Genomic DNA, 48,939 nt, shown 5'->3' on the forward strand with positions numbered 1-48,939 from the left:
CGAGCATCCCGGCGAAGGCCGTGGTGAAGGCGGCCATCATCAGCGCCGCGAGCCCGACGGCGGGCACCCGCACCACGGCGAGGTCGAGGGCGGGCACGGGGTGGCGCCGCGAGCGGACCACCACGGCGACGAGGCCCACGACCGCGACGACGAGGCCGCCGACGACCTCCGGGTCCGACCAGCCGACGTCGGGCGCCCGCACCAGGGCGTAGGCGAGCGAGCCCACCCCGACGATGAGGGCGAGCGCGCCGAGCAGGTCGGGCACGCCGGTGCGCGCGACGTCGGACTCGCGCAGCACCCGGGCGCCCGCGACCAGCGCGACGATGCCGATCGGCACGTTGACGAGGAACACCCAGTGCCACGACGCCTGGACCAGCAGGCCACCCAGGGGCGGGCCGAGGGCCGCGGCGACCGCGCCGATCGAGGCCCACGCCCCGACCGCCTGGCTGCGCCGCTCGGCCGGGTAGGCGCCGAGCAGCAGCGACAGCGACGTCGGCATGACGAACGCCGCGCCGACGGCCTGCACGGCGCGGGCCGCGACGATCGTCCACACCGTGGGCGCGACGGCGCAGGCGGCCGAGGCGAGGGTGAAGACGCCGAGCCCGACGAGGAAGACGCGCTTGTGCCCGAAGCGGTCGGCGAGCCGGCCCGCGAGGGCGAGGAAGGCCGCGAACACGACGGTGTAGCCGTTGAGGATCCACGACATCTGCCCGAGGTCGGTGCCCGGGAAGTCGGCGCGAATGTCGGGGAACGCGATGTTGACGATGAAGAGGTCGAGGCTCGAGAGGAACGCCGCCGCCGAGGTGATGAGCAGGACGGCGCCCGGCCGGGGTGCGCTCATGCCGGGGTGCCCACGAGGCGGCGGGCGAGCCGGACGGCGGCGTCGACCCCGAGGTGGCGGTCGAGCCGGTCGCGGTAGGCGGCCTGCTGGTAGAGCCCGTCGAGGAGCAGCCAGAACTCCTCGACCAGCGCCTCCGGGTCGTCCACGCCGAGTTCGCCGACCAGCCGCACGATGGTCTCCCGCGCGTCCGCGAGGTGGCCTTGGGCGACACCGGCGGGCGCGTCGGCGGCGAGGTCGGCGTCGTCGGGGAACTCGGCGAGGTAGTTGCGGAACGCGCAGCCGCGCCCGTAGCGGGCCATGGCCGTCGCGACCTCCTCGACGAGGGCCACGAGCTGCTCGCGCGGGTCGTCCCCGGCCGCCGCCATCGCGCACCGGGCGGCCTCGGTCCGCCGCTCGTGCGCACCGGTGAGGTACGCGGCGACGAGGTCGGTCTTCGTCGGGAAGTGCCGGTACAGCAGGTTCTTGCCGGTCCCCGCCTCGGTGACCACCTGGTTCATCCCCACCGCGCGGACGCCGTGCTCGTAGAAGAGCCGGGAGGCGACCCCGAGGATGCGCTCGCGGGTGCCCGGAGCAGGCGTTCGTGGCATGGCGCCACCGTAACGGACCGATCGGTCCGCGTCACGGGGACCGGTCGGCGGGTTCCCCTCGGGCAGTGATCGTGGTCACCTGGGAGGGCGGTCGTCGACGAACAGGGGTGGTCGGACATGCCGGAGCGAGCGATCCCGGAGTACGCGACGTGGCAGGCGGTCCGGGAACGGGCCCGGGGGGCGGCGACGGAGGCGTTCGCCGACGAGGGGCCCGCGAACCTCATCGACGGCGAGTGGCGCGCCGTCGGCACCCCGGCCACCCAGACCTCGCCGGTCGACGGCACCACCCTCGGGTCGATGCTCAAGGTCGACCCGGAGACCGCGGAGGACGCGGTCCGGGCGGCCGCCCGCGCCCACCGGGACTGGGGGTCGGTCGACCTCGACGAGCGCAAGCGGCGGGTCAGTGCGGCGATCGACGCGATGGAGGGCGTCCGCGACGACCTCGCTCTGCTGCTCGCCTGGGAGATCGGCAAGCCGTGGAAGGCCGCGGGCGCCGACGTCGACCGCTGCCTCGAGGGCGGGCGCTGGTACGTCGAGCAGATCGAGGGGATGCTCTCCCGCGACGTCGACGGGAGGCCGGCGAGCCGGGTCCCGCTCGAGGGACCCGTCAGCAACATCGCGAGCTGGAACTACCCGATGAGCGTTCTCGTCCACGCCGAGCTCGTGCAGCTCCTGGCGGGCAACGCGGTCGTCGCGAAGACCCCCACCCAGGGCGGCGCGATGTGCCTGACGGTGGCGCACGCGCTGATGGCGCGCGAGGGCCTGCCGGTCACGCTCCTGTCCGGCGACGGCTCGTCGCTGTCCGACGCGCTCATCCGCTCCCCCGAGATCGGCGCGCTCGCCTTCGTCGGCGGGCGCTCGAACGGCGGGAAGGTGGCCGCGCAGCTCGCCGACACCGGCAAGCGCCACATGCTCGAGCAGGAGGGCCTCAACACCTTCGGGGTCTGGGAGTTCTCCGACTGGGAGACGCTCGCGGGCCTGCTCAAGAAGGGCTTCGAGTACGCCAAGCAGCGCTGCACGGCCTACCCGCGCTTCGTCGTGCAGCGCGAGCTGGTCGACGAGTTCCTCGGGACCTACCTACCGGTGGTGCAGGGGGTGCGCTTCGGCCACCCGCTCGCCGCCGGCGAGGACGGCGAGCTGCCCGGCCTCGACTTCGGGCCGCTCATCTCCGCGGCGAAGGCCAAGGAGCTCGACGACTCGGTGCGCGAGGCGCTGAGCCACGGCGCGGTGCCGCTGTACCGCGCCGGGACCGACGCGGGCGAGTTCCTCCCCGGCCAGGACACCTCGGCGTACCACGCCCCGGTGACGCTGCTGGCCCCGCCGGGGGCGTCGCGCCTCATGCACGAGGAGCCGTTCGGGCCGATCGACTCGATCGTCGTCGTCGACACCGAGGCCGAGCTCCTCGCCCAGATGAACGCCTCCAACGGCGCGCTCGTCGCCAGCATCGCCTGCGACGACGAGACCGTCGGCGGGCGGCTCGCCGAGCAGGTGCAGGCGTTCAAGGTGGGGCTCAACAAGCTCCGCTCCCGCGGGGACAAGGACGAGCCGTTCGGCGGGCGCGGCGCGTCGTGGAAGGGCGCTTTCGTGGGCGGCGAGCTGCTGGTGCACGCCGTGACCGTGGGGCCGGAGGGCGAGTCGCTCTACGGCAACTTCCCCGGCTACAACCGCTACCCGGAGGTCTGAGCGCGGAGCTGCTCCCGCAGGCGGAACCGCTGGACCTTGCCGCTCGGGGTCCGGGGCAGCTCGGGGACCACGTGGACCGCCCGCGGGTAGGCGTGGGCGGCGAACCCGGTCTTCACCAGCTGCTGGAGCTCGGCCTCGAGGTCCGCCCGGACCCCGGCGGCGGGATCCAGCACGACGAAGGCCTGGAGGACCTCGCCGCGCAGCGCGTCCGGGGCGGCGACGACCGCGGCGTCGGCGACGTCGGGGTGCGTCACCAGCACGCTCTCGACGTCGAAGGGGCCGATGCGGTACCCGGCCATGATGATCACGTCGTCGTCCCGGGAGGAGAACGCGAGGCGGCCGTCGGCGGCCTGGCTCGCCGTGTCGCCGGTGAGGTACCAGCGCCCGTCGGCGGAGTACCGCTCCGCCGTCCGCTCCGGGGCATCGGCGTACCCGGGGAACCACATCAGCGGGCTGCGGGCCGTGTCGACGGCGAGACGGCCCACCGTGTCGGCCGGGACGACCTCGTCGCGGTCCTCCGCGAGGACGACGCAGGTCCACCCGGGCAACGGGTGCCCCATCGACCCGGGGACGACCTCCCGACGCAGGTCGGGGCGCCAGGCGTTCGCGACGACCATGCCGAGCTCGGTCTGGCCGTAGTGGTCGCGCACCTCGATCCCGAGGTCCTCGCGTGACCAGCGCACGACGTCGGGGGTCAGCGGCTCCCCGGCCGACGAGGCGCACCGCAGGCGCACCCCGTGGTCGCCGTCCGGCCGCCCCGCCTGCAGGGCCCGGTAGACGGTCGGCGCGGCGGCGAGGTCGGTGACGCCCAGGTCGCGCAGGAGCTCCCAGGTGAGCGGGGCGGAGAACGGGGCGTGGAGCAGGACGTTCGGCCGCCCGAGTGCCATCGGCGCGAGCACGCCGTAGTAGAGCCCGTAGGCCCAGCCCGGGTCGGCGACGTTCCAGTAGACGTCGTCGTCGCGCAGGTCGAGGGCGTCGACGAGGTAGCGCCGCATCGCGCTCACGGCGCGCAGCGGGACCGGCACCCCCTTGGGCGTCCCGGTGGTCCCGCTGGTGAACAGCAGCACCAGGACGCCGTCGCCCCCGACCCGCGCGGGGGTCGGCGAGGGTGCGGACTCCCCGGCCAGGAGGTCGGCGAGCCGGAGCCGGGTGGGGTCCTCGGGGCGCTCCCCACCGACCTGGACGATCAGCCGGTCGGCGTCGGTGCGCAGCTTGCCGACCTGGTCGGCGTCGGCGACGACGACCGCGGCCCCGCTCGCGGCCAACCGGAGCTCGACGGCGGGGCCCGCGAAGGCGGTGAACAGCGGGACGTGCACGGCGCCGAGGCGCCAGATGCCGAGCAGCACGGCGGGGAGGTCGGCGGACTTGCCCATGAGGACCCCCACCGCGTCGCCCCGGGCGACACCCCTCGAGGCGAGGGCGGCCGCGACGCGGTCCGACCGCTGGGCGAGGTCGCCGAAGCTCACGTCCTCGGGGTGCCGGTCGGGTCCGACGACGGTGAACGCGACGCCGTCGGCGGGGTGCCGGTCGCAGAGCAGCTCGGCGGCGCAGGCGTCGTCGGCGCCGAACTCGTCGGGGCCGAACCCGTCGGGTCCGGACGCGTCGGGGCGGTCCCGGTCGACGGCGTCGTCGGGGGCGGGCGATGCGGTGGTCACGGGGTCCTCCGGGATCGGGGGTGCGGGGGTCAGTAGGCGTTGCGCCGCGCGACGACGGCCGCGACGGCGGTGAGGAGTTCGGGGGCGTCCTCCTCGGGCAGGACGGCCTGCACGACGCAGGGCCGGTGGGGATCGTCCCGCGCCTTGTCCAGCGCCGCGGCCAGGGCGGGGACGGTCTCCGCGCGCACGACGAGCGCGTCGCCGAGTCCCAGCGCGGCGGGCAGTTCCTGCCAGTCCCACGCCGCCACGTCGTGGTAGGCGGCCTCCGGGTGGTGGATGGCGCGCTCGACGGTGTAGCCGCGGTTGTCGACGACCACCACCACCGGGGCGAGCCCCCGGCGACCGAAGGTCCCCAGCTCCTGCGCGGTGAGCTGGACCGACCCGTCGCCGATCACCAGCACCGCCCGGCCCGGGTCGGTCGGGGCGGCGAGCTGGGCACCCAGCAACGCGGGCAACGTGTAGCCGATCGACGACCACAGGCCCTGGGCGAGGAAGCCGGACCGGGCGGGCAGGCGGATGGCCAGCGCGCCGTAGTACGGGGTGCCCGACTCGGCGGCGAGGAGGTCACCCGGCCGGAGCCACTGCTCGATCGTCGTCCAGAGCGCCCGCTGGTCCAGCCGCTCCGCGGGGACCTCCGGACGGGTCCGGGCGGGGGTCGCGGGGGCGGTCGCCCGCGGGTGTCGACGCAGCTCGGCGGTGATCACGGCGAGGGCGTCGCCGAGGGCGACGGGGGCGAACTCGTCCGCGCCGGCGCGCACCAGGCCCGGTTCGACGACGAGCACCGGACGGGCCGGGTCCTCGGGGGGCGCGGTGAACACGACGACGCCGTCCGGCCCCGGTCCGCCCACGCCGACCACCAGCGGGGCGGCCGCCACGACCTCGGCGACCCCCGGGGTCAGCTCCCCCGCGTAGAGGCCCAGGAACCGCGGGTCGGACTCGTCGAGCACGCCCTTGCCGCGGTGCAGGGTCGCCGAGCGCACACCGCCGTCCGCGACGAGCTCCCGCAGGCGGGCGCCCTGGCCGAACCGGTCCGCGAGGTGGCCGGCGAGGACGACCACGCCGGCGGGACCACCGGCCTCGTCGAGCCGCCGGCGCACGTGGCCGGCGAGCTCGTGGAGGGCGTCCGGGTCGGAGACGTCCTCCACCTCGAGCGGCGCCGCGGGGGGCGCGCACGGGGCGGAGACGACGTCGGCGTTCAGCGTCAGGTGGACCGGCATCCGGTGCCGGAGGGCCTCGGTCAGCACCCGGTCGATCTCGGCCGGCGCGTCGGCGGCGGACGGCCACGCCCGGGCGTGGACCACCTCGCCGTAGGCGCGGGCGAAGCGGCGGAAGTCGCCGTCGCCGTAGGTGTGGTGGGCGGCTGCCGAGGCCTCGACGACCGCCGTCGCGGGAGCGCCCGTGATCTGGAGGACCGGGACCTGCTCGGCCGCACTGCCGGCCACGCCGTTGATCGCCGAGAGCTCCCCGACGCCGAGGGTGGTCGCCAGCACCCCGAGCCCCGGGCCGCCGCGCGCGCACTCCCGGCGGGCGTATCCGTCCGCTGCGTAGGCGGCGTTGAGCTCGTTGGTGGTCCCCACCCACTCCAGGCCGTCGGTCGCGAGGATGCGGTCGAGGAGCCCCAGGGAGTAGTCGCCGGGCACGCCGAACACGTGCCCGACCCCGCGCTCGGTGAGCCGGGCGAGCAGGTAGTCGGCCACGCAGTAGGAGTTCGTCACGCCGTCAGGCTGCCGCCCGGCGACCGGGGCACACGAGAGCGGCGACCACGAGTTCTCCGGGTGCGACCCTGCGGTTTCCACGAGACGGGGGTGCTGCGGTGACCGACGGGTGGGAGTCCGCGGCCCGGTTGTGCCGGGACGCGAAGGAGGATCTGCCGGAATTGACGAGGACGGCCGTCGCACGGATCCGCGCCGAGGTCGGCGGGACGTACGCCCCGGTCCCGACCGACGAGCACTTCGCGGACGTCGACGGGCAGTACGCCGCGCTGCTCGACGGTCTGGCCGCACGCCGGCACCCCAGCGCCGCCGACGCGGACCGGGCGCGGGAGCTCGGGGCCCGGCGGGCCCGCCAGGGCCTTCCCCTCGAGTCGGTCATCTCGGCGTACCACATCGGCTACCGCGAGCTGTGGAACGCGCTGCTCGAGCGGGCGGAGCTCGAGGACCCCGAGCTCGCGGTGCGCCTGCTGCGGCTGGTCAACCTCGTCTGGACCTGGGTGCAGCGGGCGAGCGCCGCCGCGGCCGACGGGTTCGCCGAGGTGACGCTGGCCCGGCAGGCCGCCACCACCGAGCTGGCCCACCGCTTCCTCGAGGCTCTCTACACGGGCGAGTCCGCGGGCGAGGACGTCGCCCTCGCCGCCCGGGCACTGGGCTTCGATCCCGCCGCCGACTTCCGGGCCGTCTGCGCCGACGTCGCGGACACCGACGGCGCCGACCTCGAACGGGTGCGGACCGCGCTGCGCCGGACCGGCAGCACGGCGGCGGCCGTGCGGGGCGACGTGCTGGTGCTCGTCGCGCAGGGGGTCGACGACGCCCTGCGGCCCGAGCGGGTGGCCGACCTGCTGGGCCGGGGACCGGTGGGGATCGGTCTCTCCCGCCGCGGTCTCCCCGGGGCCGCGGCGAGCATCGTCGACGCCGAGCGTTCCCTCGCCGTCGCCCGCCGCACCGGCGAGCCGGCCGCGTTCGGTGACCACTGGATGCTCGCGACCCTCCTCCCCCATCACCACGAGCTCGGGGCCGTGCTCGACACCGACGCCGACGAGCGCCACCCCCACCTCCGCGACGCCGTGACGGCCTACGCGGACCACGGCTTCTCGACGACCGCCGCCGCCACGGCGCTTCACCTGCATCCGAACACGGTCAAGTACCGCCTCGACCGCTGGCAGCTCCTCACCGGCTGGGACCCCCGCACGTTCGACGGCCTCGCCCGTTCCCTGACCGCGATCGGGCTCCGGACGCCGGACGCGCGTCGACACCCGTGACCTCCGGGGTCTCGACCTGCAGGGCAGAAACAGTCAGGATGGACCGGAAGCCGTCGTCAGGAGAGGACCCGCACATGCCCGTCACGCTCACCGAGGAGCAGACCGCGTTCGCCGGAGCGATCGGCGAGTTCGCCCGCCGCGAGGTGCCGGACAAGGCCGCGCTCGACCGTCTCACCGTCGAGGGCCCGCACAGCGACGAGGTCTATCGCAAGATCGCCGACCTGGGCTGGCTCGGCATCTCCCTGCCCGAGGAGTACGGCGGCGCCGACGGCTCCATGACCGACCTCCTGGTCTTCCTCGAGGAGACCTCGTACCACCGCCTGCCCATCGGCGGCTTCGGCACGACGATCATCACGGCGGCCGCGATCCAGAAGTTCGGCTCCGACGCCCAGAAGGCCGAGCTGCTCGGCGGCACCTCGCGGGGCGACGTCCTCGCCATCTCGATGTCCGAGCCGGGCGCGGGCTCCGACGTCGGCGGCCTGACCTGCAGGGCCACCAAGACCGAGGACGGCTGGGTGATCGACGGCCAGAAGACCTGGTGCTCGAACGCCCACATCGCCTCGCACATCCTGCTGGTCGCCCGCACCTCCACCGAGGGCGGCAAGCACGACGGCCTGACGATGTTCGTCGTGCCCACCGATGTCGCGGGCCTCGAGATCCACGGCATCGAGACGATGGGTGGCAAGGAGGTCAACGACCTCTACTTCACCGACTGCCACCTGCCGGCCGACGCGGTCGTCGGGACCGAGGGGCAGGGCTGGCGCCAGCTCATGGCCGGGCTGAACCTGGAGCGGATGATCCTCGCCGGGCTGATGCTGGGCCTCGCGCGCCGAGCGTTCGACGACACCCTCGACTACGTCAAGGGCCGCGAGCAGTTCGGCCGGCCGGTCGGCACCTTCCAGGCCCTGCGCCACCGGATCGCCGACAACGCGACCGAGCTCGCGGCCACGAAGCTGCTGGTGCACGACACCGCGGCGACGATCGACGCGAACCCCACCGCGCTGTTCCCGCGCGAGGCGTCGATGGCCAAGCTCAAGGCCACCGAGCTCGCGAAGCACCTCTCGCTCGAGGGGATGCAGATGCTGGGCGGCTACGGCTACGCCACCGAGTACGGCATGGAGCGGCTGCTGCGGCTCTCGGTGGTCTCCACCGTCTACGGCGGTACCAGCGAGATCCAGCGCGACATCATCGGGAAGACCCTGGGTCTCTAGGTTCCGGGCCTCCGAGCCCGATCACGGCGGCCACGGCGTCGGCGTCCCCGCTCAGCGCGGCGCCGTGGCGGCGCAGGGCACCGAGCGCGGCGGCGTTGTCGGCCGTGGTGTCCGCGACGAGCCGGTCGGCACCGTCCTGGGCGGCCCGCTGCGCCAGGAGACCGAGGACGGCCGTCCCGATCCCCCGGCCGCGGGCCCCGCGGGACAGCCAGACCCCGGTCTCTGCGCCGGCCCCGTCCCGGCGCAGACGCGCGACCCCCACCACGGCCGCGCCCTCGACGACGAGGTACGACGTCTCCGTCGCCGGCCGCCCACGGAGGAACCGGGCGTAGGCGCGCTCGCGGAGCAGGGTCCAGTCGTCGGGGTGCGGGCCGTCGTCGGGGGGCATGACCTCGCGCGGCAGGGCACCGGCCACCGCGGCGGCCACGACGGCGTCGACCTCGGAGCGGTCGCCGACGTCGAGGCGGCGGAGGGCGACGACCGGGGGCGGGAGGGTCATGCAGCCAGCCTGCGCCGGTCGGCAGGCCGCTCACCAGCGGTTTTCCTGGTGAGCACCGTCGGTGACCCGGCCACTCGGTCCGACGATTCACGGACAGTGAGCGTGTTCACTGCGTAGCGTCACCAGCTTCTGAGTGATCCGCGTCTCACCAGCTTGGCCGCATCGTCGAAGGTCGACACTACCGACGCCGCGCGCCCGGCGGTTGTCGACACCGCTCCCGGCGGAGGGCGTCACCCGGATTCGCGCCGGGGGTCACCAAGGGTGTCGGGCCCGCCCGGTCCGGCCGTCGTCGATCATCCGCGGTACCCGCGGGACCGGCTAATCTCGGGCGCCACCATCAGGAAGCCGGACGATGTCGGGGTCGGACGGCACCGACCGGGTCGGCCGCAGCCGCCCGCAGCCGAGGGGGAGGCCTCTTCTCGTGGACGAGATCCGCATGCCCGACCGTGACGGCACCACCGCACCCGCGCTCCGTGACCTGGTGGAGGACGTGCTCGAGGACCGGGAGTCGCTCGAGGACCGCCTCGACGCCTGCGACGCCTACATCGTCCTCGTCGCCGATCCCGACACCGGGGCGCTCGACTCCTACGGCCCGTTCGACGGCACCACGGCCCTCCTCGACGCCGCCCGCCGCCGCGAGGACCTCGATGACGGCGACCTGGGCGACGTCACCGTCGCCGTCGTGCGCCACCACCTGCCGTCGCAGGGCTCCGGGCGGCACGCCGTCGACTGACGGCCCGCTCCGAGGGTCGGCGTCCGGGTGACGAAGCGGCCACGATCCGGTCGAGTCGGCCTCCGCCCGGCGTGTCGCGACCCCCTGTGGGGGATGTTGACCACGAGCACCGCCCGAGCGAGGAGCTGATCGTCGTGGCCGTCCGTCACCACACCGCCCGCCGCTGGACCGCACGCGTCGGCATCACCGCCGTGACCTGCCTCGCCGCCGCCAGCCTCGGGCTCGGCACCGCCCAGGCCGCCCCCGGCACCCCCTGCGCGCCGACCGCGAAGGCCTGCATGGACCTCTCGAGCCGCCAGGCGTGGCTCACCGACGGGGCGGGCCACGTGACCGCCGGCCCGTTCGCGGCGCGGGGCGGGAAGTCGGGCGCGGCCACCCCCGTCGGCACCTTCACCGTGCAGAAGAAGGTGAAGAACTACTGGAGCAAGGCCTTCGACGCGCCCATGCCGAACTCGGTGTTCTTCAAGCCGGGCTACGCCTTCCACGCCGGGAGCCCGGCCGTGGCCTCGAACGGCTGCATCCACCTGAACCGGGGGGCGTCGCAGCAGTTCTTCGACACCCTGCAGGTCGGCGACCGGGTGCAGATCGTCCCCTAGACGCCCGGGGTCCGCCGCGCCGCCGTCATCGCGTCCGTCATGGCCTCGAGGTAGCGGCGGACGGCGGCGAGCTCGGCGTCGTCGAACCCGTCCATCACCGCGTCCGAGAGCCGGCCGATCGGACCGAAGAACTCGGCCGCCACCGCCCGGGCGCCCGGCGCGTACTGCAGGAGCACCCGGCGGCGGTCGGCGGGGTCGCGGCGGCGCTCGACGTGTCCCGCCGCGACCAGCCGGTCGACCACGCCGGTCACCGAGCCCGAGGTGAGGGAGAGCGCCTCGCCGAGCGCGCCCGCCGTCAGGAACTCCCCCTCGGACTCGGCCTGCATCACGTGCAGCAGGGCCTCGAGGTCGGTCGGGTGCAGCCCCTGACGGGCGGCGAAGGCGTCCGCGAGATGCCGGGACGACTGCGTCAGGCGCTGGAGGGCACGGACGATCGCCGCACGCTGGTCGCCGCTTCTCGCCTCGTCCATCCCTACATCGTGTCGTGCCCGTACATCCGGCCCAGCGGGTCGTGGATGAACTCGATGCGGGCACCGTCGGGGTCGAAGGTGTAGATCGAGGTGCCGGACTCCAGCATGTACTCGATCCCCCGCTCGTCGAGGCGCGCGCGGATCTCGTGCCAGTGCTCCTCGGAGACCGACAGGCACAGGTGGTGCAGCCCGCCGAGCACCTCCTGGTACGGCCCCGGCTCGACACCGGGCAGGTCGAAGAACGCCAGGTGGTTGCCGTTGCCGACGTCGAAGAAGAAGTGCGTCGACCCCGCGAGGTCGCGGTTCTCGAACAGCACGGTGACGGGGAAGCCCGCGACGTTCTGGTACCACTCGGTGGTGGTGCGCACGTCGCGGCAGATCAGGGCGACGTGGTGGACGCCCTGCCCGTAGCTCTTCGGCCGCTGCTCCTTGGAGAACAGGAACTCGGCGCGGACCCGGTCGCGGATCTCCTCGAGCTCCCGGCGCTGCTCGGCGGTGATCAGCGAGGCCTTCTCGGCCTCCGACTCCTCGCCGTCGCCGCGCGTCGGTTCGGGGGTGACGGACTCCTCGGTGGTGCTCACGGTCGTTCTCCTTCGTCCGGCACGAGGTCCTCGTGCATCTCCCACACGAGGATCTCGGCGTCGGTGGTCGCGGTCAGGGGGGTCGGGGTCGTGTCGGCGGCGCGGACCGCGTCGCCGGGGTGCAGGGTCAGGTCGCCGACGACGGCCTCGCCGCGGGCGACGAACACGTGGAGCCGCCGCGCGGCCGGGAGCTCGACGCGGGTGCCGGCGCGGGGGCGGGCGACGTGGAACACCGCCGCCGTCCCGAGCCCGACCGGCCCGGCGCCGCCGGCCACCGCGACGAGCGAGCCGTCGGCGAGGTCGGGGCCCACGTCGTGGCGCGCGTAGGACGGCTCGGTGCCCGGCACGTCGGGCACCAGCCACATCTGGACGAGGTGCAGCTCGTCGTCCCCCGCGTTGCGCTCGGTGTGGACCACGCCGCGGCCGGCACTGAGCCGCTGCACGGTCCCCGGCGTGACGCGCGCGGTCCGCCCGGCGTCGTCGGTGTGCTCGAGCGTGCCGGTGAGCACCCACGTGACGATCTCGGTGTCGCGGTGCGGGTGCTCGTCGTACCCGGCGCCGGGGGCGATGCGGTCCTCGTTGTGCGCGAGGAGCAGGCCGTGGTGGGTGTTCCCCGGCTCGTGGTGGTGGCCGAAGGAGAACGAGTGCCGCGTGACGATGCCGGGGGACGCGCCCAACCCCCGGTCGGCGCCGCGGCGCACGTCCATCGTCCCCCCAGACACCCCGGTGCTTGAACCTTCAGCGAGTGTGCCCCGGGCGGCGGCGGGACGCGACCCACAGGGCCCCGTCAGGGGAAGACGTCGTCCACCACGACGGTGACGTCGACCGGTTCGAGCCCGGTCGCCTCCCGCACCCCGCGCGAGACCGCGCCCCGGATCCGCTCCCCCAGGGCCTGCAGGTCCTGGCCGTAGCGCGCGGCCAGCGTGATCTGCACGGCCGTCGACCCACCGGCGACGCCCGCGGCCACGTCGGGCACCACCTCGCCGCCGGCCTCGTGCTCGCTCGCCGCCAGGCGCCCGAGGGCGACCTCCACCCCGGGCACCTGCGCGGCGAGGTGCCGGGCCAGCGCGACGACCACCCGCGCCGCCACCCGGGTGTGCCCCTGCGGGGTGCTGATCCGGCCGTACTCGGGTTCGGACGAGACGCCGCGGACGGTCCGCAGCGCGGCCTCGATGACCGCGGGCGGGGCCTGCGGCCGGTCGGCCTCCACGGCGCGCACGGGGGCCCAGAGCCGGTCGAACTCCGCGAGGGCCGCCCGGCAGTGCGGGCAGCCGCTCTGGTGCTCGTCGAGCTCGGTGGCGCGTCCCTCGGCGACCTGCTCGAGCAGCGGTTCCGTGGGGCGGCCACAGGCGAGGTGGTCGGTCATCGCCAGCTCCTCATCTCGGCGAGCAGGGTGGTGCGGGCACGGGCGAGACGGCCGCGCACCGTCGCCTCCGACGTCTTGGTGATCGCGGCGGCCTGCGCGTAGCTCAGGCCCTCGATCTGGCAGAGCACGAGCGGGACGCGCAGCGGTTCGGGCAGCCGGGCGATCGCGGCCAGCCCGGCCCGCAGCTCCTCCCCGGCCACCACGGACCGTTCCGGTCCCGCCGAGGGCGCGAGGTCGGTCTCGCTCGGCTCGTCGTACGGGCGCCGGCGCCGGCGCAGGTCCAGGCTGCGGTTCACGACGACGCGGTAGAGCCAGGTGGTGAAGGCCGACGTGCCGGCGAACCCCGCGAGCGCCGTCCAGAGCTGGATGACGACCTCCTGGGTGACGTCGTCCGCGTCGGCCGGGTCCCCGGTGATCCGCAGGGCGATGCGGTAGATCCGGTCGCGGTGGCGGCGGATCAGCTCCTCGTGGGCGCCAGGGTCCCCCTCCCGCGCCTTCCCGACGAGCCAGCGGTCGACCAGGGCGTCCCGGTCGCGCTCGTCGTCGGGCTGCGTCACGGCCTGCCACTACCCCGGGAATGGCACTGGAACACGGACGGCCTCCGATGCCACCGTGACGGGGTGACCTCCGCCGGCACCCGGACCTTCCCGTTCACGCCCACCGCGCACCCGACCCCCGCCGCCCGGCGCGCCGAGCTGCTCGTCGAGCCCGGCTTCGGGCAGGTGTTCACCGACCACACGGCGACGGCGACGTGGACCGCCGGGCGCGGCTGGCACGACGAGGCGGTGCGCGCGAGCGAGCCGCTGGTGCTGCACCCCGCGGCGGCGGTGCTGCACTACGCGCAGGAGATCTTCGAGGGGCTGAAGGCCTACCGGCAGCCCGACGGCTCGGTCGCGCTCTTCCGCCCCGAGCTCAACGCCGCCCGGTTCGCCCACTCCGCCCGCCGGCTCTCCCTGCCCGAGCTGCCGGTCGACGCGTTCCTCGAGGCGGTGCGCGGCGTGGTCCGGGCCGACGAGGCGTGGGTCCCCGAGGCGCCCGCGTCGCTCTACCTGCGCCCCTTCACGGTGGCCACCGAGGCGTTCCTCGGCGTGCGGCCGGCCGACGAGGCGCGGTTCTGCGTCGTCGCGTGCCCCGCCGGGCCGCTGTTCGCCGGCCGCGACGCCGGGCTCACCCTCTGGATCTCCGCCGAGCTGTCGCGGGCCGCCCCGGGGGGCACGGGCGACGCCAAGTGCGGCGGGAACTACGCCGCCGGGCTCGCCGCCCAGACCCTGGCCCGCACCCACGGGTGCGACCAGGCCCTGTTCCTCGACGCCGCCGAGCACCGCTGGCTCGAGGAGTCGGGGACGATGAACGTCCTGCTGGTGACCGCCGACGGCGACCTGGTCACCCCGCCGCTCGGCACGATCCTCGACGGCGTCACGCGGCGCAGCGTCCTCGAGCTCGCCGCCGGGCACGGGCTGCGCGCGGTGGAGCGGCCCGTGTCGGTGGAGGAGCTGACGGCCGGGTGCGCCGACGGGTCGATCACCGAGGTCTTCGCGGCCGGGACCGCCGCGGTGATCAGCCCGATCATCGCCTTCCGCTCGACCGCGGGCGGGTTCACGGTGGGGTCCGGGGCGCCGGGCCCGCACACGCTGGCGCTGCGCGAGGAGCTGCTGGACATCCAGTTCGGCCGGGTCGCCGACCCGCGCGGCTGGCGGGTGTCGGTCGACTGAGGCCCATCGTTACTCCGAACAGCCGATCGAGTGACATCACTTGACGTAACAATTCGACGCCGGAGAGCGACACACAGTCACGATGACCCCCGGAGATCGGAGGCCGACCGTGGCGACCGTGCACCGCACCCGACCCACCGTCCCGCCCGGCACGACACCCCCGCAGGCCGACCTCCTGCGCCACCGCCTCGACGCCGCGGCCGCGGCGCGCGCCCAGACGCCGCTCGTGGCACTCGCGGGCGTCTGCGTCACCGTCGCGGTCGCCCTCGTGGCCGGGCCGGCGGCGGCGGCCGTCGCCCTCGTCGTCGGGACGCTCGCGGTGCTGGTGACCCGCGGCCACGACCGCACCCGCCGGACGGTCGCCGTCACCTGCGGGGCGCCGAACGCCCGCCACGAGCAGCTCGTCGCGATCTTCGAGCGGGTGCGGTGCGCCGCCACCTCCTGGGAGCCCCAGGTGTGGGAGGTCGGCGACAAGGCGGTGCACCACCCGGTCTCGCGGCGCTGCGACGGGCCGCGCCACCTGCGCGCGGACGGCCCGGTGCCCACCTTCGCGGGCACGCGGCGGGAGCTCGCCCTCCTGCCCGAGCACGTCGTGCTGCGCGACGGCCGGTTCCACACGGTCGTCGGCTACGACGCCCTCGAGGTCGCCGCGTCGGTCCAGGAGCGCGCCGGGGGCGGCCGCCTGGGCCGGCTCACGGTGCGGGCCGCGGGTCTCGAGTCGGTGTACGACCTCGCCTCGATCGACGCCGCCTGCGAGCTCGCCGCCGCGCTGCGCGGCATGACCGACGCGCAGCACCGCCCGGCCGCCCGGTGGCCGGTCGAGGTCCCCGCCCAGCGCCGGGAGACCCAGCGCCGGGAGACTCAGCGCCGCGCGGCGACCGGCAGCCCGTGGGCCTCCCCGACGGTGGCGCTGTAGAGCTCACCCGCGTGGGTCGCGAGACCCTCCGCGAGACCCGGGTCGGCGTCGAGCGCGGCCTCCCAGCCGAGGTCGGCCAGGGCGAGCACGAACGGCGTCGTCGCGTGGGTCAGCGCGTGCGTCGAGGTGTTCGGCACCGCCCCGGGCATGTTCGCGACGCAGTAGAACAGCGCGTCGTGCACCCGGAAGGTCGGGTCGGAGTGCGTCGTGGGCCGCGAGTCCTCGAAGCAACCGCCCTGGTCGATCGCGATGTCGACCAGCACCGCGCCGGCCTTCATCCGCGCGACGAGGTCGTTGGACACGAGCTTCGGCGCCTTCGCCCCCGGGATGAGCACCGCGCCGACCACGAGGTCGGCGTCGAGCACCGCGCGCTCGAGGTTCTCGGTGTTCGAGTACAGGGTCTGCACCCGCCCCGCGTACCGGGCGTCGAGCGCGCGCAGCGTGTCGAGGTTCTTGTCGAGCACCGTGACGCGGGCGTGCATGCCGACCGCCATCTGGATCGCGGCCGCCCCCGAGACGCCGCCGCCGATCACCACGACGTGCGCCGCGGGCGCTCCGGGCACCCCGCCAAGCAGCAGGCCGCGGCCGCCGTGCGAGCGCATCAGGTGGTACGCGCCGACCTGCGGGGCGAGCCGGCCCGCGACCTCGCTCATCGGCGCGAGCAGCGGCAGCGCGCCGTGGCGGGTGACCGTCTCGTAGGCGATCGCGGTGGTGCCGGCGTCGAGCAGCGCGTCGGTGCACGGGCGCGACGCGGCCAGGTGCAGGTAGGTGAACAGCGTCAGGTCCGATCGCAGGCGGTGGTACTCCGGCTCCACCGGCTCCTTGACCTTGACGACCATCTCGGCGTCGCCCCACACCGCGTCGGCGTCCGCGACGATCCGCGCGCCGGCCTCCTTGTACTCGTCGTCGCCGAACGCGGAGCCGGCGCCCGCGCCCTGCTCGACGGTCACCTGGTGGCCGTGGGCGACCAGCTCGCGCACACCCCCGGGCGTCAGGGCCACCCGGAACTCGTTGTCCTTGACCTCGGCGGGCACCGCGACCTTCATCTGCGTCCTCCGTTCGACGTGTGTCCCCATGGTGAACGTCCTGCGCCCGCAGCGGTACATCTACGAACAAGGTTCTGTAACGTACGGGCGTGAGCGAACTTCCCGACGATCCACTGGTCCGGTCGCGCATCGCACCGAACGATCTGCGGGACGCCGCGGCGCTCGACGAGGTCGACCGCGCCCTGCTGGCCCACCTCGTCGCCGACGCCCGCACCACCAACGCCGCGCTGGCCGAGGCGGCGGGGATCGCGCCGTCGACCTGCCTCGCCCGCGTGCGGTCGCTACGCGAGCGCGGGGTGATCCGCGGGTACCACGCCGACGTCGACCCGGCGGCCGTCGGCCTGCCGCTCCAGGCGATGATCTCGGTGCGGCTGCAGAGCGACGCCCGCGACCGGCTTGGCGAGTTCGTCGGGCTGGTGCGCCGCCTGCCCGCGGTGCGCGACGTCTACTTCGTCGCGGGCGCCGACGACTACCTGCTGCACGTCGCGACGTCGGGCACCGGGGCGCTGCGCGACCTCGTCGCCACCCTGAACTCCCACCGCGACGTCGCGGGCACCGTCACCAGCCTGATCTTCGACCACATCCGCACCGCGAACGTCAGCTGAGTGTCCGCACTGCGGCCATGCTGACACTGGACGTCACGATCGGACGATGTACGGGGGCCGCTCGCCGAGTGGGCGCTCATGGTCGTCCGGACGACCCTCGACGCCCACTCGGCAACGTCGAGATCGCCGAGTGGGCGCCCACGGCTCCGCGGACAGCCCGCCGCGTCCACTCGGCTGGCACGATCACCCGCCGTGGACGTCCTGACGCGCATCGGCCTCGTCGAGCTGGCCTTCGGCGCCCTGCTCGGGTGGGCGGTGGCGGCCACCATGATCACCCCGCAGCTCGTCGAGCGGACCGGGGTCGTGGCGCCGCGACGCATCCTCCAGGCCCACCTCGACTACGTGATCATGGGGATCATCCTGATCGCGGTGGGTCTCGCCGTGCCGGGCCTGCCCACCTGGCTCGCGGCGGCGATCGTCGTGGGGACGTGGCTGAACCCGACCCTCTTCCTGCCACTCGCGTTCATGCCCCGGGCGGTCTCGCGCCTCTGGTACCAGGCGGCGAGCGTCGTGTCGTTCACGCTCACCAGCGGTGGGCTGGTCGGCGCGGCGGTCGTCGGCCTCGTCCGCTAGCGGCCCTCCCGGTGCGTCCCGCACACAGCCGACCGGACTCGGACGTCGATCCCTGGTTCTGTGGCGACACGCGCAAGGGACGAGACGACACGCCCCACGAGTTCGGATCCCGCTCCGCCCCCGCCCGCCGTGTGCGTCCCGCAACGCCAGCGTGCTCAGAGGACGACCGGACCGCCCGGGGTGCGGAGCTCCGCGCGCAGCGCCACGGGACCCGGCGTCACCGTCACCCGGTTCCCGAGGTGCCCGACGAGGCCCGCCGCGACGAGCCGGGCGCGCAGGGAGTCGGCCGCCGGGGTGGAGAGCACGAGGCGGTCCAGCGCGAGCCCGGCGTCGTCCAGCCCGTCGCTCGGGTGCGCGCCGTCCCAGGCGATCAGCGAGGGCCACACGCCCGAGCCGTCGACCGGCAACCCGCCGTCGTCGGGAACGGTCAGGGTCCAGGCGAGGTGGTCGCGGGTGAGGGGGGTCGGCCGGCCGTGCTCGGCCGCCCAGGGCGCGTCGAGGTCGGGGCGGCGCAGCACCCAGTGCACGAGCCGCGGCGGACCGGAGAAGCGGTCGAGCCCGAACCAGCGCGGGCGGCCCGGGTCGGGCGCCTCCGGGTCGACCGCGATCAGCTCGAGGTAGGTGCCGCCGTCGAGGTTCCACAGGGCGTTGTGGGTGCCGTACCGGTGGTGCCGCCCGCGACCCGCCGGCGCGACGCCGAGCCGGTCGGCCAGCCACTGGACGCCGGGCTCCAGCGAGGCGGTCCCGACGACGAGGTGGTCGACCCCGGCCGTCACGCCGACGCGGCCTTCTTCGCGGCCCGCTGCCGGCGCTCCTCGGCCTTCGCCAGGGCGTCGTCCCAGCTCGCCCGGTTCATGATCAGGCGCCGGTACTGCATGACCTCGGCGCGCTTGTCGACCGCGAGGGCCCCGATGAGGCGGTCGCCGCTGCGGTAGAGCGCGACGAACGCGTCGGCCTCGTCGCCCATGACGACCTCGGTCTCCACCTCGGCGAAGCCCTCCCCCGCGCGGGCGACCCCGACGAACTGGATGCGGCTGTCGTACCAGTCCGACCAGAAGTACGGGACGGTCGTGTACTCCTTCGCCGACGACGGGTCGACGGCGTGCCGGGCGGCGAGCGACCCCTGCTCCTGGGCCGACGTCCAGTGCTCGAGGCGCATCGGCTCGGACGTGACGTCGTCGAAGAGCGCGTTGGGCCAGCGGGCGACGTCGCCGGCCACGTAGACCCCCGGCGCCGCGGCGAGGGTCGCGTCGGCGAGCACCCCGTCGTCGACCGTCAGCCCCGATCCCTCGAGCCAGCCGGTGTTCGGCGCGGCACCGACCCCGACGACGAGGACGTCCGTGGGGATCTCGGTCCCTTCGGCCAGGACGACGGTCTCGACCCGGTCGGTCCCGCGCACCTCGGTGACGGACGCCCCGGTGAGGACCGTCGTGCCCTGCCGCTCGTGGATCGCGGTGAGCGCCCGGCCCATCCGCTCCCCCACGCCGCGCACCAGCGGGACGGGCAGGGCCTCGACGATCGTGACCTCGAGGTCGCGCTTGCGGGCCACCGCGGCGATCTCCGAGCCGATGAACCCGGCGCCGATCACCGTGACCCGCGGTGTCCCCTGGCGCAGCAGGTCCCGCAGGCGCAGCGAGTCGTCGAGGGTCCGCAGGGTGACGACGCCGGCTAGTCCGGGCGGGCACAGCGAGGCGGGCAGGACGCGGGCGTCGGCGCCGGTGGCGATGACGAGGCCCGTGTAGCCGATCTCGCGGTCGCCCACGGCCACCGTCCTCTCGCCGGTGTCGAGCCCGGTCGCGGGGGCGCCGAGCACCAGCTCGACGTCGAGCTCGGCGAGCTTCTCGCGCTCGCGGTAGGTGGGGTCGGCGGGCTCCTCGTCGGCGAGGTGCTCCTTCGACAGCGGCGGTCGGTCGTAGGGCAGGTGCTCCTCGGCCCCGACGAGCGCGATCGACCCCGCGAACCCGTCGTTGCGCACGGCCTCGACCGCCCGCAGACCCGCCAGCGACGCACCCACCACCACGAGATCGGCCACGCCGTCGACCCTAGTCGGAGGCGGTTCCGCGGGCCTCCCACCCCGAAGCGGCCTGATCATCCTTTCGGGCTAGGCGGCTAACGCGAGTGGCCCAGTGCAGCGATTCCCCCAGCACAGCAGGACCACGGACACCAGGGGGCCGGGATGCGGATGACCAGGATCGGCGCGGCGGGTTCGGCCGTCGCGGTACTGGGGGTCCTCGGGGTCTCCGCCGGCCTCACCATGACCGGTCCGGCGCCGGCCCCGGTGGCCGACCGGGCGATCGCCCAGGCCCCCGCCGCGGCGTCGCCCGTGGCCGCGCCGATCACGGCGGACGTGACCACGCTGCCCACCACCACGACGGCGCCCCGCACCACCACGACGAAGGCCGCCGCGAAGCGCACCACGGCGAAGCCGACCACCACGACGGCCGCGACGAAGCAGTCGTCGGGAATGCCCTGCAGCATCAGCGGCGACGGCGCCTGCGTCGATCTCTCGGCGAAGCGCGTGTGGCTGGTGCAGGACGGCGAGGTGGTGCGGTCGGCGCCGATGACCAGCGGGCGGCCCGGCGAGCGGACCCCCACCGGCACGTTCCACGTCACGTGGAAGGACGCGGACCACCGCTCGAGCGAGTTCAACGACGCGCCGATGCCGTGGTCGGTGTTCTTCAACGGCGGGATCGCCTTCCACACCGGGAGCCTGTCGCGGCAGTCGGCCGGGTGCATCCACCTGTCGGACTCGGTCGCGCGGACGTTCTTCCGCACCCTGTCGGTGGGTGACACGGTCGTCGTCGTCCGCTGAGATGGAACGACCCGGCGCCTCGTGGGGCGAGGCGCCGGGTCGTCGTCACCAGGTGGGAACCGAGTCGGGGCGGTCCCCGACGAGCGGGCGCGGGCCAGCTGGGGAACGGATTGCCGCGCCGGGTGCTCGTCACGCTCCGTAGGACGGAGCAGTACCCCGTCCAACGGGGTCGGCCGCCCGCCGTGACGCCACGCCGACGGTTTGCACACGGAGGAGTGGAACGCCCGGATCCGGGTGTACGGGCACTGTCTAGGGTCCCGGTGTGGCAACCGACCGTCCTCTCGCCCTGGTCACGGGCGCCTCGCGCGGCATCGGCGCCGCCGTCGCGGCGGCCCTGGCACCCACCCACGACCTGCTGCTCGGCGGTCGCGACGACGCCGCGCTCGCCGCCGTCGCGACCCGTCTCGGGGACCGCGCGCTGCCCTGGCCGGTCGACCTCACCGACCCCGTCGCCCTGGCCGGCGCCACCGAGCGGATCGACGAGCTCGACGTCCTCGTGCACTCGGCCGGGGTCGGGATGCTGGGCACCGTCGCGGAGCTCGACGTGGACACGTGGCGGCGGCAGTTCGAGGTGAACGTGGTGGCGGTGGCCGAGCTGACGCGCCTGCTGCTCCCGGCGCTGCGGGCCACCCGCGGGTCGGTCGTCACCGTGAACTCCGGCGCGGGCCTCGCCGCCCGGCCGGGCTGGGGCTCCTACGCGGCGTCGAAGTTCGCGCTGCGCGCCTTCACCGACGCGCTGCGCGGCGAGGAGCCGGCGCTGCGCGTGTGCTCGGTGCACCCCGGGCGCGTCGACACCGACATGCAGCGCGCGGTGGTGGCCCACGAGGGCGGCGAGTACGACGCGGCGCGCTACCTGCGCCCGGAGTCGGTGGCCGCGGCGGTGCTCGCGGCCGTGACGGCGTCGCGCGACGCGCACCTCACGGAGATCGTCGTGCGGCCGTCGGGCTGACCACGCGCGAAGATGGCGGGGCCGTCACCGCCGACCCCAGGAGGTCTCCCCCGTGGACCCGTCCGACTTCGCCGACGTCCTGACGTCGGTCCGCGAGTTCGTGCGCGAGCAGGTCGTGCCGCGCGAGGACGAGATCGAGGAGACCGACGAGGTCCCCGCCGAGCTGCGCGAGGCGTGCAAGGCGATGGGGCTCTACGGGTTCGCGATCCCCGAGGAGCACGGCGGGATCGGGCTCTCGATGGCCGAGGAGGTCGAGCTCGCGATGGAGCTCGGCTGGACCACGCCGTCGCTGCGCTCGCTGTTCGGCACCAACAACGGGATCGCCGGGCAGGTGCTGCTCACCGGCGGCACGTCCGAGCAGCGGCAGGAGTGGCTGCCGCGCCTGGCGTCGGGCGAGGTCGTCGCGTCGTTCGCGCTCACCGAGCCCGAGGCCGGCTCCGACCCGTCGTCGCTCACGACGACGGCCGTGCGGGACGGCGAGGAGTTCGTCATCTCCGGCACGAAGCGGTGGATCACCAACGCGCCGCTGGCCGACGTCCTCATGGTCTTCGCGCGGACCGACCCCGACGCGGCGCCCGCCCGCGGCATCTCCACCTTCCTCGTCCCGACCTCGTCGCCCGGGGTGAGCTTCTCCCCGCACGACACGAAGATGGGCCAGCGCGGGTCGTGGACCAGCGAGGTCTACTTCGACGACGTCCGGGTGCCGGCGGAGAACCTCGTGGGTGGGGACGAGGGCCTGCACCGGGGGTACGTCACCGCGCTGAAGTGCCTCGCCCACGGCCGGCTGCACATCGCCGCCCTCTGCATGGGGATGGCCGCGCGGCTGGTGCACGAGACGGTCGAGTTCGCGACGAACCGCGAGCAGGGCGGGCACGCGATCGCGACCTACCAACTCGTCCAGGGCCTCGTCGCCGACTCCGTCACCGACTGGCACGCCGGCCGGGCGCTGGTGCGCGAGGCGGCGAAGGCCTACGACGACGGCTCGGACAAGGTCACGGGCCCCTCAACCGCCAAGTACTTCTGCTCGGAGGCGGTCGGGCGGATCGCCGACCGCGCGGTCCAGGTGCACGGCGGCTCGGGCTACATGCGCGGCGTCCCGGTGGAGCGCATCTACCGCGACGTCCGGCTCTTCCGCATCTACGAGGGGACGAGCCAGATCCAGCAGGTGATCATCGCCCGCGGCGCCCTCGGCAAGGCGGCGCGCGGCTAGGCAGGCCCCCTCCCGGAGCGAACGGCACTCCCGCTGCCTCTATGTGAGCGAGAGTGCCGCTCGCTTCGCCCCGGCGGGGGTCAGCGCGACGCGAGCCGCGCCCGCAGCGTCCCCGGCTCCGGGGTCGCCGGCATCCGGCCGCGGCGCCGCAGCTCGGGCACCACGTGCTCGGCCACCTGCGCGAAGGACCCCGGGGTCACCGCGTAGGCGAGGTTGAAGCCGTCGGCGCCGGTCTCGTCGACCCACGTCTCCATCGCGTCGGCCACCTCGGCGCCCGAGCCCACCGCCACCGGCCCGCGGCCGCCGACCGCGAGGTGGCGGGCCACCTCGCCGACGGTCCACTCCCGCGACGGGTCGTCGGTGGTGAACGAGGCCAGCGCGGACCGGCCGGCGTCGGACTCGACGTAGCGCAGGGGCTCGTCGGGATCGATGCCGGTGAGGTCGACGCCGGTCCACCCGGCGAAGAGCGCCAGCGCGCCCTCGAGGGAGAACGACTCCAGGTACGACGAGTACAGCTCCTGCGCCTCGGCCGCGGTGCCGGCGACGACCGGCGCGAGCTGGGCGAACACGGTCACCGACGCGGGGTCGCGACCCGCGTCCGACACCGCCGAGCGCAGCCGGTCGACCTGGCCGCCCACCACGGCGGTCGAGGGGCCGGAGACGAACACCGCCTCCGCGTGCCGCCCCGCGAACGCGAGCCCCCGTGGCGACGCCCCGGCCTGGAAGATCACGGGCGAGCGCTGCGGGGACGGCTCGCAGAGGAACGGGCCCGGGACGTCGTAGTACCGGCCGTGGAAGTCGACGTCGTGCACCTTGGCCGGGTCGGTGTAGACCCCGCCGGCGGCGTCACGCACCACGGCGTCGTCCTCCCACGACTCGGTCCACAGCCGCCGGCACACCTCGAGGTACTCGTCGGCCTGGGCGTAGCGCTCGTCGTGGGGCAGCTGCGCGCCGAGGCCCAGGTTCGCCGCGGCGCTCTCCAGGTAGCCGGTGACGACGTTCCAGCCGACCCGGCCCTTCGTCAGGTGGTCGAGCGTCGTGAACCGCCGGGCCAGGGCGTAGGGGTGCTCGTAGCTGGTGGAGACGGTCAGCCCGAAGCCCAGCGAGGTGGTGGCCGCCGCCATCGCCGAGACGGGCATCATCGGGTCGCCCAGCGGGATCTGGATGCCGGCCCGCACCGCGGCGTCGCGGGAGCCGCCCGCCACGTCGTACACGCCCAGGACGTCGGCGAGGAACAGCGCGTCGAACCCGGCCTCGTCGAGCAGGCGCGCGAGCGAGGTCCAGTGGTCGAGGTCGGTGTACCGGAAGCCCTGGTCCGACGGGTGGCGCCACAGCCCGGGCGACTGGTGGCCCGCGCACATCATGGCGAAGGCGTTGAGGTGGATGCGGCGGGACATGGTCACACCCTGACGGCGGGGGTGTCCGGGTCCGCGACGGGGTCGGGGTCGAACGCGGTCTCGCGCGCGAGCCCGGCCGCGGTGGCGGTGAGCGCGGTGAGGATCGCGAGGTAGGCGACGACCGCCCAGGGTGCCCCGGTCAGGGCGACGAGCGCGGCCGCGACGAGCGGGGAGAACCCGCCGCCGAGCACCGACCCGATCTGGTAGCCCAGCGAGGCGCCGCTGTAGCGCACGCGGGCGTCGAACAGCTCGGCGAACCAGGCGGCCTGCGGGCCGTACATCGCGTCGTGCGCGACGTTGATCGCGAGGACGGACGCCAGGACGATCAGCAGGGTCGACCCGGTCTGCACCGCGAGGAAGAACAGGGCCAGCCCGACGAGGCCCGTGAAGGCGCCGAAGAGCGACGGCCGCCGCCGGCCCACCCTGTCGGAGACGTAGGCCCACAGCGGGGTGCTCGCGAGCCCGATCGCGGAGGTGATCACCACGGCGAGCAGCCCGGCGGACGAGTTCTTGCCGAGGGTCTGCGAGATGTAGGTCAGGCCGTAGGTGGTGACCAGGACGAACAGCGCGATCTGGGAGATGCGCAGGCCGGTGGTCAGCACGACCGACCGCGTGGAGCCCCGCAGCGCCTCGACCACGGGCATCCGGGCGACGTCGCCCGACTCGCGCAGCGCGACGAACTCGGGGGCGTCGACGATGCGCAGGCGCACCACCAGCCCCACGATCACGAGCACCGCGCTCGCGAGGAACGGCAGCCGCCAGCCCCACGCGAGGAAGGTCTCCGGGTCGACCAGCGTGCGGACCAGGAAGAACGAGCCGGTCGCCAGCAGCATCCCGGCGGGCGAGCCGATCTGGGTGAAGCTCCCGACGAGCCCGCGGCGCCCGGCCGAGGCGTGCTCCACCGAGAGCACCGCGGCGCCGCCCCACTCCGCGCCGACGGCGAGTCCCTGGACCAGGCGCAGGACCACCAGCAGGGTGGGCGCGAGCACGCCGACCGAGGCGTAGGTCGGCAGGACCCCGATCAGGGTGGTCGCGACGCCCATCGTCAGGAGGGCGCCGACCAGCACGGTGCGGCGCCCGATCCGGTCGCCGAGGTGCCCGGCCACGACGGCGCCGATCGGCCGCGCCCCGAAGCCCGCGGCGTAGGTGGCGAAGGCGGCCAGTGTCCCGGCGGTGGAGCTGACCCCGGGGAAGAACAGGGTGTTGAACACCAGGGCAGTGGCCGTGGCGTAGAGGTAGAAGTCGTACCACTCGACGGTGGTGCCGATCGCGGACGCGACGGCGACCTTGCGGGGCGTGCGCACGGGCGCGGCGGGGCTGGGGGTACTCACGGAGATGTCCTCACGGGTGGCGGTGTCGGGCGCGCGGGTCAGCGCGCCGGACAGACCGCCGACGCGAGCCGGCACAGATCGACGTGACGCCGACGGGTGAGGAACACGGCCGGGGACCCTACGCGGAATCCCCCGGGCGGGCGGCTCAGTAGTAGCTGCGGGTGACCCATTCGGCGACGCAGGCCGGCTTGTCGGAGCCCTCGAGCTCCACCGCGACCTTCTGGACGAGCTGCAGACCGCCGTCGGGCAGCTCGGTGACCTCGGCGATCGTCACGCGGGCCCGGATGCGGCTGCCGACCGCGACCGGCTTCGGGAAGCGCACCGAGTTCAGCCCGTAGTTCACGCCCATGCGGGCGCCGTCGAAGCGGCGGGCGGAGTTCGCGAGGTGCGGGAGCAGCGAGAGGGTGAGGAACCCGTGCGCGATCGTCGAGCCGAAGGGGCTCGACGCCGCCTTCTCGGGGTCGACGTGGATCCACTGGTGGTCCTCGGTGTCGTCGGCGAACCCGTCGATCCGGCCCTGGTCCACCGTGAACCACTCGCCGGGGCCGAACTCGCGACCCACCGCCTCGCGTACCGCGTCCGCGCCGGTCAGGACCTCCACGTCCACCTCCTGGGTCTCGTGTGCCGTCACCCTAACCGCGCGACCGGGTCGCGCCGGTCAGCTCGGGCGGCGCAGGTGCCCGTAGACCGTGGTCCGGGGGATCTCGAGGCGCTCGGCGATCTCGGTGACCGACCGGCCCTCGTCGTAGAGCCGCTGCGCCTCGGCGGCCGACTCGGGACCCAGCCGCGGCGGGCGCCCGCCCCGCCGGCCCCGGGCCCGGGCGGCGTCGAGGCCCGCGCGGGTGCTGGCGGAGACGACGGAGCGCTGCAGCCCGGCCAGCAGGTCGAGGGTCTCCAGGAACCCGGTGCCGGGGTCGCCGGTGGTGTCGACGCGGTCGTCGAGGGCCCGCAGCCCGGCGCCGGCCGCTCGCAGGCGCGCCCCGACCTGCACCAGGTGCAGCACGGAGGACGCGAGCCGGTCGAGCGAGGTGACGACGAGGAGGTCGTCGGGCTCCAGGCCGGTGAGGAGCGCGTCGAGTTCCGGCCGGGCGCCGCGCGTGCCCGCCGACCGGTCCACCCGGATCGCGTCGGCATCCACGCCCTCGGCCCGCAGGCGGTCGACCTGGCCGTCGGCGTCGTCGTCCGCCGACGTCACCCTCGCGTAGCCCCGCAGCACTCGGTGTCCTCCCCGGCGGGTCCGCGACCCGCGTCCGGGGGGCATCGCCCACGGACCACGTTCCGTAACGGCGCACGGCGATTCGAGTGGGTGACTTCGCATTCCGACCCCTCGCGCGCATTTCGTGATGCAACCGTGACCTGGATCGGGCGACCGGACGGCGGCCCACGCGTCCGAAACGGAGGACCCTGCGCGAGCGACATGGTCATGAGCCGGTCGCCGTGGAGACACCGCCGGACCGCCCCCACCGGGATGGGCGGACGGAGCAGGACCGTCAGGCATCAGGAGGAACGGGTGGACGTGCGCAAGGTCGTCGCGATCGGGGCGGCCGTGGTGGTCGCCGTGCTGGCGGTCGTGTCCGCCTCGGCGCTCTCCAGCCCGGTGGCCTGGGCGGCCGCCGCGGTCGGGGTCGTCCTGACGGCCGTCGTCGTCTTCGTGGTGACCCCGACCCCCGCGCTGCAGCGGATTCTCATCGGGCTCGGCGCCCTGGTCGCCCTCGTCGGGATCGTCGTGGCGATCGCCGAGCTCGCCGTCCGCGGCTTCCGCTCCGACTCGACCGCCACGCTGCTCGGCCTCGCGGTCGGCCTCGGCGGGCTGCTCGTCGTGGCGGGCTTCGCCGCCGGACGCCGCGCCCCCTCGCCCGCCCTGCTCTCCACCGGGGCGCTGGCGCTCGTGGTGATCGGCCTCGTCGCGGGCATCGTCGTCGCGGCGTCCGTGCCGTTCCTGCCGCTCTCGCGCGCCGTGAGCTACACCGCGGCCGACGCCGCCACCGAGATCACGCTGACGACCCCGGCCGGGGTCGAGGAGGGCGACGTGCTCGTCGCCCAGATCCTGCGCTCCGGCGCCGGGGAGGTCCGCCCGCCCCAGGGCTGGAGCCTGCTGCGCACCACCGCGCTGCCCGGCGGCGCGGGCTCGGTGTCGCTGTTCACGACGACGGCCGAGAACGCGGGCGGCCCGGTCACCTTCTCCGTCGACACCCCCGCCACCCTGCTCGGCGGGATCGGCGGCTGGTCGCACATCGATTCGGTCACCACGCCCGGCGAGGCCACCGGCAACGGCGGCGCGGTCACCGCGGCCCCGGCCCCCGACGACAGCGCCTCCCAGGTCCTCTACTTCGTCGCCGGCAGCGGCGTCGCCGACGTCCCCGTCGCCGACCCGCTCACCGACGCCTGGACCGTGAAGGCCGACAACGTCATCAAGGCGACCACCGCCCTGGTCGCCCGCCCGGCCCTCGCCGCCGACCCGGCCGCGCCGGTCTCCCTCACCCCCACCGCCCCGTTCGCGGCGTGGGCGACGCAGACGGTGGTCCTCGAGGCCCAGTAGGACGTGCGCCCCCGCCACCCCTCGGGCACCGTGGAGGAGTGCGGGGCGAGCGCGGCGAGAGCTACTGGGAGCACTACGAGTCACTCGTCGAGGAGCAGATCCGGCGCGCGTACGACGAGGGCGCGTTCGACGACCTCCCGGGCGCGGGCAAGCCGCTGGACCTGCCCGCGCGCGACGACGAGTTCTGGTGGGTGCGCTCGAAGATGCGCGCCGAGGGGGTGCCGACCGACGCCCTGCTCCCGCCCTCGCTGCGCCTGCGCAAGGAGATCGAGCGCCTTCCCGACGACGTCCGCGACCTTCCCGACGAGGCCGCGGTGCGCGCCGTCGTCGCCGACCTCGACCGCCGGGTGGTGGCCTACCTCCGGGCGCCGTCGGGTCCGCGGGTCCCGATCCGCCGCCCCTCGGCCGACGCGGTCGTCGAGCGCTGGCGGGCGGGCCGTCCCGCGGTGCCCGTCCCGGTCGAGCCGCCCGCCCCCGCCCCCCGTCGCCCCTGGTGGCGGTGGCGCCGCCGCGCGTGATCACCTCTGGCGCTCGCGGGGCGGGCGGGACAGACTCCCTCCCGCCCGACCCGACGAGGAGTCAGCCGATGAGCGAGCCCGCCCGTATCGACCTGCCGTCCGCCGGCGGCCACACGGTCGCCGTGTTCCGGTGGCTGCCCGACGCCGAGCCGCGCGGCGTCGTCCAGCTCACCCACGGCATGGGCGAGCACGTCCTCCGCTACGGCGACCTCGCCGACCGGCTCACGGCACTCGGGTTCGTCGTGCAGGGCCAGGACCACCGCGGCCACGGCGCGACCGCCCGGGCGAACGGGACCGAGCCGGGTGCGCTCGGCGCGGGCGGCTGGCGCGAGCTGGTGGCCGACGTCGGCCGGCTGGTCGAGCGGGGCCGCGAGGACTTCCCCGGCGTGCCGGTGGTGCTCCTCGGGCACAGCATGGGCTCGTTCGCGGTGCAGCAGTTCCTGCTCGACCACTCCGCCGACGTCGACGCCGCCGTGCTCTCCGGGACCACGCTGCTCGACCAGCTCGAGGGCGCGATCGACACGTCCGGACCCGTGGACCTGTCGGCGTTCAACGCGCCCTTCGCGCCCGCGCGCACCGACTACGACTGGCTCAGCCGCGACGAGGCCCAGGTCGACGCCTACGTCGCCGACCCCTGGTGCGGCTTCGGGCTCGACGCGACGAGCGGGGCGGAGATGTTCGCCGCGGGCCGCGACGTCGCCGACCCGCAGCGCCTCGACGCCATGCAGAAGGAGCTGCCGGTCTACGTCGCGGTCGGCGAGCACGACCCGGTCAGCGGCCCCGTGGTGCTGGCGCAGGCCCTCGTCGACCGCTACCGCACGGCCGGGCTGACCGACGTGACGTTCCGGGTCTGGCCCGAGGCGCGGCACGAGATCTTCAACGAGACGAACCGGGACGAGGTCGACGGCGAGCTGATCGGCTGGATCCGGGACGCCGTCAAGGTCTGAGTCACCAGGCGGGACGCACGCGCGCGAGCACGAGGCCGACCACCGGGGGCACCACGAGCGGGGAGAACGCGGTCCCGATCGCGCCGACGGTCAGCAGGACCGCGGCCTGGAGCTGGATGCCGACGACGAGCGGCGCGATGCCGAGCAGGACCGTCGCGACGAAGCCCAGGATCGTCATGAGGTGCCCGCTGGTGAAGCGGTACGGCTCGGAGACCCGGCGGGCGAAGCGCGGGTCGGTCGCGCGGAGCGTCCCGACGAGCGCCGCGAACCGCCGGTCGACGGGGGCCGGGCCGGCGCCGGCGGGGGCGGAGTCGCGCGGGTCGTCCTCGTCGGGCTGCTGCTGCACCAGCTCAGGGTGACCCGACCGGAGTGACCGCCACACCGTGGGGTCGGCCACGCCGGAGCCGGGCAGGATCGCCGACGGCGGACCGTCACGGGGCTGGGCGCGTCGCGGCAGGCAGCAGCACCGCGAGCGTCGCGTCCCAGTCGCGGGTGATCGCGGTCGGGCCCTGCTGCGCGATCGCGCGCAGGTAGATGCCGTCGCCCAGCGCGGCCACGACGTCGGCGACGAGCTCGTCGCCGATCTCGGAGGTCAGCACGTCGTGCCAGGCCGTCATCGAGGCCCGCGCGGCGGCGGCCGCGGCCTCCTCGGTGCCCGCGAGCTTGAGCACGGCCACCATGGCGCGGAAGAACGCGGAGTCGCTGGCCGGGTCGTCGGCGGAGGTCCGCAGGTAGTAGTGCGCGAGCGTCTCGGTGCCCGCCGCAGCGCGCTCGCGGGCCACGGCGATGTCGGCGTCGGTGAGCTCCCGGACCCGGTCGAGCAGGCCGCCGAGCAGGGCCTCCCGCGAGCCGAAGTGGTAGAGCAGGCCGCCCTTGGAGACCCCGGCCCGGACCGCGACCGCCTCGAGGGTCACCGTCTCCGGGCCGTCGGTGACGACGTGGTCGACGAAGGCGTCGACGATGCGGTCCCGCTGGGAGGGTCGCGGCATGGGCGGACACTACACCGTCCAGCTGGTACAGTTTCAAACTGTACCGTCCGGACTGTCCATGAACTCGGAGCCACACCATGCGCAGGCGAGCCCTCGCCCTCGGGGTCCTCACCGCACCCGTCCTGCTGATCACGGTCGACATGACCGTGCTCGGGGCCGCGCTGCCCGCCATCTCGGCCGACCTCCGCCCCGGGGCGGCCGCGCAGCTCTGGATCGTCGACGTCTACTCGTTCGTCCTCGCCGGCCTGCTCGTCGTCGCGGGGTCCCTCGGCGACCGCATCGGGCGCCGCCGACTCCTGTTGATCGGCACCGCCGCGTTCGGTCTCGCCTCCGTCGCGGCCGCCTTCGCGCCGAGCGCCGGGGCGCTGATCGCGGCCCGCGCCCTGCTCGGGCTCGGCGGCGCCACGCTCATGCCCTCGACGCTCTCGCTGATCAAGACCGTGTTCCCCGAGCCGAGCGCCCGACGACGCGCGATCGGGGTCTGGGCGGCGGTGTTCTCCGGCGGCGCGGCCGCGGGCCCGGTGATCGGCGGCTGGCTGCTCGAGCACTTCTGGTGGGGCTCGGTGTTCCTGGTCAACGTCCCGGTCTGCCTGGCCCTGCTCGCCCTCGGCCCGGTGCTCCTGCCCGAGAGCCGCGACCCGCACCCGGGCCGCTTCGACCTCGTCTCGGCCGGGCTCGCGCTCGCCGCGATGCTGCCGGTCGTCTACGCGCTGAAGTCGCTCGCGACCGACGGGTTCACGACGACCGGCGTGGTCGCCGGCGTCGTCGGGCTCGCCGCCGGCACCGTGTTCGTGCACCGGCAGCGCGCGGTGGCCGACCCCCTGCTCGACCTCACGCTCTTCTCCCACCGCGCCTTCTCGGTGTCGGTGGCGACCAACCTGCTCTGCGTGTTCGCCCTGATCGGGCTGCTCGTGCTCGTGCCGCAGTACCTGCAGCTCGTGGTGGGGATGTCGCCGCTCGTCGCCGCCACGTGGATGCTGCCCGGCAGCCTCGCGGGTGTCGCGGGGGCGCTCGTCGCCGCCCGGCTGGCGCGGCGGTTCGCCGTGCGCCGGCTCGTCGTCGTGGGCCTCTCGGTGGCCGCGGGCGGCTTCGCGGTCCTCGGTCTGCTCGCCCTCGGGGCGGGGCCGCTCGCGGTCGTCGTCGGGATGGCCGTCGCCGGGCTGGCGCTGGCGATGGTGGAGACGCTGACCACCGACCTGGTGCTGGAGTCGGCCCCCACCGACCGGTCCGGGGCCGCGTCCGCGATCTCGGAGACCGGCTTCGAGCTCGGCGGGGCGCTGGGGATCGCGGTGCTCGGCAGCGTCGCGGCCGTGGTCTACCGCGCGGGCCTCCCGGCCGGCGTCCCCGGCGACACCCTCGGCGGGACGCTGGCGGTCGACCCGTCGTCCGCCGGGGTGGCGGGGGCGGCGTTCACGCTCGCCCTGGCCGTGGCCGGCCTCGTCGCGGCGGCGGCGATCGCCTACGCGGCCTGGCAGGCGCGGCTGCTGCGCCCGGTGCACGAGCCGGAGCCGGTGTCAGCGGTGGCACTTCGCTGAAACCTGACGTCAGCGATGGCACGTCGCTGACATCAGGCGAGACCCGGCGGCCGGGCGCGGGCCCCGGTCGCCGCCTCGTGGGTGAGCGCGACCTCGAGCACCCGGCGGTCGCCGCCCGGCGGCCCGATGAGCTGCACGCCCACCGGGAGGCCCTCGGCGGTGAATCCCGCCGGCATCCCCAGGACCGGCACGCCCGCCATCGACCACGGCGCCACCGTCTCCATCCAGCGGTGGTAGGTGTCCATCGGCCGGCCGGCGATCTCCCGCGGCCACGTCACGTCGTGCGGGAACGGGTGCACCTGGGTCGCGGGGGCGAGCAGGACGTCGAACCGCCCGAACATCCCGACGACCGCGCGGAACCACTCCGCGCGCACCGCGGCGGCCCGGTGCACGTCGAGCGCGGACGTCGCGAGGCCCGCCTCGATCTCCCACACGAGCTCGGGCTTGAGCAGCTCGCGGCGCTCCAGCAGCGGCGCCATCTCGCAGGCGTTCCACCAGCGCCACACCAGGAAGGCGTCCCAGAGCCGGTCGAGGTCGAACGCCGGGACGACGTCCTCCACCTCCGCCCCGAGCCCGGCCAGCACGTCGGCCGACCCGGCGCGGGCCAGGTCGAGCAGGCCGGGCTCCGTCGCCAGCCGACCATCCAGGTCGCCGAGCCAGCCGACGCGCAGCCCCGCCGGGTCGGCCGGCGCGAGGTCGGTGAGGTCGAGCGGGTCGGCGCGGTCGAGCGGGCCGACCGGGGGGCCGTCGGTCAGCACCCCGAGCAGGGCCGAGAGGTCGGCCACCGAGCGCGCCATCGGCCCCGCCTCGCCCATCTGCGCGACGAAGCCGGGCACGCCGGGCACGCGGCCCCGCGAGGGCCGCAGCCCGTAGACCGAGCACCACGCGGCCGGGTTGCGCAGCGAGCCCATGTAGTCGCTGCCGTCCGCGGCCGGGAGCATCCGCGTCGCGAGGGCCGCGGCCGCGCCGCCGGACGAGCCGCCGACGGTGCGGGTCGGGTCGTACGGGTTGAGCGTCGTCCCGTACACCGGGTTGTAGGTCTGGGAGCCGAACCCCATCTCCGGGGTGTTGGTCTTCCCGACGAACACCGCCCCGGCCGCCCGCATCCGCGCGACGTGCGGCGCGTCGACCAGCCCCACCCGGTCGGCGAACACCGGCGACCCCGCCGTGAACCGCAGGCCCTCGACCTCGGCGAGGTCCTTGACGGCCTGCGGCACCCCGTGGAGCACGCCGCGGTGGTGCCCGCGCGCCAGCTCGGCGTCGCGGACCGCGGCCTCGTCGAGCACGGCTGCGGGGTCGCGGCGCGCGACGACGGCGTTGACCGCCGGGTTCACCCGGTCGATCCGCTCCAGCGTCGCCGCCGCGACCTCGACGCACGAGACCTCGCGGGCCCGGATCGCCGCCGCCAGCTCGACGAGGCCCAGCTCCGGGACGCTCAGCGCGGCTGCACCTCACCCATCTCGCCCCAGCCGTTCCCGTCGACGCCCTGCACGCTGACGATCTTCGGCGTGCTGGCCACGTAGTCGGGCGCCTCGGCGACGAACTTCTTGAAGTGGTCGGAGTTCACGTGGTCGCCGCCCGCGTCGTCCTGGAACGCCTCGACCAGCTGGTAGGTGTTCTCCTCCTCGAGGCTCTTGCTCCACTCGAAGAAGATGTTGCCCGGCTCGGACCGCGTGGCCTCGGTGAACTCCTTCGAGAGCTCCGGCCACCGGTCGGCGTACTCCGGCTTGATCGTCCACTTGACGGCGATGAAGATCATGCCCGGATCCTGACACGGACGTGGCCCCGCGCACACCTCCTCCGGGGTTCGGGCTGGTCGGTCGGCACGTCGGGCGCCCACACTGGCTCCCGTGCAGCACGGGCCGGTGAGCTACCACGCCTACGACGTGCGCCTCGCCGCGCCCGGCACCCACCGCGGGCTGCCGTCGCCGACCCTGACCTTCGTGCTCCCGATCGGGCCGGACCTGGAGCTGGAGGCCCCCGACGGCACCCGGGCGCACTTCCGGGCGTGTCTCGCGGGCCTGCACGCCGCCCCGGAGCGGATCGTGCACGACGGCGTCCAGACCGGCATCCAGCTCTCCGTGCCCCCGCTCGCCGCCCGGGCCCTGTTCGGCCTGCCGGCCGCGGAGCTGGCGGGGGTGTCGGTGGAGGCGGCCGACGTCCTCGGCCGCGTCGGCGACGAGCTGGTCGAGCGCATCGGGACCGGCGACACGTGGACGGAGCGCTTCGCCGCCCTCGACGACGTCCTCGACCGGCTGCGACGGACCCACGACGACGGCCCGGCGACCTCCGACGAGGTCCGGCACGCCTGGGCGCGGGTGCTCGCGGGCCGCTCGGTGCGCGCGACCGCCCGCGAGGTCGGGTGGAGCGAGGACCACCTCTCGCGCCGCTTCCGGGCCGAGTTCGGGGTGGGGCCCAAGGTCGCGGGGCGGTTGGCGCGCTTCGACCGGGCCCGCCAGGACATCACCTCCCGCGCGATCGCCGGCCGGCTCGACCTCGCCGACGTCGCGGTGGTCCACGGGTTCGCCGACCAGGCGCACCTGGCCCGGGAGTTCCGGGCCCTGGCCGGGTGCTCGGCGACCCGGTGGGTGGCGGAGGAGGTCCACGGCGGCCTCGTCGGTCCCGCGATCGGTTCCGTCCAAGACACCGACCCCGCCCCGACGCCAGGCTGGGCGGCATGAACCAGCACACCCCTCCGGCCCAGGTGTGGCCGACGCTGCGCGCCCGCGACGCCCGCGCCCTCATCGACTTCTACGTCTCGGCGTTCGGGTTCACCGAGACCGTCGTGTACACCGGCGACGACGGCGGCGTCGCGCACGCCGAGCTCGCGTGGCCGCCCGGCGGCGGGATCATGATGGGCCAGGAGCGCGACGAGCCGGGGAACGCGTGGTCCCTGTCCCCCGGGACGTTCGGCGGCTACGTGGTCACCCGCGACGCCGCGCACACCGACGAGGTCTGGGCGCGCGCGGTCGCCGCCGGGGCGAAGCCGGTCGCCGAGCCCTACGACACCGACTACGGCTCGCACGACTGCACCCTGCTCGACCCCGAGGGCAACCACTGGCAGTTCGGGACCTACCCGGGTCACCCGACGGGCTGACGGGCGGGTCAGGCGAGCCGGGCCGCCGGGGGCAGGGCCGTGGCGTCGCCCTCGGGCCACGACAGGGGACCCTCCCCCAGCGTCGCCAGCTCCTCGACCTGCTCGACGCACCACGGGGAGAGCCCCGGCCAGGACCGGTCGCGCACCGCGGAGACGAGGTCGCCCCACGGCACCGCCCGCACCTCGTCGACCTCGTCCGCCTCGGGCTGCGCGGTCCCGGTCGCGGAGGCCACGAACACCGGGCACATCTCGTGCTCGACCACCCCGTCCTGCTCCGCGCGGTAGCGGAAGCCGGGCAGCACCAGCCGAGGCGGGCCCACGTCGAGCCCCAGTTCCTGACGACCGCGGCGGCGCACGGCGGTGTCCAACGGCTCGTCGGGGGCGGGGTGGCCGCAGAAGCTGTTGGTCCAGACCCCGGGGAACGTCCGCTTCGTCGCGGCGCGGCGGGTCATCAGCACCCGGCCGTCGTCGTCGACGAGGTAGCAGGAGAACGCGAGGTGCAGCGGGGTGTCGGCGTGGTGCACCCCGGTCTTGTCGGCGGTGCCGAGGGCGGCGCCGGCGGGGTCGAGGAGGACGACCAGTTCGGGAGGAGCAACGGTCACGGCGACCACTCTGGTGGAACCTCCCGGATCCTGCAGGTGAGCGCTACAGCAGGCACGGCCCCGCCCGGGTGGTCAGTGCCGGGCTCCAGGGCCCGGTCCAGGCGCCGACGACGCCGCGGACCCGGAGGTACACGGTGGTCGGCAGGATCGCGCGCACCGTCACCGTCGCCGAGGTCGCGGCGGTGGTGCCCGCGGCCACCGGGTTGGCGAAGTCCGCCGTGGTGGCGGCCTGGAACTGGTAGCCCGCCGCCCCCGTCGACGTCCAGCTCAGGGTGGCCGCGGCCGCCCCGAGGCCGGTGACGACCCCGCTCGTCGAGCTCGTCGGCGGCGCCACCGTGGTCGTCGTGGTGGTCGTGGTCGCGGCGGCCGGGGCCGGGACCGAGGTGGTGGGGGTCACCGACGGGGTGGTCGTCGGCGCGGCGCTCGAGGGCGTCGTCGTCGGGACCGTGGTGGTGGTCGCCGCCAGGGGCGCCGCCGGTGCGGTGGTGGTCGGCGCGGCCGCCGGGAACGCCTCGACCGCCCGATCGCCGCCGGCGAACCGGGGTGCGGCGGCCGTGGACCCGCAGCTCCAGGCGGTGGCGGTGGCGGTGGGGGCGGTGAGTGCCCCGGCGCGGGCGGTGACGGTGCCCGGCCCGCTGCTCGTCCACGCGGCGAACGCGACGCCGCCACCGGCGAGGAGGGCCCCGACGGTCAGGAGGGTGACCAGGGCGCGGCTCACGGTGCACTCACCGCCGCGACGGTGACCGGCACCGAGAACGTCGCGCCCTGGCAGCCCGACTCGGAGGCGGTCGACATGGCGACCGCGCCGGGGAGGGTCAGCGTGGTGCTCGCCCCCTTGACGAGGAGGAGGGTGGGCGGGGTCTGGGCGGTGAAGCTCACCCCGGTGGTGGCGCAGGTCCCGACGCCGCCGGACGCGGTCACGGCGCCCGCGGGGGCGATCGAGGTGACCCGCACCCGGTAGGGGTTCGGGTTGGTGAGGGTGACGACCGCGGTCCCCGTGGTGCCGGGGGTGAGCAGGCCGGAGGTGACGGCGCTGCCGGCCACGGTCGTCGTCGTAGGGGCGAGCGCGGTGCCCGCGGAGACGCCCGGGCGGCCCGTCCCGGAGAACAGCCACGCCGCGACCGCGATCCCGGCGGCGCCGAGGACGGCGGCGACGGCCGCGAGGGCGATCACGAGCGCGCGGCGCGACATCCGGGCGCGCCCCAGCGGCCACCACCGGCGCCGGCGGCGCGACGGGGTGGTGGGTTCGTCGTCGACCGGGACCGGCCCGGTGCCGTCCGGACGAGGCGCGCGGGCGCGCTCGAGGGTTGGCGCCGGGGTCCCCGCCGGCGGGGTGGGACGCGGCTCGCGGCCCCGGGGCACCACCGGGATCAGCCCCGGGACCGTGCCCGGCGGCGGGAACGCCCCCGGGGGCACGGCGAAGGCCGCGCCCCCGGGACGCGACGGAGATGTCGCGGAGGCCTGGGCCGTGAAGGGCCGGGTGACGGTGTCGTCGGGCGGCGGCTGGACGCCCGTCGCGCCGGGGCGGCGCGACGGGGCGAGATGGCGTGGGCGTCTGCCCGGCAGCGGGATCGGCCCCGTCCGCTCGACCGGGCCGCGCCCCTCCCGCTGGAGCAGCGAGTCGACCCTCACCCGGCCGCGGAGGCGAGCTGGGCGGTCAGCGGCATCGTGAACGTCTGGCCCTGGCAGGAGTTCGCCGGGTCGGCCGCCATGGTGGCGGTCAGGGGGTAGTTCACCGTGCCGTTGGGCGCGATCGTCCCGGCCGGGTTGGCGACGGCCGGGCTCGTGACGGTGCCGGCGGGGCAGCCGCCGCTGGTCACCTCCGAGGCGCTCGCGCTGATCGAGACGACCTTCACCGGGTAGGGGTTCGGGTTGTTGATCGTCACCGTGTAGGTGCTCGTCGAGCCCGGGTAGAGCTGCGCGCCCGGGGTGTTGGAGCTGATCGTCGAGTTCACGGCCACGCTGGAGGTCGTCTGACCGGAGCCGGAGCCGCTGGAGAGGTACGCGGCGAACGCGACGCCCGCGCCGGCGAGCACGAGCAGGACCCCGCCGAGGACGGCGAGTCGTTTGCGGGTGGCAGTCATGGGATCGGTCCCCCGAGGTGGTTCCGGGACATGACGGTCATGTCCCGGAACGTCGACCTCGCCGCGACCTCGTCGTGACGCGCTGTCACCGCATGGTGTGGTCCGTGTTTCAGCCGAGGTAGTCGCCCATGCGCCGGAAGTAGTCCCCGGCGACGTACTCGACGCCGTCGGAGTCCTTGACCCGCTGCAGCACCAGACCGTGCTGGTCGCCGCGCCAGGAGTCGGGGCCGGCCACCACGATCACGCCGCGGCCCTCGCGGGCGAACACCCGGCCGTGGTTGCCGCCCGCGCGGTTCGTCGAGACGCTCGCCTCGAGGACGCGGAGCCGGCGGCCCTCGTGCAGGCACCACGCGTTCGGGTAGGGCCCGGTCTGGGCGCGGACCAGGTTGACGAGGTCCTTCGCGGAGCGGTCCCAGTGGATGCGGTTGTCGGGGTCGGCGCGCTTGTGGAAGAAGCTCGCGTGCTCCGGGTCCTGGCGCTGCCAGTCGAACGGCCCGAACTCGACGCGGTCGAGCGCGTCGACCGTCAGCGGGCCGAACAGTTCGACGGTGCGGTGGAACAGGTCCTCGGTGGTGTCGGTGGCGGTCACCGGGACGGTCCGCTGGGTGATGATGTCGCCGCGGTCGAGGTCCGCGTCCATCCAGTGCGCGGTGATGCCCACCTGCGACTCGCCGTTGATCAGCGCCCAGTTGAGCGGGGAGAAGCCCGCGTACTTCGGGAGCAGCGCGTCGTGGGTGTTCACGGTGCCGCGCGGCGGGGCCCCGAACACCTCCGGGGAGATCCAGGTGCGCCAGTTGCAGGCCACCCCGATCTCGGCGCCGTGCTCGGCGATCGCGGCGACCAGCTCGTCGTCCACGGCCTTGTCCCGGTAGAGCACCGGGATGCCGTGCTCCCGGGCGAGGTCGGCCACCGGCTCCTGGAAGATCGACGGCTCGTGCTCACCGAGGCTCTCCGGGTGGCTCACGCAGAGCACCACCTCGTGACGGGTCTCTAGCAGGCTCGCGAGCAGCCGCGCTCCCCACTTCTGGTAGCCGAACAACACCACGCGCACGGTCGCCTCCTCGCCCCCCTGGTCAGGTGAGGCTCACCTTATCCACAGCGAGCAGTTCTCCCGAAGCGCACCTGCCGCGCATGATCGACTGTCAGCATCGGTGGCCGTGGCGGGCAGGCGCGAGCTCATCGAGTCCGAGGACTTCCAGCGCCGCCGGGGCGTCGCCGCGCTGGTGCGGGGGGACACCCTCGCGATCGAGGATGTCCCGCGGCGGCCGAACGCCGCGCTGGTCGCAGGCCTCGTCGTCGTGGTCCTGCTCGCCGCGGGGTCGGCCGCCACCGCGTTCCTCACCGGCCGCGCGCCCGACGGGTGGCGCGACGAGGGCAGCCTCGTCGTCGACCGGGAGTCCGGCGCGCGCTACCTCGCGATCGACGGCGTGCTGCGGCCGGCGCCGTCGCTCACCGCGGCGATGCTCGCCGGCGGCCGCCGCGGGCCGGTGCTCGTCCCGCACGCCCGGGTCCTGACGATGCCGGTCGGCACCGCCCTTCCCGACGACGGCCTGCCGCAGGTCCCCCCGGCCCTCGGTCCCCCGGTGCCGCCGGCCGCCTGCGCCACGGGGCCCGACCGGGTCGCCGCCTACGCCGGTGCGGTGCGCGCGTCCCCGACCGCCGACTCCGGGTTCCTCGCCCGCGCGTCGGGGACGTCGGAGACGGTGCTGCTGGCGGGCGGCCGCTCGCACCTCGTCGACCCGGCCGCGCTCCCGACCCTCGGCTGGAGCCCCGGCCAGGTGCGGGAGGTCCCGGGCCCGTGGCTCGCGCTCCTCCCCCGCGCCGGCGTGCTGTCGCTGCGCCAGGCGCCCGGTCCCGTCGTCGCCACCACCGAGGGAGCGCGGTACGTGATCGACCGCGGCCGGGCGCGGCTGGTCGCCGACGCGACCACGGCCCGCCTGCTGCCGTCCCCGGCCCGCACGATGGTCCCCGACGAGGTCCTGCGCCTGCCGCCCGGGCCGGTGCTCGGCGTCCCGGACGTACCGAGCGAGCCGCCGGTCGTCCCGGCGCGCGAGGACCCGGTCGTCCCGTGCGTGGTGGGCGGCGGGCAGGGGCCCCGGCTGCAGGTGGCCGCGTCCGTCGACGCCGCCGGGCTCGTGGCGGGCCCGGAGCGCCTGCTCGCCGGCGGGGAGCGGCCGGTGCGCGTGACGTGGCACGTCCCGCCGGGCGGGGGCGCGCTGCTGGCCCCGCCGGAGTTCGATCCCGGGCGCCGACCCGCCGGTCGCGAGGTCGACGAGGGCATGGTGCTGGTCGACGCCGGGCTCGGGTTCCCGGTCGCCGACGACGAGGCCCTGCGTGCGCTGGGCTACGACCGCGGCCGGGTCCTGCCGCTGGGGCGACCCTGGTTCGCGCTGCTGGCGGCCGGTCCGCGTCTCGTCGTGACGGACTGAGTTCCGGGCAGAGCTTTCGTCAAAGCGCCACCACGGCGCCGGCGGCTTCGTCATGGTGGGACGCGACCGGAACCCGACCCGGGAGGGGCCCACATGGCGGGGCAGTACGACGTCTCGATGGGCGCGATGGCCCAGACGCAGTCGCGGATGGTGGCCACCGTGGCCGACATCCGCTCCGAGCTGACCGCCCTGCGCGGCCGGCTCGGCGCGCTCGAGGGCCAGTGGATGGGCGACGGGAACACGGCGTTCACCGGCGCGCACGCCCGCTACGAGGCCGCGAACCAGAAGTTGAACCAGGCCCTCGACACCATCTCCGGTCTCGTCCAGCGCGCCCACACCGGCTACGACTCGAGCGACGCGGACGCGAGCGCCCGCCTCACGCAGTCGGGGTCGGGCATGGACGTCACCGTTCCCGGCTTCTGAGGAGGACCACCATGGCCGACCGGATCAAGGTCTCCTTCGGCGCGCTCGACACGGCCGTCGCCGACGTCCAGGGCGGCGCCCGGGCGATGGAGCAGCGGATGCAGCAGCTCCGGGCCGACGTCGCCCCCATGCTCTCCACGTGGGACGGCGCGGCGCGCGAGTCCTACGCCGCGGCGCAGCAGCAGTGGGACGCGGGCTGGGCCGAGCTGCAGGACGCGCTCGCGCAGCTCGGGCAGGCCACGGCGGGCGCGAACCAGGGCTACACCGACGTGGAGCGCGCGGCGGCGCAGTCGTTCCAGGTGTAGCCGAGGGAGCGAACGGCACGTCCGCTGCTTCTACGCGCGCGAGCGGCCCGCTCGCTCCGGCGGGCCGGGGCCGGGGGGTCAGCCGTCGGCCTCCGGCACCCACCCCACCTGCACGAGCTGCGGGTCGGCCCGCCGCGTCACGTACTGCGCGCGGCCGGCGGGCAGGTCCGTCGCCCGCACCCCGTGCAGCAGCGCGCCCTCCTCGCGCGGCCCGGAGAGCAGCAGGCCTGGGCCGCCCAGCTCGCGCAGCCGCCGCGGCACCGGCTGCAGCATCCCGCCCGCGGCCCCGGCCGCCGAGCGCGCGAGCACCACGTGCAGCCCGATGTCGCGGCCCTGCGGGAGCAGGTCGAGCAGGGCGGTGAGCGGGTCGCCGCCGGGGGTCGCGACGAGGTCGTGGTCGTCCACCACGACGAGCATGTGCGGCCCCTCCCACCAGGCCCGCGCGCGCAGCCGGGCGGGCGTGACCTCGGGCCCGGGCAGCCGCGCGGCCATCTTCTCCGCCGCCACCGGCAGCGTCCGCTCGGCGGCCGGGGCCGACCCCAGGTACACCGAGAGGTGCTCGGGCGGGACGGCGTCGAGAAGGGTGCGGCGGTAGTCGACCACCAGCACCCGCAGCTCCTCGGGCGGGTGCGCCGCGCACAGCGCCGCGACCACCGCGCGCAGCGCCGCGGTGCGCCCCGACCCGGGGTCGCCGAGCACCAGCAGGTGCGGGTCGCGCCCGCCGAGCAGGTCGAGCGGCAGCGGCGCGAGGTCGTGCTCCCGTAGCCCGATCGTCCCCGCGGGCAGGTCGGCGAGCGGCACCAGCGACGGCAGCATCCGGACCGGCGGCGCCCCGTCGCCCGCCCACGCGGCCGCGACCCGCCGGGCGGTGGTCGCGGCGTCCTCGGTGCGCCCGGCCCCGTCGGTGAGCACCGGCAGGGCGAGCTGGGCGCGGAACCCGGCACCGACGAGGGCGCGCCCCGGCGTCGCGGGCACGGTGCGGGCGGCGCGGCGGTCGATGACGGAGTCGGCCGAGTCGCCGAGGCGCAGCTCGATGCGGGTGCCCAGCGCGTCGCGCAACGCCGGGCGCATGTCCCACCAGCGGCCCGCGGCGACGACGAGGTGCAGGCCGTAGCCGAGGCCGCGGGTCGCGAGCGCGGTGAGCCGCGGCTCGAGGTCCTCGAACTCCGCGCGCAGCGCCGCCCAGTCGTCGACCAGCAGCAGCACGTCGGTCCCGGGACCCGGCGCCGCGGCCACGGCGACCTCCACCCCGGGCTCGTCGGGCCGGCGCAGCCGCTCCACCGACTCGAGGCCGTGCTCGGCGAACCACCGCTCCCGCTCGCCCACCAGCGTCTCGAGCTGCGCGACCAGCCGGCGCACCACCTCGGGGCGGTGCCGGCCCGCGACCCCGCCGACGTGCGGCCACGCCTCGAGCGCCGCGAGGGAGCCGCCGCCGAGGTCGATCGCGTAGACGCTGAGCTCGTCGGGGGTGTGGGTCAGCGCCGCGGCCGTGACGAGGGTGCGCAGCGCGGTGCTCTTCCCGGTGCGGGGCGCCCCGACGATCCCGAGGTGCCCGCCCGGCCCGGACAGGTCGACCACCAGCGGCTCCCGGGCCTGCCGGTCGGGGCGGTCGACGGTGCCGAGCGGGATCGCGAGCGGCCCGGGGCGTGACGCGAGCAGGCCCCGTCCGGCGGTGAGCGCGGGCCGCGCGAGCACGGCCGAGAGCGGGAGCGCCGCGGGCAGCGGCGGGAGCCAGACCTGGTGGACCGCGGGGGCCGCCGTCGCCAGCCGGTCGACGACGACGTCGAGGGTCGAGCGCCGCCCGGGGTCGGACAGGTCGAGCCCGAGGGCCGGCATCGCGGCGTCGTCGTCGGCGCCACCGCGCCCGTCGAACGCCCGGAACACCCGCGCCCGGGGCCGCGCCGTGCGGGTGGTCGACGGCTCGACGTAGGGCGCGGACACCGTCGCGACCCGCAGCCGCCGGTACACGCTGGTGTCGACCTTGAGGTAGGCCGAGCCGGGCACCGGCGGGAGGTCGAAGGCGTCGGAGTTGCCGATGACGGTGCGGCTCTCGGCGGCCGAGAAGGTGCGCAGGGCGAGGCGGTAGGACAGGTGGGAGTCGAGCCCGCGCAGCCGCCCCTCCTCGAGGCGCTGCGTGGCGAGCAGCAGATGCACGCCGAGCGAGCGGCCGACGCGCCCGACCTGCACGAACAGGTCGATGAAGTCGGGCTGGGCGGCGAGCAGCTCGGAGAACTCGTCGACGATGACGAGCAGGTGCGGCAGGGGCGCCTCGGCGGTCCCCCCGCCCGAGAGCCGCAGGCGGCGGTGCTCGCGGATGCCGGTGAGGCCCGCGTCGCGCAGCAGCTGCTCGCGGCGGCGCAGCTCCGAGCGCAGCGCGTCGCCGAAGCGCTCGACGGTCTCCGGGTCGTCCTCCAGGTCGGTGATCGACCCGGCCAGGTGCGGCAGGCCCGCCATCCCGGCGAAGGTGGCGCCCCCCTTGTAGTCGACCAGGACGAGGGCGAGGTCGTCGGGCGGGTGGGTCGCGACGAGGCCCGTGACGAGCGTCCGCAGCAGCTCGGACTTCCCCGAGCCGGTCGCGCCGACGACGAGCCCGTGCGGGCCCATGCCCGAGAGCGCCGACTCCTTGAGGTCGAGCTCCACGGGCACGCCGTCGGCGTCGACGCCCAGCGGCACCCGCAGCAGCTCCTGCTCGGAGCGTCGCGCCCACGTCCGCGCCGGGTCGAGCACCGCGACGTCGTCCACCCCGAGCAGGTCGGCGAGCCCGCTCACCTCGGCGAGCGCGGTGCGCCCCGCACGGCGGGAGAGCCGCAGCGGGGTCAGCCGCCGGGCGAGGGTCTCGGCCTCGGCGAGGCCCAGGACGTCGGGCACGAGCCGGTCGAGGGTCGTCAGCGCAGCGAGGTGCGCGGGCGGGCTGCCGTCGCGGCCGCGCCGCACCTCGATCGCGGCGTCGGACCCCACGTGCACCGTGACGTCCGTGTGCGCGGGACGGTCGAGCGGGTCGGTGAGGACGTGCACCGTCCCGACGCCCAGCCCGGCCAGCTCCCCCAGCGGGTCGGGCACGGGGAGGGGCCCGTCGACGACGACCACCAGGGCGGGCCCGGCGGTCGTCGGGACGGTCCCGGGGCGGGCGCCGCGGCGGCGCCGGTCGAGCTCGGCGGCGAGCAGCCGCAGGAGCGCGGGCGGGTCCTCCGCGACCATCAGCCCGGTGCCGTCCGGGCCGCCGCCGGAGGGGTGGCGGGCGTGCGGGAGCCACTTCGCCCACTCCCAGGCCGCGCGGGCGGCCTCGTCGGGACAGCAGATCGCGAGCCGCACGTCGTCGGGGGCGTGCAGCGCGGCGAGCTGGGCGACCATCGCGCGGACGAGCGCCCGGGCGCGGGCCGGGTCGCCGACGACGGCCACCGCCCCGCGCACCGGGACCGCCACCGGCACCTCGGGCACGGGTCCGAGACGCTCCACCAGCCGGCGGGCGGCCGCCTCGGTGCCGGGGTCGCGGGGCTCGTCGGGACGGGCGTCGGGCAGCTCGGGCGCCGCGATGCCCGGCACCCGGGCGCGGCCGACACGCAGCCAGCCGAAGTCGGGGTCGTCGGGCCGGCGTTCCCACAGCCGCTCCGCGCGCTCGGGGAAGCCGAGCAGCAGCGGCGGGTCGGGGTGCTGCTCCTCGGCCACGCGGCGCTGGTCCTCGCCGGCGGAGCGCAGCGCTGCGCGCACCTCGGCGAGGTGCGCGCCGTAGCGCAGGCGCGTATCGGTGCCCTGCTCCGCCGATCGCCCGCGGGTCTGCAGGATCATCATCAGGCCCATGCCGAGGGCGCCGAGGACGAAGATCCCGCCCGCGAGGAAGTAGACCGGGTTCCGGTTCACGATCGCGAACACGAGGATGCCGCCGCTGCCGAGCAGCGGGACCAGCGCGTACGTCCACGGGGCGGTCGGGCCCCCGCCGCCCGACGCGGGCGGGTCGGCCAGGCGGACGGGCCGGGGAGTCGGCCGAACCGGCCCCCCGCGCGGGGGTCGGTGGACCAGGATGTCGTTCATGGCCATGGCCCGTCAGCCCGTCCCCGCGACCGGCAGCCCGGACACGGGTGCGCGGGAGCTGCCGGCCGGTGAGGGCACCTGGTGCACCGTGCGGGTCCGGGGACCCGAGGGCGCGGTGGACGCCGCGCTGCCCGCCGGCGCGAGCGTCGCCGAGGTGGTCGACGAGCTCGCCGGGCGGCTGCTGCCCGGGGCACCGCTGGTGCGTGGCGCCGACGGGCGGCCGTGGTACCTGCACCGCACCGGCGCGGGCCCGCTGCCGCCGGGGGTGTCGCTGGAGACGGCCGGGGTGCGCGACGGCGACGTGCTGCACCTCGGGCCGTGGCCGATGCCGCGCCCGGCGCAGCCGGTGGACGACGGCCTCGTCGCGCTCGCCGAGGGCGCCGCGCAGGTCTCCCGCTGGACGGTGCGGCGGGCGGCCGTGCTGGTGACCGCGCTGCTCGTCGTGGTGACGGGGGTGGCGGCCGGGCTGTCGCTCGCGCTGCCCGGCGGGCCGCTGGTGCCCCTCGCGCTCGCGCTGATGCTGCTCGCGGGGGCGGTCGTGCAGCGACGGAGCCGCCCGACGGTGCGCCTCGACGAGGAGCCGGCCCCCGACCTGCCGACCCTCGGGGCCGGGCTGGCCTCGCTGAGCGCGTGGGTGGGCGCGGGCGTCGCCGGCGGGCTGGTGACCGGCGGCGGGACCGCGTTGGTGCTGACGCTGGCCGGGGCCGGGCTGGCCCTGGGCGCCGGGCTCGCCTGGCTCGCGGTGGGCGAACGCGGGGCGTGGTGGGCCGCGGCGGGGACGCTCGGCGGCGGGGTGGCGCTGCCGTCCGCGCTGGTCGCCGGCGGGGTCCTGGCCGCGCCGCGGGCGATCGCCGTGGTGCTGACCCTGTGGCTCGGGCTGCTGCTCGCCCTGCCCTGGCTGGTGACCCGCAGCCGCACCTGGACCGACCCGACCGACGACCCGGAGCTCGTGGAGCACGCGGCGGCCACCCGGCGCACGCTCGACGCGGCGGCCCTCGCGGGCGGGGTCGCGGCGGGTGCGGGCCTGTGGGTCCTCGCGACGTCGGCGGCGGGCGGGGGCATCGTCCTCGGCTTCTGTGCGGCCGTGTCGGTCGCGGCCCTGCTGCGGGCGCGGCGGTCGGTGTTCGTCATGGAGTCGGCCTCGGCGGTCGGGGCGGGCGTCGTCGGCCTCGCGGGGGTGGGATGGGCGCTGGCGCTCACCGGTGGGCCGGGGTCGCGGGCCGTCGTGGTGGCGGCCGCGGTGGCGGCGGTCGGCCTGCTCGTGGGGCTCGGCGGGGCGCTGCGGGCCGCGGCCGCGGGGGCCGACGGCGTCGTCGCCTGGTGGCACCGGCCCCGCACCCAGCGGCTCCTCGGCCGGCTCGAGACCACCGCCGCGGTGGCCGTCCTCCCCCTGCTCGCGGGCGTGCTGGGCATCTACGCGGCGGCCGCCGACGCGGGGGCGCGCCTCTAGAGCGTGCCGTCGAGACGGCGGCCCGCGGCAGCGTCGGACGACTGGTAGTTCGCCGCCGCCGCGGTGACGGCCGCCGACGACGCCTCGACCGCGGCCGCCAGCTCCTGCGCCTTCGCGGCCAGCTCGGCACCGAGGGCCCCGAGCGCCCCCGCGAGCGCGCCGCCGTTGACCCCGCCCGAGGCCGACGCCGCCGCCCCCGACGCCTCTCCCCCGGCCGCTCCCAGCCGGCTCCCGGCCGACGACAGCTGCGCGGCCCCGCCCTGCATCGCCCCCGTGGCGGCGTCGAACGCCTGCGTCATCGCTGCTCCCGTTCCTCGTCGGTCTCCGCACGCTAGGTCGGGCCCGCGGGGCGTGGGTGCGCTTTCGGACAAGCCGGCCCGCTAATTGCGGCGCGCGAACGGGCGGCGGCTTCCTACAGTTCGGCCGTCACGTGAGGGGGACACACATGGAGCGGATCAACGAGCGCCTGGTGAACTGGGCGTCGATCCTCGACGACAGGGCACGCGAGCAGGCGGAGACGGCGTCGACCCTCCCCTTCGTCTTCCCGCACATCGCCCTGATGCCCGACGCGCACCTCGGCCGCGGCGCCACGGTCGGCTCCGTGATCCCCACCCGGCGGGCGATCATCCCGGCGGCGGTGGGCGTGGACATCGGCTGCGGCATGGCGGCGGTGCGGACCCAGTTCACCCGCGACCGGCTCGTCGCGAAGGGCTCCCTGCAGCCCCTGCGGGAGGCGATCGAGCGGGCGGTCCCGCTGAACGCGGGCCAGCAGAACCGCACGATCGTCGAGACCGCGGAGCCGCGCGTGCAGGAGCTGACGGAGCTCGCGGAGAAGGCGCGGCTCGACCCGGCGTCCTACAAGAAGGACTGGGCCCTCCAGCTCGGCAGCCTCGGCTCCGGCAACCACTTCATCGAGGTGACGGTCGACGAGCTCGACCGGGTGTGGCTGTTCCTGCACTCCGGGTCCCGCGGCGTGGGCAACAAGATCGCGCAGCGGCACATCAAGGTCGCGCAGGACGCCGTGACCCGCTGGTGGATCGAGCTGCCCGACCGCGACCTCGCCTACCTCGTCGAGGGCACCGACGAGTTCTGGGCCTACATCCGCGAGCTGCGGTGGGCCCAGCGCTTCGCGCTCCTCAACCGCGAGGAGATGATGGACCGGGTGGTGCGCCAGACCGGTGAATTCGTCGGCGAGCCGGTCGAGGAGCAGGAACGCATCAACTGCCACCACAACTACACCGAGCAGGAGACCCACTTCGGCGAGAAGGTCTGGGTGTCCCGCAAGGGCGCCATCAACGCCGAGCAGGGCCGTCCCGGCCTCATCCCCGGCTCGATGGGCACGGCGTCCTACGTCGTGACCGGCAAGGGCGACGAGCTCAGCCTCACCAGCTCGCCGCACGGCGCCGGCCGCGCGTACTCGCGGACGAAGGCCCGGAAGACCTTCACCGTCGAGCAGCTCCGGGAGGCGATGGCGGGGATCGAGTACCGGGACTCCGAGGCGTTCCTCGACGAGATCCCGGGCGCCTACAAGGACGTGGACGTCGTGATGGCCGACGCCGCGGACCTCGTGGAGGTCCGGCACACGCTGCGCCAGATCGTCAACGTCAAGGGGTCCTGACCCCTCGGGGGCAGGTCCGGTCCCGGCCGGGCCTGCCCTTCCCGACGATGCGTCGTCGGCTTTCTCGTTCCGGCCGTGACTGTCGGACCTTCGAACTAGTATTCGAGTCATGACCGCGGTGCTGGAGACCGAGACCCCCGGCGGTGACCCCTTCGACGGGGTCACCCCCGGGGTCGAGCTCGGTGCCGCCCTCGCCGCGGTCGACCCGTCTGGACTGGTCGGGCAGGACGCGGCGGCGTGGATGCGCGCGATCGCCCGGCAACGCAACCACTACGACTGGCAGCTGTTGGGCGCGATCCAGGAGGCCTGCCGCTCCCGCGCCGACACCACCACCCGCTACCGCACCGACGAGTTCGCCCCGCACATCGCCGCCGCCGGGCTCGGCTGGTCGCAGACCATGGCCGCCCGACGCCACGAGCTGGCCTACTTCGCCCGCGACGCCGTCCCCGCCCTGGGCGAGGCGATGCGCACCGGGGTGCTCGAGGAGCACAAGGCCGGCATCTTCCACTCCGCCCTGGAAGGCCTGGAACTGGAGCAGTGCGCGCGGGTGGTGGAGATCGTGCTCCCCGAGGCCCGGGGTTGGGGTATCAGGCGTTGCGGCTGCGGATCCTCGAGGTCGCCCGCGAC

The 48,939-nt window shown here is 75.5% G+C and carries 53 protein-coding genes (1 of these 53 cut by a window edge); 24 read left to right on the top strand and 29 right to left on the bottom strand.

All coding sequences use genetic code 11. The features are described 5' to 3' along the window. Both ACFPBZ_RS18160 and ACFPBZ_RS18165 read right to left on the bottom strand, forming a co-directional pair. Nucleotides 1-841 carry the 5' portion of an MFS transporter gene (locus ACFPBZ_RS18160; RefSeq protein ID WP_378037502.1) on the bottom strand. The gene continues 605 nt to the left of window position 1, outside the view, so the window shows 841 of its 1,446 coding nt (coding positions 1-841); it begins with the start codon at nucleotides 839-841; its stop codon lies off the left edge, out of view. Continuing rightward, nucleotides 838-1,428, bottom strand: coding sequence for a TetR/AcrR family transcriptional regulator (locus ACFPBZ_RS18165; protein WP_378037503.1), 591 nt, complete (start codon nucleotides 1,426-1,428; stop codon nucleotides 838-840). Before ACFPBZ_RS18165 ends, ACFPBZ_RS18160 begins: the two co-directional genes overlap by 4 nt. 117 nt (nucleotides 1,429-1,545) lie before the next feature. Between ACFPBZ_RS18165 and ACFPBZ_RS18170 the strand changes: the two genes are divergently transcribed. Further along, complete coding sequence (locus ACFPBZ_RS18170) at nucleotides 1,546-3,111, top strand: aldehyde dehydrogenase family protein (RefSeq protein WP_378037504.1); 1,566 nt, start codon at nucleotides 1,546-1,548, stop codon at nucleotides 3,109-3,111. Here the strand turns inward: ACFPBZ_RS18170 and ACFPBZ_RS18175 are convergent. Together ACFPBZ_RS18175 and ACFPBZ_RS18180 are read right to left on the bottom strand one after the other, a co-directional pair. Then, complete coding sequence (locus ACFPBZ_RS18175; protein ID WP_378037505.1) at nucleotides 3,096-4,766, bottom strand: AMP-binding protein; 1,671 nt, start codon at nucleotides 4,764-4,766, stop codon at nucleotides 3,096-3,098. The genes ACFPBZ_RS18170 and ACFPBZ_RS18175 overlap by 16 nt on opposite strands. 29 nt (nucleotides 4,767-4,795) lie before the next feature. Then, the gene (locus tag ACFPBZ_RS18180) at nucleotides 4,796-6,481 is read right to left on the bottom strand and encodes an alpha-keto acid decarboxylase family protein (protein WP_378037506.1); all 1,686 of its coding nucleotides are present in this window, start codon (nucleotides 6,479-6,481) and stop codon (nucleotides 4,796-4,798) included. Nucleotides 6,482-6,579: 98 nt separating this feature from the next. Between ACFPBZ_RS18180 and ACFPBZ_RS18185 the strand changes: the two genes are divergently transcribed. Beyond that, entirely contained in the window at nucleotides 6,580-7,740 is a 1,161-nt protein-coding gene (locus ACFPBZ_RS18185; RefSeq protein ID WP_378037507.1) for a PucR family transcriptional regulator, read from the top strand. A gap of 74 nt (nucleotides 7,741-7,814) precedes the next feature. Further along, the gene (locus ACFPBZ_RS18190) at nucleotides 7,815-8,951 is read left to right on the top strand and encodes an acyl-CoA dehydrogenase family protein (protein WP_378037508.1); all 1,137 of its coding nucleotides are present in this window, start codon (nucleotides 7,815-7,817) and stop codon (nucleotides 8,949-8,951) included. On the opposite strand, the gene ACFPBZ_RS18195 is transcribed toward ACFPBZ_RS18190, so the two are convergent. Next, nucleotides 8,926-9,450: a GNAT family N-acetyltransferase gene (locus ACFPBZ_RS18195; protein WP_378037509.1), complete on the bottom strand. Its 525-nt coding sequence runs from the start codon at nucleotides 9,448-9,450 to the stop codon at nucleotides 8,926-8,928. The genes ACFPBZ_RS18190 and ACFPBZ_RS18195 overlap by 26 nt on opposite strands. Before the next feature lie 436 nt (nucleotides 9,451-9,886). On the opposite strand from ACFPBZ_RS18195, the gene ACFPBZ_RS18200 reads away from it, so the two are divergent. Both ACFPBZ_RS18200 and ACFPBZ_RS18205 read left to right on the top strand, forming a co-directional pair. Beyond that, nucleotides 9,887-10,183 carry a hypothetical protein gene (locus tag ACFPBZ_RS18200; protein ID WP_378037510.1) on the top strand — a complete coding sequence of 99 codons (297 nt, stop codon included), beginning with the start codon at nucleotides 9,887-9,889 and terminating at the stop codon, nucleotides 10,181-10,183. A gap of 134 nt (nucleotides 10,184-10,317) precedes the next feature. Then, complete coding sequence (locus ACFPBZ_RS18205) at nucleotides 10,318-10,779, top strand: L,D-transpeptidase (RefSeq protein ID WP_378037511.1); 462 nt, start codon at nucleotides 10,318-10,320, stop codon at nucleotides 10,777-10,779. On the opposite strand, the gene ACFPBZ_RS18210 is transcribed toward ACFPBZ_RS18205, so the two are convergent. The 5 genes from ACFPBZ_RS18210 to ACFPBZ_RS18230 all read right to left on the bottom strand — a co-directional run bounded on the left by ACFPBZ_RS18210 (nucleotide 10,776) and on the right by ACFPBZ_RS18230 (nucleotide 13,753). Beyond that, nucleotides 10,776-11,249, bottom strand: coding sequence for a MarR family winged helix-turn-helix transcriptional regulator (locus tag ACFPBZ_RS18210; protein ID WP_378037512.1), 474 nt, complete (start codon nucleotides 11,247-11,249; stop codon nucleotides 10,776-10,778). The two genes, ACFPBZ_RS18205 and ACFPBZ_RS18210, sit on opposite strands and share 4 nt — an antisense overlap. A 2-nt stretch (nucleotides 11,250-11,251) precedes the next feature. After that, nucleotides 11,252-11,749 carry a VOC family protein gene (locus ACFPBZ_RS18215; protein WP_378037553.1) on the bottom strand — a complete coding sequence of 166 codons (498 nt, stop codon included), beginning with the start codon at nucleotides 11,747-11,749 and terminating at the stop codon, nucleotides 11,252-11,254. A gap of 77 nt (nucleotides 11,750-11,826) precedes the next feature. Beyond that, nucleotides 11,827-12,552, bottom strand: a complete 726-nt coding sequence (locus ACFPBZ_RS18220) for a pirin family protein (RefSeq protein WP_378037513.1) — start codon at nucleotides 12,550-12,552, stop codon at nucleotides 11,827-11,829. Nucleotides 12,553-12,617: 65 nt separating this feature from the next. Continuing rightward, nucleotides 12,618-13,196, bottom strand: a complete 579-nt coding sequence (locus tag ACFPBZ_RS18225) for an Asp23/Gls24 family envelope stress response protein (RefSeq protein ID WP_378037514.1) — start codon at nucleotides 13,194-13,196, stop codon at nucleotides 12,618-12,620. After that, on the bottom strand, nucleotides 13,193-13,753 hold the full coding sequence (locus tag ACFPBZ_RS18230) for an RNA polymerase sigma factor (RefSeq protein WP_378037515.1): 561 nt from the start codon (nucleotides 13,751-13,753) through the stop codon (nucleotides 13,193-13,195). The genes ACFPBZ_RS18225 and ACFPBZ_RS18230 overlap by 4 nt, the downstream gene beginning before the upstream one ends. A 63-nt stretch (nucleotides 13,754-13,816) precedes the next feature. Between ACFPBZ_RS18230 and ACFPBZ_RS18235 the strand changes: the two genes are divergently transcribed. Together ACFPBZ_RS18235 and ACFPBZ_RS18240 are read left to right on the top strand one after the other, a co-directional pair. Further along, nucleotides 13,817-14,908 carry a branched-chain amino acid aminotransferase gene (locus ACFPBZ_RS18235; RefSeq protein ID WP_378037516.1) on the top strand — a complete coding sequence of 364 codons (1,092 nt, stop codon included), beginning with the start codon at nucleotides 13,817-13,819 and terminating at the stop codon, nucleotides 14,906-14,908. A 118-nt stretch (nucleotides 14,909-15,026) separates the two neighbouring features. Further along, nucleotides 15,027-15,824 carry a hypothetical protein gene (locus ACFPBZ_RS18240; protein ID WP_378037517.1) on the top strand — a complete coding sequence of 266 codons (798 nt, stop codon included), beginning with the start codon at nucleotides 15,027-15,029 and terminating at the stop codon, nucleotides 15,822-15,824. Here ACFPBZ_RS18240 and ald read toward each other — a convergent pair. Further along, a complete protein-coding gene (gene ald, locus ACFPBZ_RS18245; RefSeq protein ID WP_378037518.1) occupies nucleotides 15,770-16,870 on the bottom strand; it encodes an alanine dehydrogenase in 1,101 nt (366 codons plus the stop codon). The two genes, ACFPBZ_RS18240 and ald, sit on opposite strands and share 55 nt — an antisense overlap. 89 nt (nucleotides 16,871-16,959) lie before the next feature. Here ald and ACFPBZ_RS18250 point away from each other — a divergent pair, with 89 nt between their 5' ends. Beyond that, on the top strand, nucleotides 16,960-17,475 hold the full coding sequence (locus tag ACFPBZ_RS18250; protein WP_378037519.1) for an Lrp/AsnC family transcriptional regulator: 516 nt from the start codon (nucleotides 16,960-16,962) through the stop codon (nucleotides 17,473-17,475). Nucleotides 17,476-17,667: 192 nt separating this feature from the next. Beyond that, complete coding sequence (locus tag ACFPBZ_RS18255) at nucleotides 17,668-18,048, top strand: hypothetical protein (RefSeq protein WP_378037520.1); 381 nt, start codon at nucleotides 17,668-17,670, stop codon at nucleotides 18,046-18,048. A 155-nt stretch (nucleotides 18,049-18,203) separates the two neighbouring features. Here the strand turns inward: ACFPBZ_RS18255 and ACFPBZ_RS18260 are convergent, their stop codons facing one another. After that, on the bottom strand, nucleotides 18,204-18,824 hold the full coding sequence (locus ACFPBZ_RS18260; protein WP_378037521.1) for a VOC family protein: 621 nt from the start codon (nucleotides 18,822-18,824) through the stop codon (nucleotides 18,204-18,206). After that, on the bottom strand, nucleotides 18,821-20,080 hold the full coding sequence (locus ACFPBZ_RS18265) for an NAD(P)/FAD-dependent oxidoreductase (RefSeq protein WP_378037522.1): 1,260 nt from the start codon (nucleotides 20,078-20,080) through the stop codon (nucleotides 18,821-18,823). The genes ACFPBZ_RS18260 and ACFPBZ_RS18265 overlap by 4 nt, the downstream gene beginning before the upstream one ends. A 150-nt stretch (nucleotides 20,081-20,230) precedes the next feature. On the opposite strand from ACFPBZ_RS18265, the gene ACFPBZ_RS18270 reads away from it, so the two are divergent. The 3 genes from ACFPBZ_RS18270 (at nucleotide 20,231) to ACFPBZ_RS18280 (ending at nucleotide 23,019) form a co-directional block, all read left to right on the top strand. Then, nucleotides 20,231-20,860, top strand: a complete 630-nt coding sequence (locus tag ACFPBZ_RS18270; protein WP_378037523.1) for a L,D-transpeptidase — start codon at nucleotides 20,231-20,233, stop codon at nucleotides 20,858-20,860. 262 nt (nucleotides 20,861-21,122) lie between these two features. Then, the gene (locus ACFPBZ_RS18275; RefSeq protein ID WP_378037524.1) at nucleotides 21,123-21,809 is read left to right on the top strand and encodes an SDR family oxidoreductase; all 687 of its coding nucleotides are present in this window, start codon (nucleotides 21,123-21,125) and stop codon (nucleotides 21,807-21,809) included. 52 nt (nucleotides 21,810-21,861) lie between these two features. Continuing rightward, entirely contained in the window at nucleotides 21,862-23,019 is a 1,158-nt protein-coding gene (locus ACFPBZ_RS18280) for an acyl-CoA dehydrogenase family protein (RefSeq protein ID WP_378037525.1), read from the top strand. An 80-nt stretch (nucleotides 23,020-23,099) separates the two neighbouring features. Here ACFPBZ_RS18280 and ACFPBZ_RS18285 read toward each other — a convergent pair whose 3' ends face one another. The 5 genes from ACFPBZ_RS18285 to ACFPBZ_RS18305 are packed head-to-tail and all read right to left on the bottom strand — an operon-like array spanning nucleotide 23,100 to nucleotide 26,963. Beyond that, on the bottom strand, nucleotides 23,100-24,416 hold the full coding sequence (locus ACFPBZ_RS18285; protein ID WP_378037526.1) for an LLM class flavin-dependent oxidoreductase: 1,317 nt from the start codon (nucleotides 24,414-24,416) through the stop codon (nucleotides 23,100-23,102). Between the two features lie 2 nt (nucleotides 24,417-24,418). Further along, on the bottom strand, nucleotides 24,419-25,747 hold the full coding sequence (locus ACFPBZ_RS18290) for an MFS transporter (protein ID WP_378037527.1): 1,329 nt from the start codon (nucleotides 25,745-25,747) through the stop codon (nucleotides 24,419-24,421). A gap of 38 nt (nucleotides 25,748-25,785) precedes the next feature. Then, a complete protein-coding gene (locus ACFPBZ_RS18295; RefSeq protein WP_378037528.1) occupies nucleotides 25,786-25,917 on the bottom strand; it encodes a putative leader peptide in 132 nt (43 codons plus the stop codon). Further along, nucleotides 25,893-26,348, bottom strand: coding sequence for a MaoC family dehydratase (locus ACFPBZ_RS18300; RefSeq protein WP_378037529.1), 456 nt, complete (start codon nucleotides 26,346-26,348; stop codon nucleotides 25,893-25,895). Before ACFPBZ_RS18300 ends, ACFPBZ_RS18295 begins: the two co-directional genes overlap by 25 nt. A 57-nt stretch (nucleotides 26,349-26,405) precedes the next feature. Continuing rightward, the gene (locus ACFPBZ_RS18305; protein ID WP_378037530.1) at nucleotides 26,406-26,963 is read right to left on the bottom strand and encodes a recombinase family protein; all 558 of its coding nucleotides are present in this window, start codon (nucleotides 26,961-26,963) and stop codon (nucleotides 26,406-26,408) included. Between the two features lie 294 nt (nucleotides 26,964-27,257). Here ACFPBZ_RS18305 and ACFPBZ_RS18310 point away from each other — a divergent pair, with 294 nt between their 5' ends. The 3 genes from ACFPBZ_RS18310 to ACFPBZ_RS18320 all read left to right on the top strand — a co-directional run bounded on the left by ACFPBZ_RS18310 (nucleotide 27,258) and on the right by ACFPBZ_RS18320 (nucleotide 29,751). Next, nucleotides 27,258-28,286, top strand: coding sequence for a hypothetical protein (locus ACFPBZ_RS18310; RefSeq protein WP_378037531.1), 1,029 nt, complete (start codon nucleotides 27,258-27,260; stop codon nucleotides 28,284-28,286). A 38-nt stretch (nucleotides 28,287-28,324) separates the two neighbouring features. After that, nucleotides 28,325-28,804, top strand: coding sequence for a DnaJ family domain-containing protein (locus ACFPBZ_RS18315; protein WP_378037532.1), 480 nt, complete (start codon nucleotides 28,325-28,327; stop codon nucleotides 28,802-28,804). Between the two features lie 68 nt (nucleotides 28,805-28,872). Next, nucleotides 28,873-29,751 (top strand): alpha/beta fold hydrolase, encoded by an 879-nt coding sequence (locus ACFPBZ_RS18320; protein WP_378037533.1) that lies wholly within the window; start codon nucleotides 28,873-28,875, stop codon nucleotides 29,749-29,751. A 1-nt stretch (nucleotide 29,752) separates the two neighbouring features. Here ACFPBZ_RS18320 and ACFPBZ_RS18325 read toward each other — a convergent pair whose 3' ends face one another. Beyond that, nucleotides 29,753-30,097 carry a DUF3040 domain-containing protein gene (locus tag ACFPBZ_RS18325; protein WP_378037534.1) on the bottom strand — a complete coding sequence of 115 codons (345 nt, stop codon included), beginning with the start codon at nucleotides 30,095-30,097 and terminating at the stop codon, nucleotides 29,753-29,755. Between the two features lie 85 nt (nucleotides 30,098-30,182). Continuing rightward, complete coding sequence (locus ACFPBZ_RS18330) at nucleotides 30,183-30,740, bottom strand: TetR/AcrR family transcriptional regulator (RefSeq protein ID WP_378037535.1); 558 nt, start codon at nucleotides 30,738-30,740, stop codon at nucleotides 30,183-30,185. A gap of 77 nt (nucleotides 30,741-30,817) precedes the next feature. On the opposite strand from ACFPBZ_RS18330, the gene ACFPBZ_RS18335 reads away from it, so the two are divergent. After that, nucleotides 30,818-32,275, top strand: coding sequence for an MFS transporter (locus ACFPBZ_RS18335; RefSeq protein WP_378037536.1), 1,458 nt, complete (start codon nucleotides 30,818-30,820; stop codon nucleotides 32,273-32,275). 32 nt (nucleotides 32,276-32,307) lie between these two features. Here ACFPBZ_RS18335 and ACFPBZ_RS18340 read toward each other — a convergent pair whose 3' ends face one another. Next, on the bottom strand, nucleotides 32,308-33,714 hold the full coding sequence (locus ACFPBZ_RS18340; RefSeq protein WP_378037554.1) for an amidase: 1,407 nt from the start codon (nucleotides 33,712-33,714) through the stop codon (nucleotides 32,308-32,310). Further along, nucleotides 33,711-34,034: a putative quinol monooxygenase gene (locus tag ACFPBZ_RS18345; RefSeq protein ID WP_378037537.1), complete on the bottom strand. Its 324-nt coding sequence runs from the start codon at nucleotides 34,032-34,034 to the stop codon at nucleotides 33,711-33,713. Before ACFPBZ_RS18345 ends, ACFPBZ_RS18340 begins: the two co-directional genes overlap by 4 nt. A gap of 91 nt (nucleotides 34,035-34,125) precedes the next feature. On the opposite strand from ACFPBZ_RS18345, the gene ACFPBZ_RS18350 reads away from it, so the two are divergent. Together ACFPBZ_RS18350 and ACFPBZ_RS18355 are read left to right on the top strand one after the other, a co-directional pair. Then, nucleotides 34,126-34,956 carry a helix-turn-helix domain-containing protein gene (locus ACFPBZ_RS18350; protein ID WP_378037538.1) on the top strand — a complete coding sequence of 277 codons (831 nt, stop codon included), beginning with the start codon at nucleotides 34,126-34,128 and terminating at the stop codon, nucleotides 34,954-34,956. After that, nucleotides 34,953-35,372, top strand: coding sequence for a VOC family protein (locus tag ACFPBZ_RS18355; RefSeq protein ID WP_378037539.1), 420 nt, complete (start codon nucleotides 34,953-34,955; stop codon nucleotides 35,370-35,372). Before ACFPBZ_RS18350 ends, ACFPBZ_RS18355 begins: the two co-directional genes overlap by 4 nt. 8 nt (nucleotides 35,373-35,380) lie before the next feature. Here ACFPBZ_RS18355 and idi read toward each other — a convergent pair whose 3' ends face one another. From idi to ACFPBZ_RS18380, 5 genes are all read right to left on the bottom strand, one after another. Further along, entirely contained in the window at nucleotides 35,381-35,974 is a 594-nt protein-coding gene (gene idi, locus ACFPBZ_RS18360) for an isopentenyl-diphosphate Delta-isomerase (RefSeq protein WP_378037540.1), read from the bottom strand. Between the two features lie 43 nt (nucleotides 35,975-36,017). Beyond that, a complete protein-coding gene (locus ACFPBZ_RS18365) occupies nucleotides 36,018-36,692 on the bottom strand; it encodes a hypothetical protein (RefSeq protein WP_378037541.1) in 675 nt (224 codons plus the stop codon). Then, on the bottom strand, nucleotides 36,689-37,606 hold the full coding sequence (locus ACFPBZ_RS18370) for a hypothetical protein (protein ID WP_378037542.1): 918 nt from the start codon (nucleotides 37,604-37,606) through the stop codon (nucleotides 36,689-36,691). Before ACFPBZ_RS18370 ends, ACFPBZ_RS18365 begins: the two co-directional genes overlap by 4 nt. Continuing rightward, nucleotides 37,603-38,058, bottom strand: coding sequence for a hypothetical protein (locus ACFPBZ_RS18375; protein ID WP_378037543.1), 456 nt, complete (start codon nucleotides 38,056-38,058; stop codon nucleotides 37,603-37,605). The genes ACFPBZ_RS18370 and ACFPBZ_RS18375 overlap by 4 nt, the downstream gene beginning before the upstream one ends. Nucleotides 38,059-38,167: 109 nt before the next feature. After that, nucleotides 38,168-39,109, bottom strand: a complete 942-nt coding sequence (locus ACFPBZ_RS18380; protein WP_378037544.1) for a methionyl-tRNA formyltransferase — start codon at nucleotides 39,107-39,109, stop codon at nucleotides 38,168-38,170. 106 nt (nucleotides 39,110-39,215) lie between these two features. Between ACFPBZ_RS18380 and ACFPBZ_RS18385 the strand changes: the two genes are divergently transcribed. The 3 genes from ACFPBZ_RS18385 (at nucleotide 39,216) to ACFPBZ_RS18395 (ending at nucleotide 41,215) form a co-directional block, all read left to right on the top strand. Beyond that, nucleotides 39,216-40,487, top strand: coding sequence for a type VII secretion protein EccB (locus ACFPBZ_RS18385; protein WP_378037545.1), 1,272 nt, complete (start codon nucleotides 39,216-39,218; stop codon nucleotides 40,485-40,487). A 93-nt stretch (nucleotides 40,488-40,580) separates the two neighbouring features. After that, a complete protein-coding gene (locus tag ACFPBZ_RS18390; RefSeq protein ID WP_378037546.1) occupies nucleotides 40,581-40,910 on the top strand; it encodes a WXG100 family type VII secretion target in 330 nt (109 codons plus the stop codon). Nucleotides 40,911-40,921: 11 nt separating this feature from the next. Beyond that, a complete protein-coding gene (locus tag ACFPBZ_RS18395) occupies nucleotides 40,922-41,215 on the top strand; it encodes a WXG100 family type VII secretion target (protein ID WP_378037547.1) in 294 nt (97 codons plus the stop codon). Between the two features lie 78 nt (nucleotides 41,216-41,293). Here the strand turns inward: ACFPBZ_RS18395 and eccCb are convergent, their stop codons facing one another. Beyond that, complete coding sequence (eccCb, locus tag ACFPBZ_RS18400; RefSeq protein WP_378037548.1) at nucleotides 41,294-45,250, bottom strand: type VII secretion protein EccCb; 3,957 nt, start codon at nucleotides 45,248-45,250, stop codon at nucleotides 41,294-41,296. Here eccCb and ACFPBZ_RS18405 point away from each other — a divergent pair. Continuing rightward, on the top strand, nucleotides 45,243-46,694 hold the full coding sequence (locus ACFPBZ_RS18405; protein WP_378037549.1) for an EsaB/YukD family protein: 1,452 nt from the start codon (nucleotides 45,243-45,245) through the stop codon (nucleotides 46,692-46,694). The genes eccCb and ACFPBZ_RS18405 overlap by 8 nt on opposite strands. On the opposite strand, the gene ACFPBZ_RS18410 is transcribed toward ACFPBZ_RS18405, so the two are convergent. Beyond that, complete coding sequence (locus ACFPBZ_RS18410) at nucleotides 46,691-46,993, bottom strand: hypothetical protein (protein ID WP_378037550.1); 303 nt, start codon at nucleotides 46,991-46,993, stop codon at nucleotides 46,691-46,693. The two genes, ACFPBZ_RS18405 and ACFPBZ_RS18410, sit on opposite strands and share 4 nt — an antisense overlap. 146 nt (nucleotides 46,994-47,139) lie before the next feature. On the opposite strand from ACFPBZ_RS18410, the gene ACFPBZ_RS18415 reads away from it, so the two are divergent. Next, entirely contained in the window at nucleotides 47,140-48,312 is a 1,173-nt protein-coding gene (locus ACFPBZ_RS18415) for an RtcB family protein (protein WP_378037551.1), read from the top strand. Between the two features lie 109 nt (nucleotides 48,313-48,421). Further along, nucleotides 48,422-48,939 (top strand): hypothetical protein (locus ACFPBZ_RS18420; protein ID WP_378037552.1); only part of this gene is annotated, 518 nt, incomplete at its 3' end.

The organism is Actinomycetospora atypica (assembly GCF_042653685.1).
GTDB lineage: Bacteria > Actinomycetota > Actinomycetes > Mycobacteriales > Pseudonocardiaceae > Actinomycetospora > Actinomycetospora atypica.

Bases quoted from the DNA above. Each gene is read 5' to 3' on its own strand.
- ACFPBZ_RS18165 (WP_378037503.1), bottom strand. From the start codon at position 1,428: ATGCCACGAACGCCTGCTCCGGGCACCCGCGAGCGCATCCTCGGGGTC.
- ACFPBZ_RS18170 (WP_378037504.1), top strand. From the start codon at position 1,546: ATGCCGGAGCGAGCGATCCCGGAGTACGCGACGTGGCAGGCGGTCCGG.
- ACFPBZ_RS18190 (WP_378037508.1), top strand. From the start codon at position 7,815: ATGCCCGTCACGCTCACCGAGGAGCAGACCGCGTTCGCCGGAGCGATC.
- ACFPBZ_RS18195 (WP_378037509.1), bottom strand. From the start codon at position 9,450: ATGACCCTCCCGCCCCCGGTCGTCGCCCTCCGCCGCCTCGACGTCGGC.
- ACFPBZ_RS18200 (WP_378037510.1), top strand. From the start codon at position 9,887: ATGCCCGACCGTGACGGCACCACCGCACCCGCGCTCCGTGACCTGGTG.
- ACFPBZ_RS18210 (WP_378037512.1), bottom strand. From the start codon at position 11,249: ATGGACGAGGCGAGAAGCGGCGACCAGCGTGCGGCGATCGTCCGTGCC.
- ACFPBZ_RS18225 (WP_378037514.1), bottom strand. From the start codon at position 13,196: ATGACCGACCACCTCGCCTGTGGCCGCCCCACGGAACCGCTGCTCGAG.
- ald (WP_378037518.1), bottom strand. From the start codon at position 16,870: ATGAAGGTCGCGGTGCCCGCCGAGGTCAAGGACAACGAGTTCCGGGTG.
- ACFPBZ_RS18270 (WP_378037523.1), top strand. From the start codon at position 20,231: ATGACCAGGATCGGCGCGGCGGGTTCGGCCGTCGCGGTACTGGGGGTC.
- ACFPBZ_RS18285 (WP_378037526.1), bottom strand. From the start codon at position 24,416: ATGTCCCGCCGCATCCACCTCAACGCCTTCGCCATGATGTGCGCGGGC.
- ACFPBZ_RS18295 (WP_378037528.1), bottom strand. From the start codon at position 25,917: ATGGGTCACCCGCAGCTACTACTGAGCCGCCCGCCCGGGGGATTCCGC.
- ACFPBZ_RS18320 (WP_378037533.1), top strand. From the start codon at position 28,873: ATGAGCGAGCCCGCCCGTATCGACCTGCCGTCCGCCGGCGGCCACACG.
- ACFPBZ_RS18330 (WP_378037535.1), bottom strand. From the start codon at position 30,740: ATGCCGCGACCCTCCCAGCGGGACCGCATCGTCGACGCCTTCGTCGAC.
- ACFPBZ_RS18335 (WP_378037536.1), top strand. From the start codon at position 30,818: ATGCGCAGGCGAGCCCTCGCCCTCGGGGTCCTCACCGCACCCGTCCTG.
- ACFPBZ_RS18345 (WP_378037537.1), bottom strand. From the start codon at position 34,034: ATGATCTTCATCGCCGTCAAGTGGACGATCAAGCCGGAGTACGCCGAC.
- ACFPBZ_RS18355 (WP_378037539.1), top strand. From the start codon at position 34,953: ATGAACCAGCACACCCCTCCGGCCCAGGTGTGGCCGACGCTGCGCGCC.
- ACFPBZ_RS18375 (WP_378037543.1), bottom strand. From the start codon at position 38,058: ATGACTGCCACCCGCAAACGACTCGCCGTCCTCGGCGGGGTCCTGCTC.
- ACFPBZ_RS18390 (WP_378037546.1), top strand. From the start codon at position 40,581: ATGGCGGGGCAGTACGACGTCTCGATGGGCGCGATGGCCCAGACGCAG.
- ACFPBZ_RS18395 (WP_378037547.1), top strand. From the start codon at position 40,922: ATGGCCGACCGGATCAAGGTCTCCTTCGGCGCGCTCGACACGGCCGTC.
- ACFPBZ_RS18405 (WP_378037549.1), top strand. From the start codon at position 45,243: ATGGCCATGGCCCGTCAGCCCGTCCCCGCGACCGGCAGCCCGGACACG.
- eccCb (WP_378037548.1), bottom strand. From the start codon at position 45,250: ATGGCCATGAACGACATCCTGGTCCACCGACCCCCGCGCGGGGGGCCG.
- ACFPBZ_RS18410 (WP_378037550.1), bottom strand. From the start codon at position 46,993: ATGACGCAGGCGTTCGACGCCGCCACGGGGGCGATGCAGGGCGGGGCC.
- ACFPBZ_RS18415 (WP_378037551.1), top strand. From the start codon at position 47,140: ATGGAGCGGATCAACGAGCGCCTGGTGAACTGGGCGTCGATCCTCGAC.